The 56055-nt window shown below is 61.8% G+C and carries 53 protein-coding genes (2 of these 53 only partly in view); 18 read left to right on the plus strand and 35 right to left on the minus strand.

The genetic code is table 11. From position 1 onward, the window contains the following. Positions 1-1115 carry the 5' portion of a proton extrusion protein PcxA gene (gene pxcA / locus KBZ22_RS00920; RefSeq protein ID WP_254997019.1) on the minus strand. Its footprint begins 31 nt before the window's first position, so 1115 of the gene's 1146 nt are visible here — the first part of the coding sequence; the start codon lies at positions 1113-1115; the stop codon falls past the left edge of the window. A gap of 4 nt (positions 1116-1119) precedes the next feature. Next, the gene (psb32, locus tag KBZ22_RS00925) at positions 1120-1815 is read right to left on the minus strand and encodes a photosystem II repair protein Psb32 (protein ID WP_254941044.1); all 696 of its coding nucleotides are present in this window, start codon (positions 1813-1815) and stop codon (positions 1120-1122) included. A gap of 68 nt (positions 1816-1883) precedes the next feature. On the opposite strand from psb32, the gene KBZ22_RS00930 reads away from it, so the two are divergent. Beyond that, the gene (locus KBZ22_RS00930; RefSeq protein WP_255020684.1) at positions 1884-2582 is read left to right on the plus strand and encodes a cofactor assembly of complex C subunit B; all 699 of its coding nucleotides are present in this window, start codon (positions 1884-1886) and stop codon (positions 2580-2582) included. On the opposite strand, the gene lptC is transcribed toward KBZ22_RS00930, so the two are convergent. Together lptC and metG are read right to left on the minus strand one after the other, a co-directional pair. Continuing rightward, complete coding sequence (gene lptC, locus KBZ22_RS00935) at positions 2485-3660, minus strand: LPS export ABC transporter periplasmic protein LptC (protein ID WP_255020685.1); 1176 nt, start codon at positions 3658-3660, stop codon at positions 2485-2487. The two genes, KBZ22_RS00930 and lptC, sit on opposite strands and share 98 nt — an antisense overlap. Positions 3661-3671: 11 nt before the next feature. Further along, a complete protein-coding gene (metG, locus tag KBZ22_RS00940; RefSeq protein WP_255020686.1) occupies positions 3672-5258 on the minus strand; it encodes a methionine--tRNA ligase in 1587 nt (528 codons plus the stop codon). A gap of 101 nt (positions 5259-5359) precedes the next feature. Here metG and KBZ22_RS00945 point away from each other — a divergent pair, with 101 nt between their 5' ends. Beyond that, on the plus strand, positions 5360-7180 hold the full coding sequence (locus KBZ22_RS00945; protein WP_255020687.1) for an FAD-dependent oxidoreductase: 1821 nt from the start codon (positions 5360-5362) through the stop codon (positions 7178-7180). Here KBZ22_RS00945 and KBZ22_RS00950 read toward each other — a convergent pair. The 3 genes from KBZ22_RS00950 to rpmG form a co-directional block, all read right to left on the minus strand. Further along, the gene (locus KBZ22_RS00950) at positions 7177-8940 is read right to left on the minus strand and encodes a ribonuclease catalytic domain-containing protein (RefSeq protein ID WP_255020688.1); all 1764 of its coding nucleotides are present in this window, start codon (positions 8938-8940) and stop codon (positions 7177-7179) included. The genes KBZ22_RS00945 and KBZ22_RS00950 overlap by 4 nt on opposite strands. A 295-nt stretch (positions 8941-9235) precedes the next feature. Beyond that, the gene (rpsR, locus tag KBZ22_RS00955) at positions 9236-9457 is read right to left on the minus strand and encodes a 30S ribosomal protein S18 (protein WP_106501788.1); all 222 of its coding nucleotides are present in this window, start codon (positions 9455-9457) and stop codon (positions 9236-9238) included. A 113-nt stretch (positions 9458-9570) separates the two neighbouring features. Continuing rightward, positions 9571-9765 carry a 50S ribosomal protein L33 gene (gene rpmG, locus KBZ22_RS00960; RefSeq protein WP_106501787.1) on the minus strand — a complete coding sequence of 65 codons (195 nt, stop codon included), beginning with the start codon at positions 9763-9765 and terminating at the stop codon, positions 9571-9573. A gap of 111 nt (positions 9766-9876) precedes the next feature. Here rpmG and pheT point away from each other — a divergent pair, with 111 nt between their 5' ends. Further along, positions 9877-12327, plus strand: a complete 2451-nt coding sequence (gene pheT / locus KBZ22_RS00965) for a phenylalanine--tRNA ligase subunit beta (RefSeq protein ID WP_255020689.1) — start codon at positions 9877-9879, stop codon at positions 12325-12327. A 22-nt stretch (positions 12328-12349) separates the two neighbouring features. Here the strand turns inward: pheT and rlmD are convergent, their stop codons facing one another. Next, positions 12350-13801, minus strand: coding sequence for a 23S rRNA (uracil(1939)-C(5))-methyltransferase RlmD (rlmD, locus tag KBZ22_RS00970; RefSeq protein ID WP_255020690.1), 1452 nt, complete (start codon positions 13799-13801; stop codon positions 12350-12352). Between the two features lie 114 nt (positions 13802-13915). Between rlmD and KBZ22_RS00975 the strand changes: the two genes are divergently transcribed. Further along, on the plus strand, positions 13916-14410 hold the full coding sequence (locus KBZ22_RS00975; RefSeq protein WP_255020691.1) for an allophycocyanin subunit alpha-B: 495 nt from the start codon (positions 13916-13918) through the stop codon (positions 14408-14410). A 913-nt stretch (positions 14411-15323) separates the two neighbouring features. On the opposite strand, the gene KBZ22_RS00980 is transcribed toward KBZ22_RS00975, so the two are convergent. Both KBZ22_RS00980 and KBZ22_RS00985 read right to left on the minus strand, forming a co-directional pair. After that, complete coding sequence (locus tag KBZ22_RS00980) at positions 15324-16382, minus strand: DnaJ domain-containing protein (protein WP_255020692.1); 1059 nt, start codon at positions 16380-16382, stop codon at positions 15324-15326. A 2-nt stretch (positions 16383-16384) separates the two neighbouring features. After that, positions 16385-17905 (minus strand): DUF3370 family protein, encoded by a 1521-nt coding sequence (locus KBZ22_RS00985; RefSeq protein WP_255020936.1) that lies wholly within the window; start codon positions 17903-17905, stop codon positions 16385-16387. Positions 17906-18213: 308 nt separating this feature from the next. On the opposite strand from KBZ22_RS00985, the gene KBZ22_RS00990 reads away from it, so the two are divergent. Continuing rightward, on the plus strand, positions 18214-18408 hold the full coding sequence (locus KBZ22_RS00990) for a sigma factor SigF (RefSeq protein WP_254959992.1): 195 nt from the start codon (positions 18214-18216) through the stop codon (positions 18406-18408). On the opposite strand, the gene KBZ22_RS00995 is transcribed toward KBZ22_RS00990, so the two are convergent. The 5 genes from KBZ22_RS00995 to KBZ22_RS01015 form a co-directional block, all read right to left on the minus strand. Continuing rightward, positions 18356-19156 (minus strand): sigma-70 family RNA polymerase sigma factor, encoded by an 801-nt coding sequence (locus KBZ22_RS00995; RefSeq protein WP_255020693.1) that lies wholly within the window; start codon positions 19154-19156, stop codon positions 18356-18358. The two genes, KBZ22_RS00990 and KBZ22_RS00995, sit on opposite strands and share 53 nt — an antisense overlap. A 95-nt stretch (positions 19157-19251) precedes the next feature. Beyond that, positions 19252-20091 carry an ATP adenylyltransferase gene (locus KBZ22_RS01000; protein ID WP_254942031.1) on the minus strand — a complete coding sequence of 280 codons (840 nt, stop codon included), beginning with the start codon at positions 20089-20091 and terminating at the stop codon, positions 19252-19254. Further along, positions 20081-21040, minus strand: a complete 960-nt coding sequence (locus tag KBZ22_RS01005) for a SpoIID/LytB domain-containing protein (RefSeq protein WP_255020694.1) — start codon at positions 21038-21040, stop codon at positions 20081-20083. The genes KBZ22_RS01000 and KBZ22_RS01005 overlap by 11 nt, the downstream gene beginning before the upstream one ends. A 95-nt stretch (positions 21041-21135) precedes the next feature. Continuing rightward, the gene (locus KBZ22_RS01010; protein WP_255020695.1) at positions 21136-22068 is read right to left on the minus strand and encodes a PhzF family phenazine biosynthesis protein; all 933 of its coding nucleotides are present in this window, start codon (positions 22066-22068) and stop codon (positions 21136-21138) included. Beyond that, on the minus strand, positions 22065-23039 hold the full coding sequence (locus KBZ22_RS01015; RefSeq protein WP_255020696.1) for an NAD(P)H-dependent glycerol-3-phosphate dehydrogenase: 975 nt from the start codon (positions 23037-23039) through the stop codon (positions 22065-22067). The genes KBZ22_RS01010 and KBZ22_RS01015 overlap by 4 nt, the downstream gene beginning before the upstream one ends. A 33-nt stretch (positions 23040-23072) precedes the next feature. On the opposite strand from KBZ22_RS01015, the gene KBZ22_RS01020 reads away from it, so the two are divergent. Next, positions 23073-23828, plus strand: coding sequence for an SDR family NAD(P)-dependent oxidoreductase (locus KBZ22_RS01020; RefSeq protein WP_255020697.1), 756 nt, complete (start codon positions 23073-23075; stop codon positions 23826-23828). An 8-nt stretch (positions 23829-23836) separates the two neighbouring features. Here KBZ22_RS01020 and KBZ22_RS01025 read toward each other — a convergent pair whose 3' ends face one another. Then, positions 23837-24220: a DUF2237 family protein gene (locus KBZ22_RS01025; RefSeq protein WP_254942036.1), complete on the minus strand. Its 384-nt coding sequence runs from the start codon at positions 24218-24220 to the stop codon at positions 23837-23839. A gap of 199 nt (positions 24221-24419) precedes the next feature. On the opposite strand from KBZ22_RS01025, the gene KBZ22_RS01030 reads away from it, so the two are divergent. Further along, complete coding sequence (locus KBZ22_RS01030; RefSeq protein ID WP_106501778.1) at positions 24420-24647, plus strand: hypothetical protein; 228 nt, start codon at positions 24420-24422, stop codon at positions 24645-24647. A 3-nt stretch (positions 24648-24650) separates the two neighbouring features. On the opposite strand, the gene KBZ22_RS01035 is transcribed toward KBZ22_RS01030, so the two are convergent. From KBZ22_RS01035 to KBZ22_RS01045, 3 genes are read right to left on the minus strand one after another with little or no spacing between them, the layout of a single operon-like run. Further along, positions 24651-24923 (minus strand): DUF4090 family protein, encoded by a 273-nt coding sequence (locus KBZ22_RS01035; protein ID WP_254931395.1) that lies wholly within the window; start codon positions 24921-24923, stop codon positions 24651-24653. Between the two features lie 49 nt (positions 24924-24972). After that, the gene (metH, locus tag KBZ22_RS01040; RefSeq protein WP_255020698.1) at positions 24973-28656 is read right to left on the minus strand and encodes a methionine synthase; all 3684 of its coding nucleotides are present in this window, start codon (positions 28654-28656) and stop codon (positions 24973-24975) included. 5 nt (positions 28657-28661) lie between these two features. Further along, complete coding sequence (locus KBZ22_RS01045) at positions 28662-29579, minus strand: branched-chain amino acid transaminase (RefSeq protein ID WP_254942040.1); 918 nt, start codon at positions 29577-29579, stop codon at positions 28662-28664. 85 nt (positions 29580-29664) lie between these two features. Between KBZ22_RS01045 and cobN the strand changes: the two genes are divergently transcribed. Next, complete coding sequence (gene cobN / locus KBZ22_RS01050) at positions 29665-33393, plus strand: cobaltochelatase subunit CobN (protein ID WP_255020937.1); 3729 nt, start codon at positions 29665-29667, stop codon at positions 33391-33393. A gap of 19 nt (positions 33394-33412) precedes the next feature. Here cobN and KBZ22_RS01055 read toward each other — a convergent pair whose 3' ends face one another. From KBZ22_RS01055 to KBZ22_RS01085, 7 genes are read right to left on the minus strand one after another with little or no spacing between them, the layout of a single operon-like run. Continuing rightward, positions 33413-33967 (minus strand): hypothetical protein, encoded by a 555-nt coding sequence (locus KBZ22_RS01055; RefSeq protein WP_255020699.1) that lies wholly within the window; start codon positions 33965-33967, stop codon positions 33413-33415. 29 nt (positions 33968-33996) lie between these two features. Then, positions 33997-34659: a PHP domain-containing protein gene (locus KBZ22_RS01060; protein ID WP_255020700.1), complete on the minus strand. Its 663-nt coding sequence runs from the start codon at positions 34657-34659 to the stop codon at positions 33997-33999. Beyond that, positions 34652-35242, minus strand: coding sequence for a protoporphyrinogen oxidase HemJ (gene hemJ / locus KBZ22_RS01065; protein ID WP_254941638.1), 591 nt, complete (start codon positions 35240-35242; stop codon positions 34652-34654). The genes KBZ22_RS01060 and hemJ overlap by 8 nt, the downstream gene beginning before the upstream one ends. Positions 35243-35302: 60 nt before the next feature. After that, a complete protein-coding gene (locus KBZ22_RS01070; protein WP_255020701.1) occupies positions 35303-36814 on the minus strand; it encodes a cryptochrome/photolyase family protein in 1512 nt (503 codons plus the stop codon). 2 nt (positions 36815-36816) lie between these two features. Next, entirely contained in the window at positions 36817-37128 is a 312-nt protein-coding gene (locus tag KBZ22_RS01075; protein WP_396093092.1) for a hypothetical protein, read from the minus strand. After that, entirely contained in the window at positions 37125-39086 is a 1962-nt protein-coding gene (uvrC, locus tag KBZ22_RS01080; RefSeq protein WP_315858587.1) for an excinuclease ABC subunit UvrC, read from the minus strand. The genes KBZ22_RS01075 and uvrC overlap by 4 nt, the downstream gene beginning before the upstream one ends. Continuing rightward, entirely contained in the window at positions 39083-39577 is a 495-nt protein-coding gene (locus KBZ22_RS01085; RefSeq protein WP_254941636.1) for a flavin reductase family protein, read from the minus strand. The genes uvrC and KBZ22_RS01085 overlap by 4 nt, the downstream gene beginning before the upstream one ends. Positions 39578-39642: 65 nt before the next feature. Here KBZ22_RS01085 and coaD point away from each other — a divergent pair, with 65 nt between their 5' ends. Together coaD and KBZ22_RS01095 are read left to right on the plus strand one after the other, a co-directional pair. Beyond that, on the plus strand, positions 39643-40128 hold the full coding sequence (gene coaD, locus KBZ22_RS01090; RefSeq protein WP_255020702.1) for a pantetheine-phosphate adenylyltransferase: 486 nt from the start codon (positions 39643-39645) through the stop codon (positions 40126-40128). 8 nt (positions 40129-40136) lie between these two features. Beyond that, complete coding sequence (locus KBZ22_RS01095; RefSeq protein WP_254941634.1) at positions 40137-41009, plus strand: hypothetical protein; 873 nt, start codon at positions 40137-40139, stop codon at positions 41007-41009. Here KBZ22_RS01095 and dacB read toward each other — a convergent pair. The 5 genes from dacB to dapF form a co-directional block, all read right to left on the minus strand. Beyond that, positions 41006-42298, minus strand: a complete 1293-nt coding sequence (gene dacB, locus KBZ22_RS01100; RefSeq protein ID WP_255020703.1) for a D-alanyl-D-alanine carboxypeptidase/D-alanyl-D-alanine-endopeptidase — start codon at positions 42296-42298, stop codon at positions 41006-41008. The two genes, KBZ22_RS01095 and dacB, sit on opposite strands and share 4 nt — an antisense overlap. Before the next feature lies 1 nt (position 42299). Next, a complete protein-coding gene (locus tag KBZ22_RS01105) occupies positions 42300-42839 on the minus strand; it encodes a DUF4330 domain-containing protein (protein ID WP_255020704.1) in 540 nt (179 codons plus the stop codon). Positions 42840-42912: 73 nt separating this feature from the next. Next, a complete protein-coding gene (locus KBZ22_RS01110) occupies positions 42913-43605 on the minus strand; it encodes a DUF1995 family protein (protein ID WP_254941631.1) in 693 nt (230 codons plus the stop codon). Continuing rightward, positions 43605-44789, minus strand: coding sequence for an aminotransferase class V-fold PLP-dependent enzyme (locus KBZ22_RS01115; RefSeq protein WP_255020705.1), 1185 nt, complete (start codon positions 44787-44789; stop codon positions 43605-43607). Before KBZ22_RS01115 ends, KBZ22_RS01110 begins: the two co-directional genes overlap by 1 nt. Next, a complete protein-coding gene (gene dapF, locus KBZ22_RS01120) occupies positions 44790-45902 on the minus strand; it encodes a diaminopimelate epimerase (protein WP_255020939.1) in 1113 nt (370 codons plus the stop codon). Positions 45903-45934: 32 nt separating this feature from the next. Here dapF and KBZ22_RS01125 point away from each other — a divergent pair, with 32 nt between their 5' ends. Together KBZ22_RS01125 and leuS are read left to right on the plus strand one after the other, a co-directional pair. Further along, positions 45935-46174, plus strand: coding sequence for an Hfq-related RNA-binding protein (locus KBZ22_RS01125; RefSeq protein ID WP_254941629.1), 240 nt, complete (start codon positions 45935-45937; stop codon positions 46172-46174). Between the two features lie 58 nt (positions 46175-46232). Then, entirely contained in the window at positions 46233-48872 is a 2640-nt protein-coding gene (gene leuS, locus KBZ22_RS01130) for a leucine--tRNA ligase (protein WP_396111440.1), read from the plus strand. Here the strand turns inward: leuS and KBZ22_RS01135 are convergent. After that, positions 48869-49996: a DUF4912 domain-containing protein gene (locus KBZ22_RS01135; RefSeq protein WP_255020706.1), complete on the minus strand. Its 1128-nt coding sequence runs from the start codon at positions 49994-49996 to the stop codon at positions 48869-48871. The two genes, leuS and KBZ22_RS01135, sit on opposite strands and share 4 nt — an antisense overlap. Positions 49997-50238: 242 nt before the next feature. On the opposite strand from KBZ22_RS01135, the gene KBZ22_RS01140 reads away from it, so the two are divergent. Then, complete coding sequence (locus KBZ22_RS01140; RefSeq protein ID WP_254941627.1) at positions 50239-50463, plus strand: hypothetical protein; 225 nt, start codon at positions 50239-50241, stop codon at positions 50461-50463. 3 nt (positions 50464-50466) lie between these two features. Here the strand turns inward: KBZ22_RS01140 and KBZ22_RS01145 are convergent, their stop codons facing one another. Then, on the minus strand, positions 50467-50670 hold the full coding sequence (locus tag KBZ22_RS01145; RefSeq protein ID WP_254941626.1) for a hypothetical protein: 204 nt from the start codon (positions 50668-50670) through the stop codon (positions 50467-50469). Between the two features lie 77 nt (positions 50671-50747). Further along, positions 50748-50924, minus strand: coding sequence for a hypothetical protein (locus KBZ22_RS01150; protein ID WP_206603458.1), 177 nt, complete (start codon positions 50922-50924; stop codon positions 50748-50750). 146 nt (positions 50925-51070) lie between these two features. Between KBZ22_RS01150 and KBZ22_RS01155 the strand changes: the two genes are divergently transcribed. Then, complete coding sequence (locus tag KBZ22_RS01155; protein WP_255020707.1) at positions 51071-51922, plus strand: galactose mutarotase; 852 nt, start codon at positions 51071-51073, stop codon at positions 51920-51922. Here KBZ22_RS01155 and KBZ22_RS01160 read toward each other — a convergent pair. Then, a complete protein-coding gene (locus KBZ22_RS01160) occupies positions 51919-52239 on the minus strand; it encodes a 4a-hydroxytetrahydrobiopterin dehydratase (protein ID WP_254941624.1) in 321 nt (106 codons plus the stop codon). The two genes, KBZ22_RS01155 and KBZ22_RS01160, sit on opposite strands and share 4 nt — an antisense overlap. Positions 52240-52346: 107 nt before the next feature. On the opposite strand from KBZ22_RS01160, the gene KBZ22_RS01165 reads away from it, so the two are divergent. The 4 genes from KBZ22_RS01165 to KBZ22_RS01180 form a co-directional block, all read left to right on the plus strand. After that, positions 52347-53366: a GGDEF domain-containing protein gene (locus KBZ22_RS01165; RefSeq protein ID WP_255020708.1), complete on the plus strand. Its 1020-nt coding sequence runs from the start codon at positions 52347-52349 to the stop codon at positions 53364-53366. 150 nt (positions 53367-53516) lie between these two features. Then, on the plus strand, positions 53517-54602 hold the full coding sequence (locus KBZ22_RS01170; protein WP_255020709.1) for a DUF1611 domain-containing protein: 1086 nt from the start codon (positions 53517-53519) through the stop codon (positions 54600-54602). Further along, positions 54599-55678 (plus strand): alanine/ornithine racemase family PLP-dependent enzyme, encoded by a 1080-nt coding sequence (locus tag KBZ22_RS01175; protein ID WP_255020710.1) that lies wholly within the window; start codon positions 54599-54601, stop codon positions 55676-55678. The genes KBZ22_RS01170 and KBZ22_RS01175 overlap by 4 nt, the downstream gene beginning before the upstream one ends. A gap of 26 nt (positions 55679-55704) precedes the next feature. Next, positions 55705-56055, plus strand: partial view of a prohibitin family protein gene (locus KBZ22_RS01180; protein ID WP_106501758.1) — the start only. It continues 459 nt past the right edge of the window; only the first 351 of its 810 coding nucleotides appear in the window; it begins with the start codon at positions 55705-55707; the stop codon falls past the right edge of the window.

The following is a 56055-nucleotide window of genomic DNA, read 5'->3' on the forward strand; positions in this document are numbered from 1 at the left end:
GCCACAGAAGAAGGTGAAACACGGTTGAGATAGCGGAAAATCCAGTATTTGAACACGGTCGCTAAAACCACCGGGAAGGTAGCAATAAATAGCATTATGAAATTCTCCTGGGCAGGCAGGCCGAGGTGGTGAGCAACGCCATCCAGCAGCACTGTCCAGCCCTCCGGGCTGTGAAAGCCAACGAAAATATCGGTAAATAAGATGATTCCGAAGGCCTTGGCGCTGTCGCTCAATCCATACACAAGTTCATCTAGAAAACCGCGCAACACCTGAAGATCACGCCTACCAAACAAGCAAACGCAAACAAAACCGACCAGGCCACCGAGGTCGGCAAGCACGTTCTTAATAGCGTGGGTGCTTTCCAGATCAGCTTCATCCTTGAGCGACTGAGCCTTGCTCGCCAGCTGCATCTGCAGCTCATCACGGCTTGGCAGGGGATTGCCGTTCAAGAGGGCATCAAATTCAATCTCCGCCTGGAAAAGCCGTAATTTCTCTACGGCTTTCTCCTCAAGCTTTGGTTTGGGATAGGTAAGAAAGGCGTTATCTGGAGCGAAGCGATCAACCAGGGGGGAAAACACATAGGTGCGGCTGATTTGCTGCACCAGCACCGGCACCAAAATCAGCAGTAGCAGGATGCGCAATGACACCAAAGTGGAGTCTCTGCGCCGCCGAAAACCAGCCACCACATTCGCTTCAGCCTCGGGGTCGAGCTGGCGACGCACCTGATCAACAACACCAATCAGGCTGCGGGGCAGCACCTCCGGGGAGCGACTGATAGCAGGCAGCGGATCCCTACTGGCCGCGTAGCGGGCAACTACAGACTCAATCAGTTGAAACTGGCGAATTTCCTGACCGGCCAGCTCGCCTCGGTGGGTCTGCAAGGTTTGTACAGACTGGCGGCAGACCTCTAGCGCAGCTCGAAAACGACGCAGTAACTGGGCCTGGGCCGACCTAGGAATACGCAGGTCCAATTCAGGACGTACGGGCCGGTCGTTGTAGTGCTCTAGCTCAATGCTCTGGATGAGCAGGGCGGATTCATAACCGCGCTCAAGATCGTTGCTGAGGTCTAGGGCTTGGGCGCGCCCAAATGCCCCCATCCAGTTGGTAAGTGCCATCGGATCAGCGCGAGAAGACCCACCAAGTGAGCATGGGCACAATCGTGCCAACCGTTAGAAGCACCACAATCCAAGTGAAGGCATTACTTGACTTCGTTTCCTCCTTCGTGGGGATGTTGGTGGGCTGACTGACAACCTCAGCGGTGATTGGTTCGCCGGGATCCTCACCTCCCTGCAGCACGGTGAGCAGGCGAGTCATGGCATCGAGGCTGCCCTGGCGATAGCGACCACCATCGCGGATCGGCTGGGCCATCGTGGTTCGAGCCGTACTGCGTAGCAGGCTGGCGTCAAGTTGGGTAACCAGGCCTGGAGAGGTCACCACCGCCGCACTGTTCGTCTGGCTGTCAATTAAAAAGAGCACCTGGTTGGGCTCGCCCCCCGACTCGGACCAACGCTCCAGCACTGAATTGCCGAGCTGGGAAAGGCTCAGCCCGTAGTCAAGGCGGTTAACGGTGATCAAGTGGGCGTCCACCCGCTCTGCTGAAAAACTTTCGAGGGTTTTGCTGAGCTCGCCGATGGCTGCGCGGCTCAGCACATCTGCGGTGTCAAGGATGCGCTCCTGGGGAGCGGAGGCCGGTAGACCACTTGCGGCAATTGCCAGGGCCGGGGCAGGCATCCAAAAGGCTGCAAAGCCCATAAACAGGGCTGCCACCACTCCCAATAAGGGAATGCGACGGGTCACACGCAGGGAAGGGGGCAACGGTTCAGGCCCAACATGGATCTAGTTTGCCGCCTGCGGGCCCAGCTGTCGCCTCCTGCTTAACCCCCATGGCCCCCTCCACACCCGCAAGGGTCTGTTTTCTCTCTGGGGTGGCCTCCCTTGCCCTGGTTGTACTGAATCAAACAACCGCGACAAGCATTGATCCCGCCCTCGAGCGAGCTGCCGTATTGGCCAGCTTCCTGGCGGTGGCTCTGATGTTGGTGGGTGTGCTCTGGACCCGGGCTTTGCCCGAAGCGGCTGCCCGAGCTGCCCTCGAAGGGGTGCAGGGGGTGGACCTTGCAGATGGACTACCTGAAGCCCTATCAGAAGAATTGGGCTGGGGCAGCCAGATGTTGCTCACCGCCACCCCGGCGGCAACGGTGGTGGTGCTGTGGCAAAACAAGTGTTTGCTGCGCCGCGGCCTACTGGCGCAGGTGCCCTTTGAACCAGGAGCTATCTGCCAGCGAGCCCAAGAAAAAGGTTCCGCCATCTCACTTGTAGATCTGAACCTCTATCCAGGCCGTGCTGAATTTGAGAGCCTGCTGCCAGGGGTGCCAGCCGTAGTGGTTCAGCCGATTGACTCAAGGGGCTTGGTAGTGCTTGCCGGCTGGTCGCCGCGCTGCTTTAGCCGCAGCGATTTGACCTGGCTCGAGGGTTGGTCCCAGCGGCTTAGAGAGCGAATGGAGCCGGCTTGCGGGAATCAGGACCTGATGGGGCCCGAGGAGGCAAGGTCACCCGAGTTTCCACCCTTGCCCCCGGACTGCTGAATACGGCCATCCCCTGCTCATTAAGCACGCCCTGAAGCCGCTGAGCGCGGGTGACCTGGGCAAGAGCCTTGCGGCGCAGCTCGACAGCACCAAGGGCCTCAACCTTATTTGTCTGCCAATTCCAGCTGCAGCTATTGGCGATTAGGGAATCGGTTGGTTGGTTTAGGCGGCAATTAAGGGGAACCATCAAGATGTGACTAGGACCAATCGCTTCAAAGCCCGTGCCGCTAAGCCGGGACTGATCCAGCACAGCGGTGAATGGATAGGCACTGCTAATGCGTTCCCGCGCCAGGTCGAGGCGGGTATGGCTGGCATCTAGACGGCCCTTGCGGCCAGGATCCAGCACCTGCACCGGTGCCTGTAGGTCGATCAGCTGAAGCAGGGAATTACCGGTAAGGGATGGCGCCGAAAGTGTTTGAACTCCACTAGCTGCCAGACGCCGTTCTCCCCGAACTGGCCCTCGACCGATCAGTTGACCGGTCGTTGGGAACCAATCTGCAGAACTCACCGCGAGCTTCAAGCCGACCGTCCCTGAACGCTCTAACAGGGGGTCCCCCCTCAACTCCAACTTGTCCTGCTTGATCAAGAAGCGGGCCCGGCGAGCGGACACGAGCAACTCCCCTTGGGAGGCGCGGGGACTGCGGTCCAATTCCATGCGCTCCTGCTTGGGATACCAACGCACACGCGTAGAGGTCACAACCAGTGGCTTGGGGCCAAGGCGCTGCAGCCGGGTCGGGCCCTCCAACTGCACCACTTCGCCATCGTTGATGACGGTGCCACTGCTGGCCGTTATTCGATACAGGGGTTTGCCCTTTGCATAGATGGTGCCGCGCAGGTCGCGGGCTTGGGCAACACGACGACCGAGGTCGTAGCGGACCTCCGGGCTGGTCAATTCCCACAGAGGCCGTCCGCTGGAATCCTTCTGGCGCAGGTTGAGGGAGCGGAATACAAAAGGCTGGGCCGGCTCCTCCTTAGACACCTGGGTGCCGCATCCAACCAGCAGCACGGGCAGACTTACTAGGGCACCCAGGCTCAGGGCCAGCAGGCGGCACCACTGCAGCCGGGCAGTCTTGGTCACAGCAGTCGTGGTCACAGAGGTGACTCGAGCTCAAGTCGCAACATCACCGGCTGCGGCTCAATCAGGGCGAGTCCGGGCTCTAGCTGACCCCATCGCTGGGCGAGCAGCCAAGGAGAAGCATGGCTGCCAGGGGCGCAGGCAGGAGCCACCGAACCGCTAGCAAATGGTTCCTGACCAAGCTGGAGCAGCATCCGATCAGAAAGCTCAGGCAGGAGCGGGGCCAGCAGCACTGCCACCCAGCGGGTGGCCTCAAGCACGGCATAAAGATCGGCTGCCACCAAACTCTCCTGACCCTCCAACTTCATTTGCTTCCAAGGGGCCTGGTCGTTGAGGTAGCCATTTGCAGCGATTGCTAGTTGCAGCGCCGCTTCAGCGGCGCGACGGAAGTCCAGGTCGGTTAGGGCCGTATTGACACTGTTGCCGGCCGCGAGGGCAGCAACAGCCAGGGGGTGATCGGCCTGGGCTGCGGCACCGGCTGGAGGCACGGCATCTGCAAACCAGCGACGTGCCATCGAAGAGGTGCGATTCAGCAGGTTGCCGATCGTATTTGCCAAATCGTTGTTGACCAGATCAGTGAAGCGCTGCTGCTGGAAATCACCGTCCTCGCCGAAAGGAATGTCGCGCAGCAAGTACCAGCGCACCGCATCGCGGCCACAACGCTCCAGCAGCACATCAGGATCAAGCACATTGCCAAGGGACTTGCCCATCTTCTGGCCTTCGCGGGTCAAGAAGCCGTGGCCAAATACGCGCTCTGGCAGCGGCAACCCTGCGGACAGCAACATCGCTGGCCAATAAACCGCGTGGAAGCGCAGGATGTCCTTGCCAATCACATGTAGCTGGGCGGGCCAGCCACGCTCCAGCACCTGCTCCAGCACAACTGGCTCCGCCGGGTCCAGCAGGGCTGTTAGATAGCCGAGCAGGGCGTCAAACCACACATAAAAGGTATGGCCTTCATGGCCGGGGACCGGAATGCCCCATGGCAGGTCGATCCGGGAGATTGAAAAATCGCGCAGCCCCTGGGCCACAAAGTTTTCCACCTCCTTCTGCCTGCTGGCGGGGGCAATGAAGCCCGGCTGGCGGATCAAGGCCTCGATCTGTGCCTGATAGCGGGAAAGGCGGAAAAACAAATTGACCTCATCGCGCCATTCCAGGGGCTTGCGATGGATGGGGCATTCGGGATCGTCACTGCCCGGTGCGTCATCTTTGAATTCCTCACAAGCAACGCAATACCAGCCCTGCTGACGGCCCTCCACTACGTCGCCGTTGGCCTCCACGCGGGTAAAAAATTGAGCCACCAATTGGCGGTGGCGTGGGTCGGTGGTGCGGATGAAGCGGTCGTTGCTTATTTGCCAACGGTTCCAAAGATCGCGATATCCCTCGCTGATTAGATCGCAATGGGCTTGCGGACTGAGTCCAGCCGCTTCGGCCGTGCGCTGGATCTTCTGGCCGTGTTCATCGCAACCGGTGATGAACATCACCGACTCCCCCCTCAGCCGCTGGTGGCGTGCCACCGCATCGCAGGCAAGCGTTGTGTAGGCACTGCCGAGATGGGCGCGGTCGTTGACGTAATAGAGGGGGGTGGTGAGCGTGTAAGTCATCCTTTTAATCCTACGGAGCGGCGACGGACAGAAAGGCTGACCACGAGCACGCCTGCTCAGATCATCTCCTGCGAGTCTTGTGTCAGCCGTGTCCGCCAGCCATGACCCTGCCTTCAGAAGCAGTGGATGTATTGGTATGGGGGGGCGGCACCGGTGGCGTGGCCGCAGCAATCCAGGCGGCCCGCGGCGGTGCCAGCACCCTGTTGCTCACCCCTGGAAAATGGCTTGGGGGCATGGTGAGCGCCGCCGGCGTTTGCTGCCCCGATGGCAATGAGCTCACCCCTTGGCAGACAGGTCTCTGGGGAGCCTTTCTGCGCGCCCTTGAGCAGGCCGAGCCCGAGGGACTGGATCAAAACTGGGTGAGTTGCTTTGGTTATCGGCCCGCCACCGCAGAAGCGATCCTGCAAGGCTGGGTAAGCGAACTGGCCAATCTGAAGTGGTGGCCAAGCTGCAGGCTGCTGGCGGTGCGGCGTCAGGGGGCCCGCATCACAGCAGTACAGCTGGAGCACAAGGGTGAAACGCAATGGCTGGACTTCAAAGTTGTCATCGATGGCAGCGACCGCGGCGACCTGCTGCCCCTAGCGGAGGTTCCATTTCGACTCGGCTGGGAAGCCCAGGAGCAATGGGGCGAACCCAGTGCCCCCAGCCTGCAACGGCTGCAAACGGAAGCTTTTTTTAAGCAACAACCTGTGCAATCGCCCACCTGGGTGGTGATGGGCCAGCTCCAGAGCGAAGTGTTGACGCCAGCTCCAGCCCAACCGCCCTTGGCTGCGCCATTTGAACGAGCCACCGAGGCCTTCGGTTTAGAGCGCACGATCAACTACGGGCGCCTGCCTGGGGGCCTGGTGATGCTCAACTGGCCGCTGCACGGCAATGACTGGCACCAGGGGCTGGAACGCGCCTTCAGCGCTGATCCAGCTGAGCAAGCTGGGTTAGCTGCCGAAATGCAGTCCTACAGCCTGCAGTTTGCAAGAGCCCTTGAGCAGGCAAGTGGGGGCTGGCTTCAACTGGGCCATGCCTTTCCTGCTGAAGCCGGCAGTCCTGCCCCCTGGCTAGCTGCCATGCCCTACTGGCGAGAGGGGCGAAGAATGCTGGGCCGCTCGCAGGTGCTGGAGCAGCACCTGCTCCCCCTAGGCAGCGCTGAATCCCAAGGGCCACTGCCGCTCAATGCCAGTGGCGAACTGGAGTCGATAGCGGTGGGAAACTACGCCAACGACCACCACTACCCAGGGCCTGACTGGCCACTGGCACCTAAAAGCATTCGCTGGGGAGGGCGCTGGAGCGGCACTCCCTTTTGCATTCCCTACGGCGCGCTGCTGAGCGCTGAGATCGACAACCTGCTGGCAGCTGACAAGGCCTTCAGCAGCAGCCACATGGCCAATGGGGCCACCCGTTTGCAGCCCCTAATTCTGAACATCGGCCAGGCGGCCGGGGCGGCAGCGGCCCTGGCGGTACAGCGGGGCATCCCCCCCGCTGAGCTTGCGCCCCTGGACGTTCAGCAGTGCCTGCTCCACGATCACCGTGCTCCAGCGGCGGTAGTGCCGCTCTGGGACACCCCCTGGCATGCCAGCGACTGGTTAGCCCGACAACTGCAGCTGCTGGCCAATCCCGATCTCCTGCAGGCCAATGGCCAAATTGAGCGCCCATTCCAAAAACCCCTAAGTCCGAGCCAGGGCCGTCCAGAACCCAGGGAGTCTCTGTGGGATGGAAGGGTGCTGCCGAACGGCCAGGGCGGCTACACCTTTGTGAGCGACAGCGATCTCAGCCGTGATAACGCCAAACGGGAGTGGCCTCTCATCACCCTGGAGCCAGGTCTGAACCGCTGGCTGCAGAACCTTGATAGACCGACCCAGGCCAAGTTGATTGGCTGTGCCAATCCTTGGGGGCCATGGTTGCGGGCCTCGCGACTGGCCGCGGATTAGCCCGTGGCCTGCAGTCGCAGTTGGTCGCGGAGGGGGTCTACCGCCTGAACTCGCAGTTGCAGCAGATCGCCTGGGTCCGAGCCAGCTGGGCACTCGGCCGCCAGATCCATGGCCAGGGCATCAACGTGCACCAGCCCCAGCCTGTCCTGGGGGCGCAGCCAGCGCAGGAAACAGGCCTGCCAATGCTGACTCCCATGCGCCGCAAACCACACCTGCTGCCAGTGACGCTGGTCTTCCCTGCTGATCTGTATCCCCTGCCTGAGCGGACCGTCTAAGTCGGAAAGCAGGGCGGCTAGATCGGTGGCAACCATGGGCTGGCTTCCCTGTTGAAGTGCCAGCAGTTGCCGTTGCGCCACTAGATCGGCGTAGCGGCGAATCGGCGAGGTGACTTGGACATAGGCCGGCAAGCCCAGGCTGAAATGGGGGCTTGGCTCCGTGCCGGTATGACCGCGGCTTAGGCACCGCTTGATGGCGCAATGGCGCACCGGGCCAGCCGGCAGGGCTGCCAGCTCGGCCTCCGGCGGCAAAGTTGCTGTTAGTTGGCTGCGATAGGGCAGAGCTAAAGCTTGTTCTTGGCCAAGACCAGCTACTACCGCGCCCGCCAGAATCATCGCTTCGGCCACCATCAATCGGGCCGGGCTGGGTTCGGTGATCTCAAGCTGGGGAGCGTCTCCCTGGGCCGCGTCTTCCTGGGCCCGAATCCGACCCTCCGGCTGATCCAGCAGCAGGGCACCCTGGCGCACACGCCACTGGCGGCGGCGCAGCAGCAGGCCGTGCAGGTCGGCAAGGTCGCGCTCCTGTGGCGGGGCTAGATCGATCAGGTCGTCGGCATCGCCATAGCTGAGCCGGTAGGTGGGCTTAACCCAGCTGCGCTGCAATCCCGAAGCCTTAACAGCCCCATCGCCGTCGAGTTCAACCCAGATGCTCCAGGCGGCACTGCGATGTCCGGCCCGCAGGCTCATCGGTCCGGTGGCAAGCGACTCCGGGAACATCGGCAAAATTCCAGATGCCAGATAAAGACTGCTGCCCCGCCGTCGTGCTTCTAAGTCGAGGGGCGAATCCAGCGCAATCAAGCGACCTGGATCCGCCACGTGGATCCAAATCTTGACCTGGCCAGCTGGGGTTGTTTCCAACGCCAAGCCGTCGTCAATGTCGCAGGTATCAGCGTCATCAATGGTGATGCTGCGCTGGCCGCTGAGGTCCAGACGCTCGGCATCACCCGGGAGTTCAGTTTCAGCGCTAACTAGTAGGTGTTCGGCATCAGCCAGTAGATCAGCAGAAAAGCCTTGCTCCCAGACCGTGGCTCGGAGGGACGGCAAATTGTGGGCTTGCCACTGGCCCAGATCAACCAGCAGGTGGCGAATTGAACCCGTATCTGCCGTAACTTTGGCGGCCTGCAAAGCCTGGCGCAGGGGAAGGGGTAGGGGAGTTGTGCACTCACCTCCAGCCCAATCAACCAATAGATCAAGCTGCTGGCGCTGCTCTGCGCTGAGTTGTTGCAGATCAAGCGGCTGACGATCGCGCAGCTGCTGCTGCCAGCGCATTTCAGCTTGCTCCTGGAGCACCCGCAATCGGCGTTCTCGCCGCAGCCGGCGAAGATCCGTCAGGGGCCTGGCCTCAACAAGGTTTTGACGCAGACGGAACAGGGTCTGGGGACCAACACACCAGCGCCAGCAGGATGCAATAGCTAGGCCATCCCGTCGCGAAGAAACCAGATCAACCCAGTCGCTCAGCTGCAATCCCTGAGGTTCAGCCTGCATCAGGATCCAAGCTGCCGCGAAATCGCTTCGAGAAGGCAGCACTGCCGTCAAAGCGTCGTCGCTAATCGACCACGGAGCTTGGCTAAGACGCTGGGGTGGATCGCACTCGCCGGAAAACGAAGTGAGAAGCAAAAGTTGCCGCAGCGGCTGGATCTGCTTCCTAGCGCTGGTTCCAATGGCTAAAGAGGCCTTGTTTGAGGCCACAGCCAAAACAACAGCAAGCTGGGGACCGCGCTCATCGCCCAGTCCCACCAGATCGCCAGGATGGAAGGTTGAAGCCGCCAGGGGACAGGCCTCAGCCTTCGGGATTCACAAAAGGCAGCAAGGCCACAATTCGGGCACGCTTAACAGAGTTGGTCAGGTCACGCTGCTGTTTGGCTGTCAGGCCAGTGAGACGGCGGGGCAGGATCTTGCCACGCTCAGTGATGAACTTCTTGAGCAGATCGACGTCTTTATAGTCAATAGGATCGCCAGGCTTGATTGGCGACAGGCGCTTTTTGAAAAAAGAGCTGGACATGGATTACGAAGGCGAGTAGTGAATGAAGCTGGATCTGACCAGTACCTGACGGGGCTGGGGCAAATCGAGTTGAAACTGATGATTGAGCTCCAAAGCTGGGGCCCAAGCCTGAATCACTTGATTTCCTTGTGAACCGTCGAGGAGTTGCAGTGGGTACAGAACTTCTTCAGCTCAAGCCGTTCGGTGGTGTTACGGCGATTCTTCTCAGTGGTGTAACGGGACACACCTGGAGAACGCTTTGCGGGGTTGGACCGGCATTCGGTGCACTCGAGAGTGATCACGATCCGGACGCCCTTGTTTTTAGCCATGAAGGACGTTGCGCCGCTGGAGCGATGCGAAAGGACAAGTTCACACCTTACCTGGCGGTAGTCCCACCCCCCAGTTGATCCCTAAGATCAAGGTTCAACACACCACGGGCTATGCGGGTCTCGCTCCAATGGCTGCAGGAGCTGGTGACCGGCCCCGAACAAGCCCTCGCTCCAGGGCCGCTAGCCGAGCGCCTGTCTTTGGCTGGTTTTGAGGTAGATGCCATAGAGGACCTAGCCGCCCAGGCCGGCGGTGTCGTGGTGGGCTTCGTGCGTGAACGCCAGGCCCATCCCAACGCAGACAAGCTGAGCGTCTGTTTAGTTGATATAGGCGCCGCCGAAACCCTGCAGATCGTCTGCGGGGCAGCGAATGTACGGGCGGGTATCCATGTGCCCGTTGCCCTGGTGGGCGCCACTCTGCCTGCGGTCAACCTGACGATCAAGCCCGCCGAACTGCGCGGTGTGGCCAGCAGCGGCATGATCTGCTCCCTTGCCGAGCTTGGCCAGACGGCAGAGGGGGAAGGAATCGCCATTCTTGATGAGCTGCTGGAGCAGGTGCCCCCCCTAGGCACAGCAGTGGGACCAAGCCTGGGGCTGGATGACCAGGTTTTGGAGTTGGCGATCACCGCCAACCGACCTGATGGCCTCTCCATGCAAGGCATAGCCAGGGAGGTGGCGGCCCTGGTGGGCGGCCAGACCCAGATAAAGGCACCTGAAATTGCCACAACAAGCCAGCCGCTGCCTCTTTCCGCCAGCGACCGGGTCGCAGTTGAGGCTGGGGGGCTATTCAGCATCACGGCCCTCGACGGGCTGAAGGTCGCCCCATCGCCCCTCTGGCTGCAACAGCGCCTGCAAAAGGCCGGCATTCGCCCGATCAACAACATTGTTGACATCACCAACTTGGTGATGCTGGAGACGGGACAACCCCTGCACGCCTTCGACAGCAAGCGCCTCGCCGTAATCGACGGAGACAGCGAACCCCAGCTAGCCAGCCTGGGGCTACGCCAGGCCCTTGATGGTGAGGAATTCACCAGCCTGGACGCCACGGAGCACAAACTCAGCCCCGAAGCCCTGGTGGTTACTTACAGCAACCGCCCCATCGCCCTGGCTGGCGTGATGGGTGGTGCGGATGAAGCCGTTAATGAAGCCACCACCTCAATCTGGCTTGAGGCTGCTGTGTTTGCTCCCCAGGCGGTGCGCCGCTCCGCCCGCAGCGTTGGCTTACGCACTGAAGCAAGCAGCCGTTTTGAGAAGGGGTTGCCAAGGGAGGCCACCCTCGCTGCTGCAGATCGGGCCGTGGCCCTGCTTATGCAACATTGCGCTGCCAATGTTTCGGGCCGCTGGCTACATCAACGAGCCGAGCAGCCAATCGAGCCGTTGCAGCTGAGGCGTGACGCCCTGCACAATCTGCTTGGACCTGTTCAAGACGGCGAAGACTATTCAGACCTCAGTGACGACAGGATCGTCCAGACCTTGACGGCCCTTGGTTGCCAGCTGGCAGAACAGATAGATGGTGAGGGTTGGCTCGTCGCCGTGCCCCCCTCACGGTTGATGGATCTGCAGCGGGAGGTTGACCTAATTGAGGAGGTAGCCCGTCTGGTTGGTTACGACCACTTCGCCTGCCACCTACCCGACCCACTGGAGCCTGGGGGACTTACTCCAGCCCAGCAGGTGGAGCGCCGCCTGCGCCGCCAACTGTGCGCTACCGGGCTGCAGGAGGCCTGCAGCTTTTCCCTGGTGCCGGCAGCAGCTGGGCGCATACCCCTGGCTAATCCCCTGCTAGCTGATTACGGCTACCTGCGCGACAACCTGCATGGCGAATTGCTCGCCGCTGCACGCCGCAACTTGCAGAGTGGGCAGCCAGGTTTCTGGGCCTTTGAGATCGGCCAGGTGTTCAGCAGCGATGTCGCCAGGTCTGCTCGCCAGCTGCTGGCTGGGGTTATCTGTGGCGAACGGCGAGGTGAGCGCTGGAGCAGCAGTGGCAAACCCCAGCCTCCCACCTATCACCAGGCCCGCGGCCTGCTGCAGCAAGCCTTGGTAGCGCTGGCGATTCCAATCGAAGATCGCCCACTCACCCAGCACCCATTGCTACACCCGGGTCGAGCCGCCCAGCTGGTAGTGGAAGGGCGGCCCCAAGGCTGGTTTGGCCAGCTGCACCCTGAGCAGGCCGAAAAGCTAGACCTGCCGCAAACAAGCATCATCTTCGAGCTCGAACTCGATGCCTTGCTGATCGCCGCCACCCGCCGCAACCGCTGGCAGCCAGCCTTTGCCCCCTATGCCACCGTTCCCGCTTCGGAGCGAGATCTGGCCGTAGTGGTGGCAGCCAGCACGCACTCAGCTGAGCTGCTCCAGGTGATTCGCAAAGCCGGCAAGCCGCTGCTGGAGCATGCAGAATTAGTAGACCGCTACGAGGGCGGTCAGCTTGCAGCAGGCCAGTGCAGTCAAGCCTTCCGGCTGCGCTACCGCGATGCCAGCCGCACCCTCACCGATGAAGAGGTGGAAGCAGCCCACTCCTCGATCCGGGCAGCCCTGGAAAAGCAGCTGGGCGCCCTGTTGCGCAGCTGATATCCAGGCGGCAGATCTACCCCTACTCCGGCTCCGCTGCCTCGGGCTGCGGAGTTGGGACGCCAGCTCCGATACGGCTCAGAACGGTCAATGTTTCTACGTGGCTTGTTTGGGGGAAAAAGTCGATCGGCTGAACGCTCTCCAATCGATAACTGCCGCCGCCAACCAGCTGGCCTAGGTCCCGGGCCAGGGTGGCGGGGTCGCAACTGAGGTAGAGCAGGTGGGCGGGGGGGCGTTCGATGATCGCCTGCAGGGTGGCGGGCTCCAGTCCCTTGCGGGGGGGATCGAGAAACACCGCATCGCAGTGAACCAGGTGCTCAGCCAGGCACTCGGCCACGACCCCGGTCTCAAAGGTGGCTGATTCACTCAGGCCGTTTTCGCGGGCATTGGCCTTGGCCTGGTGCACGGCCTCGGGGCTTAGTTCAATTCCATGAACGTGCCAACCAGCCGCAGCCACCGGCAGGCTGTAGGTGCCAATGCCGCAGTAGGCGTCAACCATTACGCCAGGCGCAGAGCCCGCAAGGGCTGCAAGCACCAGGGGCACTATTCGCTCAGCCTGTCGGGTATGGACCTGGAAAAAGGTGTCTGCTGCAATGCGCAGCTCGAGGTCGCAGAAACGCTCCTGCACCCAGCTACGTCCGACAACCACGCGTGTCTCGGGTCCCATCAGGGTGTTGGTGGCTAGGGGTTGCAGGTTCAGGCACACCCCCACTAATTCGGGCCAGCGGTGCATCCATTGGGCGGCCAGGATCTCGATGCCCTCCAGGTCTGGGGTGCTGCTTACCAGGGTGATCAGCAACTCACCCGTGTAGCTGCCGATTCGCAGGGCCAAATGGCGCAGGCCACCCCCCTCGCGGCAGTCCCGATCAACCGGCCAGTCACTGGTCTCAAGATCCGACTTAAGCGGTGCGATCAAAGCGTCCAGGCGCGGATCAAGCACCGGGCAGCGATTCATATTGACAATTTTGTGGGTGCCAGGGCGATAAAAGCCAGCCCGCAACCGCCCGTCCTCGCAGCGCTCAAGCGGGATAATCGCCCTGTTGCGATAGCCGAGCCCTTCTGGCGCTGCCATTAAGGGAGCAACCTCCGTATCAAGGTGGGCAATACGCCGCAGGGCATCAACGACTTTTTGGTGCTTCCAGTGCTGCTGGGCCGAGTCGTCTAGGTGCTGCAAGCTGCAACCACCACAGTCTTCAGCAAGGATGCAAGGAGGCCTTCGACGCTCCGCTGCCGGCTCAAGCACCTGTTGCAGCTCGGCCAACCAGTGGCGACGGGCCTTGTGGGTGAGGCGTACTTTCGCCTGCTCGCCAGGCAAGGCACCAGCTACAAACAAGACCCGATCTGCGAGACGGGCCACGCCCTGCCCGTCATGGGATAGGCCGGTAATGGCCACCGTCACGGTCATGCCGGTGGATAGATCGAGGCCATCGCTCTTGCCACCACCAGCGCCGTTGCCAAAGCTTTTAGTGCCCACGCCCGCCTACCAATCCTTCACCCTACGCCGTGCAAAGGGGCGTTACACCTTGCGGCGGGGCACGGTGATTTTGCTGACGAGTCGATACAGTGATGGACGCGTGTGGTCGCTGCGATGAGCGTCGTTCGGGATCTGATCCTTCAGGCTGATGATCAGCTGCGGTATCCCAGTGGCGGCGAGTTGCGCTCCATGGTGGAGTACCTCAGCCGGGGAGCCGAAAGGCTGGCGGTTGTGCGGCTCCTAACCGACAACGAGAAAAAAATTGTTGATGAGTCGGCCAAACAGCTCTTCCAGCGCAACCCCGATTACGTGGCCCCCAGTGGCAATGCCTACGGCCAAAAGCAGCGGGCCCAGTGCCTGCGCGACTACAGCTGGTATCTGCGCCTGGTGACCTACGGCGTTCTCGCCGGTAGCACCGAAATGATTCAACAGATTGGCCTGGTTGGTGCCCGTGAGATGTACAACAGCCTCGGCGTACCGATGCCAGGCATGGTGGATGCAATGCGCACTATGAAGGAGGCCTCGCTAGCCCTGTTGAGCACAGACCAGGCTGCCCTTGCGGGCCCTTACTTCGACTTTCTGATCCAGGGCATGCAAACCAGCACCTGATCCAGACCAGACCAACCCAACCAGCACCAAGACCCGGAGGAGCGCTTGTCTCGTCCGGGTCTTTTTATTGGACTATTAATGCGTCCTGGTTGGGACGCAAGAGAATCATAGGTTGCTCGCACAGATTGGGCGGCAGGCCGAAGCTCACGTTTTGATAACTGCCGGAAGGACCGTGCGCCTTGCCCAGCTCCCTTACCGAAAGTCTCACCCGAGACGCAGGCATGGTCCATATATAAATCCAAGATGAGATAGCTGATCATCCTATTGGCAAGCTGCTCGGCCAGCTGCTCGACCCCCTCTCGGGCCAGCAAGTTCCGAAGCTTCAGCAAGCCTCTTGCATGGCCCGAAAAACTTGCGTACCTGTGTATGACACAGTGACGCAAGTCTTCCGAGTGTGCTGCTGCAACGACTCTGAAGCGAGACGGATGATCTGGACCAGACCAGCTGAGATGGCTGGACAAGCTATTCAGGCCGTCATCTGGCCACAACAACAAGCAATCAATGAAACGACTTCGAGGCGTGGCAGTCCGAGGGAACCCATAGCGCCCAAGGAGATGCAGGCAGAAATACGGAAAAATTGGGAATAAGCCCAATTAGATGCCATCAGCCAGTGAGCAAAGCTCACTGGCTGATGCCTCAGCTATCTCATCCAAGACTGATTAGTAGTCTTATAGCAAGACCAGGCTGCTTAGGCCAAGAATACAGAATCCCATTCCACTCAGGCAAGACCCTTAAGGAGACCAATCATGAATCTCAGGCGAGAAAGATAAGCAGCTTTCCGTCCAGCATCTGGGAAATCAAACCGTTGTGGCTTGCAATGATGATGCGCGCAAGGAAGCCGTAAATCGCTTGTCTCGTCCAAGAATTAATACAAGACCAATAAAGCGTCTCAGATGAGATGCAGTATACGAGTCTATTCGTTGCGGTAGAGCTCTTTCAGTAGCTGGTAGGCCTCGTTTAGGCGCCGCATGGTTTCTTCCGTGCCGCCAGAGTCGGGGTGATGGCTCATCGCCAACTCGCGGTAAGCCTCCCGTATCTGTCGCAGGGTGAGACGCTGACCCGGCGCCGTTGGCAGTTGCAGCAGCTTTAAGGCTCCATGCAGGGTCATGGTGTGTTCCAGGGTCTGGAACGAGGTGCCCTTACGTCGCTTGCGGAAACGATGAACAAAGCGCCTGATCAGCGTTGGTAAGCGGAGCTCCAAGGTTGACGTGCTGAAGGGATCCTCCAGCAAACCTGCCATCACCATGACTCGCTCAAAAGTTGCGGGCTCCCTGCCCCAGCTGGGAGCCGTATTGGCCACCACATCGCAGGCAAGCGACCAAGTAAAAGGGCGGCCCTCACTTTGATCACTCTGGCCCCAAATGTCCTGGGCCAACCACACCATTGCGGCTTCAAGTACCGCCTCATTGGCAACCTTGCCGTAGAGCTCAAGCCAGTGGTCACGGGCTCTGGCCAGGGAGCGTTCGAGCACATCACCTCCTACATGGGGGAGGGGTTCTTGCGCCAGATCCATGGGTTGGCGTAAGGGCTGCAGACTGCGCTTGAGCTGGTCAGATTGGCGCCTCACAAAGCCAGGTAGGTCAATGCCGCTCTGACGAGGACGCACTTCCGCTGCCATCGACGCATCAACATCGAAATTGAAGGCAAATTCACGATCAGCTGATTCCCGATCTAGGCATAGGTCTCCCCCGGAGCCCCGGGTCATCAACACCAAAGCCCCCTGTTCGTTGAAGGTTGATTCCAGGCTGGTTTGTTCGCTAACAAAACCATCAGGCTGGTTATTGCCGGTGTCGGCCAGAACAGAGGTCTCAGCTTCCTCAGTATTTGGGAAGATCTCTTGTAGCAGACGCTCCAAAATATCTCCGCGACTGCGGATGCCCCACTCCGCCCTAAGCGCATCAATTTTGTCGAGCAAATCGACGGGCAGCTCCAGACTGAAGCGGCGACGATTGGGGTCCGCCGGCTTAGCCATGCCTAACGGCCAATAAGGTCGCGCATCATTTCCTGCTGCGCTTCCAGAGCCTGCTGGTAGCGATCAACCAAGCTTTTATTCCCAGGGGTTGAAGTTTGGTTGGGTGAATAACGCGGCTGATAAATTGGCGGTGGCGGCGGAGGATTTGCTCTGAGGGGCGGCAGGCTGGGGAAGCGTGGCTGCAGCACCAACGGGGCCATTAATTCTGATCCATCCTGACCATCACGATCTTGATCTGGAATCGCAGGCAGTGACTGGGGGGGCGTCATCGCCGCGGGGGAGGCTGTATTGCGAGCCAACTCAAGCAAACGCTGTCGCTCCTGCACCATGGCGACCTGACTGGCTGGCACGATGCTGAGTAGGTGACCAGGGGTGGCATCGGCCGGATAAACCAAGCTGATTCGAACTGGGTTGGATACACCTCCCCGAAGATTCAAAGAGGTGAGGGGCAAGCTTTGGCCAGAGCGCATCCCTACGTGCATTTCTTGAAGCCCTTCCTCCGTGCGTACTTGCAATGATCCCCTGAAGGCGGTGAAAGTTTTACCAGTGCCTGAGGCGGTGGGATGGCTGAGAACCAGCTCATAGGGGCCAGCCCCCTTGAGATTTAGATCAACATCAAATCGAACGCCGTAGGTGCCAACATTGTCTAGGGATGAATCCACCATGCGGCTGACGAGTGGATTCACCTGCACCTCGCGGGTGCCGAAATTATGGCGGTTAGTGCTCGTTAGCGGAAAATGTAATGGACCTTGCTGAGCGAGATTATGGTTCAGGGTGGCTTGGTAGGAATCACCTATGGCAACACCTCCCACACGGGAGAAAATTCGTCGGCCATTGATGTCAGCGATGCGGTTCAGGTAGACCCTGCCCGGAGCAAGCCGTCCCCGATCCAAAATAGCGATTAGATCCCAGTCGCTATTGGGTTCTTTCCCAGCAACAACAGCCATCTGAAAAGGTCCATCACTAGTACCTTTCAACAAGGCGTTAGCAATGCCAAGCGCAGGCAGCTGGGTCTGAAATAGGACAATGCGGCTGCGGGCAGGAATAGTAATTTCCTGATCAAGTTTTGGATCTAGACGACCGCGTAGAACCTGCACTGCGGTTGCATCTCCAGGACCGGTATTCCAAGGGCGAGGCCCGAGAGGTCTTACTCCCATCTTGTAATTGACAAGATAGGGCGCCTCAAAGCTGTTGCGTACTGCACCGGTTTCAAAGCGGATGTGCACTGCCCGCATTCCGGGATTAATCAGAATCAGCCCTAGGGTGAGTTCTGGACGCCTACCAGAGCGGGATAGCTGGCGGCGGTTGGCGGGGAAGTACTTGTGGTGCATGTGCACCCCAAAGTCACCGTTGAAGGTGAATTCGGCGTTGCGCAAGGGCTGGCCAGTCTCTTCGGCGTAGGCATACCCAGGCGCTGTGCTGATCAGGATGCCGGGGCCTTCAACCTCCTCCGGCTGGTTCGAGTGCAGAACCGGCACCTTGTTGAAGGTGCCATTTAGGGGACGGGCCTGTTGTCCCGCCATCAGAGCCACGTAAGCGGCCGCTGGCAGCGCCTGCAACAGGCCGAGGGGAGCCCCCAGGGCAGCTGCTATCAGCAGTTTGATCGGCCGCAACGGAAATCTGGTAATCAGGGTGTTGGGTTTGAGTGCAATGGCCCCTACTCCAAAAGGGTATGACGGGCAGTCGGTTGCAAACCCAGATTGAGAGCTCGTACAGGGGCTGGGAATGGAACTGACCGAAGGGTGTTTCGGGGCCATCGCTGGGGGAGAAACACAACACTCGGCAAGCCCGCCAGGCTCGCTAGAACCTTTAGGAACTTTCCCACTTTCTCATGCTTCCCCTCCTGGGCTGCTGTGGCAGCGTTGATGACGGTGGTGCTGGTAGCTGGAGGCGTCATCAAGAGCGCAAGCTGCGCATGCTGCAGTTCTGGCGGGACGGCGTGGAACGCCAGCTAGCAGCCGTGAATGCCACGATCAGCACGCTGGAGCAACAGATGGAGCGGGATGCGGCCTCGGCTGGCAGCTGAGGCTTGAGAACGCGTCTGCATTGAGCAGGGCGGCACGCATCTGTGCCAGGCCCTGCTTGAGCCTCCGCTGCACGGTCATCGGACTCACCTGAAGCAGGGCTGCCGTGCGCCGGTAGCTCCAGCCCGAGAGCACTACTTTCTGGATCACACGACGTAACCCGGGCTCAAGGCAAGCAAGTTGCTGACGCACTTCAGCTCCCTGATACTCCCAGTCATCCGCGCCGGTGAATCCAGATTCCGAGGGTCTGCCGCTCCAACCGTCGTGAAGTCTGGTTTCCTCATAGCCAGTCTCCAGATCCACAGGCCTGGCTAGGGCTTGACCACGTAGTAGTTCTTGCCATTGCTCAAGGCTGAGCTGCAGAGCTAGTCGCAGATCTTCGGCGCTGGGCTCCTGCCCATGGCCACTGCTCCAGCTGGCCTTCAGTTGGCGCAGCTTGTCGTGCAGCTCCATCTGCCGGCGCGGTAACCGCACGGCCGATGCCGAATCGCGCAGGTAGTGCAGGATGGCGCCCCGGATGTGGGGTCTGGCAAAGGCCTCGAAAGGAGTTGCTGTTTGTGGTTGATAGAGCTCGGCGGCTCGTAGGAGGCCCATCAGACCCACCTGAACCAGGTCGTCGAGGGGCTCCGGACAGCGGCGGCAGTAGTGAACAGCAATTGGGGTAACCAGACCGCAGTACTGGTTCACCCGCTGGTTGCGTTGTTGCAGGGCACGGCGGCAGATAGATTTGGTTTTGATCGATTGGGTCATGGGCTGAAGTTGGGTTGGCAGGGTTTTCGTTCCCTTCCTTTCCAACCAGCCGCGACGGGGCCCTATTGCGCAACCGAAAAATTACGGAACGTTGATCACATGTCCTTGTCGGGGGCAGCGGCAACCGCCTGCAGTAAGGACCAAGGCCCCTCTCGCTCCAGCAACTCGAGATCGGACCTTTCCGTGGCCAGCAGATAGCCAGCAAAGGCAAGGGCATTGAGGCTGAAGCCAGCGCAATGTTCCTGGGTGCGCCGCACGGTGAGCAGCCAGTTGTCGTCAAAGAGCAGGTTGTATGGGTGCCTGGGCTGGGCGTCCTGGTGGGGATAGCCCAGGCCCAGTTGCTCGGCATGCTCCAGGTAAAGGGCAGCTAGATCCCTACCCCCGTGGGCATCTGTGCGGCGACTCAGCCGATAGGCCCAGGGCCAGGGGCGCTCGCCCCTATCCAGCTGGACTTGAATTGCCGCAGACAGGGGTGTGCTGGCTTCTCCAGCGCGGCGGGGCAGCAGTTGCAGATGCCGGTGGGGCTGGCTGGCGCCAGAGGCGGCACAACTATTGAAGAACCACAGCCCACCGGTGTCACTGGCCAGGAGCGAAACCCCGCGCCAGTCGTCAGCAGAAAGCCAGCCGGATTGCGGCTGCCAGGAGTCCGTGATCAGGAGCAGATGGCCCGCCTGCACTGGATATTTGTTGAGCAGCACCACATGGCCGCTGCTGAGCCGTTCCACTTCCAGAGCTTGCTCCCAGGGCAAAAAAGGATTCGGCTTGGGGCCACCACGGCGTAGGTGTTTGGGGGTGGTGCTCAGCAAACGCCGCAACACAAATGGCTGGTGCTGTGGGGCCGCCAGGACCTCGGTAGCCAGGGGAACCAAGGAGCCGCTGGCCTGCGCCTGGCTGGATAACTGCAGCGCCAGCTGCCAGATGCGCTCAGCTCGCACCAGCCTTGAGGCGGGCCAGAGACGCTCCCTGGTAATAGTGACCAAGAATCTGGTTGTAGCGATAGCCCTGCATAGCCAGATCCTGGGCGCCGTGCTGGCTCATGCTTGCGCCGAGATGGCCATGGGCTTCCAGGGATATCTGGCGGTTGGCGGCATAAAGACTTTCCACGATGGCGCCCTGATAGCTGAGGATCATGCCGGCGGTGCTGGATGCAGCTTGGCGGGTGCGTTCGTTGCTGCTGGAGAGGCCCTTGTAGGCCTGCCAGCGGGTTGTGTCACCAAGATGCCAGTGACGGTTGGCTGGGCGAGCCATGTGGGCGAGGGCATAGGAGCGGGCGGCTACGGCCTGGGCCCGCAGAGCCTCTAACGACCAGCTGCTAGGCATCTCAGCTCCAACCACGGCACCGATGTAGGTCTCCAGACCAACGTGATTGACCACCCTGAGCCCGCCACTCTCAGGAATCAGACGCAGGCGCCCTCCATAGGGGCGGCCGTTGACCAGTACGGAGGTCCCACTGGTCTGCAGCCAGGCTTCTGGGCCCTGGAGCCAGAGTTCATTGAGGTTCACCGAACTGCCAGCGCCGCCCTGTTGGAGCAGCTGGCCGTCTCGGCTGACAACCTGCCAGGCTCCGCTGGCGGAGAGATCGGGGTTGGCGCCCGCGCCGAGCAGGGCGACGCGGATTTCCAGATCGACTCCCGGACCCGCTTCGGGCTCTGCCAGGCCGAGGCGGGAAGTGGAAGTGGAAGTGGAAGTGGCTTGAGGGGTGGCCCGGCGCGCCTCGAGACGACGCAATTGCTCAGCTGCGGTAGTGGTGTCTTGCGCCGGGGGCGGCGTATCAATAAGGGCATCCAGCAACTCGCCCTGGGCGGCCCCATAGGGGCGGGGAGCCAGGCCCTGGGCCGCAAATCCCACCGCCACGGCCACAACGGCCATGGGGCCAGCCAGCATGAGTCTCCGGCTGAACAGACCATGCACATTAAGTCTTCTTGTCCGGAGAAGACCTCTGGTCTGGAGAAGTCCTCTGGTCTGGAGTAGTCCCTGATTCAGGCGCAGGCGGCCAGGGAGGCCCAGGAGTCGGCTCCGGAGCCATCGGCCTGCACCCGCAATGTGCCGTTCCAAAGGAGGTGGCCCGAACCGCTAAGTCGGATCATGCCCGAAGAAGCGCCATCGCACACCATCCCCCCCGGCCGCGGCGAGCACTGCCAACCCACTACGGAGCTACGGCCTAGGCGATCGAGCCAAAAAGGCGCAACCAGCGCGTGGGCAGATCCAGTTACCGGATCCTCATCAATGCCAAGTCCTGGAGCGAAGAACCGCAGCTGGTAGTCGGCTGGCCGTCCAAGCACGGAGGGAAGGTCGTCTATCGATACCTTCTCGATGGCCTGCATCAACACCAAGCCGCCACGATCAGGACCCTCTAATTCCGAAGCCAGGCCAGGCAACTGGGCCAGCGCTGCCTCAGGCGTCAACAAGGCAACCCGATAACCGAGGCCTGAGCTCCAGTAGGCCAGGGGTGCCCCCCCTAGGCGTTCATGCAGCAACCGGATCAGCGGTGCCGATGGCTCGGCCGGCAGCAGACCGGCGCTAGGCAGCACCAGCTGCCCTGAACTGCCGCTGGCATCAAGGGCTACCGCCAGGGGGCCGCTGCGGGTGAACAGCTCCAATCCCGCGCCGGGCGCCAGCTGCTGCCAGTGGCCCAAGGCCAGCAGGGCGGCGAGTGTTGCATGGCCGCAGAGGGGGACTTCGCAGCTGGGGGTGAACCAGCGGAGGGTCCAGCGGCCTTGCTGTTGCAGCAAAAAAGCCGTCTCAGACTGGTTGAGACTGCGGGCAATGGCCTGCAAGGCAACATCGCCCATGGGCTGATGTAGCTGCACCACGGCCGCACCGTTGCCGCAACAGGGTCCGTCAGCAAAAGCCTCAACCAGCACAGCTGGCAGGGAGACAAGTGGCGCTACAGCAGAGCCAGGAAAGGTCATGCTTGCTGCCACTCCGGCCGCAAATCGCGCTCCATCAGAGCCTTAACGGCGGCAGCAGGGGTGGTGTGGCCTTCGAGTACCAGCACAACCTGCTCACAGATCGGCAGATGCCAGCCTTTGCGGCTGGCAAGCTGCAGAGCCGCTCTGGCCGTGCGAGGACCCTCAACGGTTGCTGAGATGCGCTCGCTTGCCTGCTGCTCGCTGCAGCCCTCGGCCAGAAGCACGCCGCAGCGATAGTTGCGGCTGAGGCTGCTGTTGGCGGTGGCCAATAAATCCCCCAAGCCAGCCAGGCCGTAGAGAGTGCTGGTGGCACCGCCTAAACCCTCCAACACCACGCCAATCTCGGCTAAACCCCGGCAGAGCAGGGATGCCTTGGCGTTCGCACCTAAAGCCAGACCATCGGAGATGCCGGCCGCAACGGCCATAACGTTTTTGAGTGCCCCTGCGGCCTCGGTGCCAATCGGATCTGTGTTTGTGTAGAGCCGCAGCGAAGTGTCGCTGAGCTGCTGCTGAAAGCGGCGGGCTAGATCCTGATCCGCAGCTGCGATAACGCTGGCCGCAGGTAGCCCTTGGCGCACCTCGGTTGCCAGATTCGGCCCACTCAGCACCAGCAAGGGGGCAGCCGCCAACTGGTTTGACCAGAGCTGGGTGGCAGTTGCCAGCAGCTGGAGATCCAACCCCTTGCTGCAGCTCAATAGCGGCAGTCCAGTGGGCCAATGGGGAGCCAGCTGCTCAGCCAGGGGCTGGACCCCTGCCATGGCTACCGCGGAAACCACCAGATCCTGGTTGGCAAGCAGGTCCACCGGACTGCTGCCAGAGCGCCGGGACCAACCCGTGACGATGTGACCTTGCTGACCCCAGCGCTCAAGAAGGGTCTGCCCCCAAGCCCCCAGGCCCAACACGGCGATGCGAATGCCCATCGACTCCGAAGCAGCAGGCAGGTAGGCACTGCCATCATGCGGCAGGCCCATGGGTGCGGCTTCAGCTCTGGAATTTTTGTGGCAATGAGCTCAACTTCGCCCTGGCAGGACTGGCATGGCACAGGCCTAGTGGTGGGGTGTGGCGGCATCGGCCAGGCCCTGCTCCAGGAGCTGGGCCGAATCGCCCCGGGGCTGCAGCTTGTGGGAGTCTCACGCCAGGACTGGCGATTGCCTGGGTATCCCCTGTGGCGAGAGGTCGGGTTTTTACCGCTGGATCTCACCGACGACTCCAGCCTGTCGGCGTTGGCAGCAAGCCTTGAAAATCGCCCCCCCCTGCGGCTGGTGATCAACACGGCCGGCCTGCTGCATGGGCCCCTGCTCCAACCGGAAAAGCGCCTCAGTCAGGTGAATCGCCAGGCCCTAGAGCTCAGCTTTGCGGTGAATGCCTTTGCGCCCCTGCTGCTGGCCCAGGCGATCGAATCCCTGTTTAGCCCCGCTGACCCATTTCATTTCGCCAGCCTTTCCGCCCGGGTGGGGAGCATCGGCGACAACCAACTCGGGGGCTGGTATGCCTACCGGGCCGCCAAGGCTGCCCAAAATCAGATGCTGCGCACCCTGGCCCTGGAATGGGCTCGCAGAAAGCCAAAGGGGTGTGTGAGCCTGCTCCACCCCGGAACCACGGCCACGGGCCTCTCCGCCCCCTTCCAGGCCGGTGTGCCGCCAGATCGGTTGTTCAGCCCAGAGCGCGCTGCTAAGCAGCTGCTCGACGTACTGGCGGTGCTTGGGCCCCAACAGACTGGGCAGTTCTGGGCCTGGGATGGGCAGCGAATCCCCTGGTAAATCTCAAATCAAGCAGCGTTTGCTTGCAGGATTGCTAAGGAAATCACCTCCAGAGCGGAATCCTCCGTGGCCTCTAGGCGCACAGGAGGTGCCATGCCGTCCTCGTAGGCCTCAAGCCAGCGCGGCGCACACACACACCAATGGTCTCCAGGCTTGAGACCGGGGAAGCCATAGGCGGGCGCCGGGGTGCTGAGGTCGTTTCCCTGGGCCTGGCTGTAGCGCAGGAAGGCATCGCTCACGACACAGCAGACGCTGTGACGACCCAGGTCGGCGGCATTGGTACGGCAATGACCGTCGCGGAACCAACCTGTCATTGGTTGGCAGCCGCACACCACCAAGGGTTCACCCAGCACATTTAGCGAAGCGGAAGCTGGCTGGCTGGAATCGCTCACGGGAACCGGGGAAAATGTGGATAGCTCCAGTCTGGCCAGGCAGTTCGGAGGTTGCAGCACTGGGCTGACGACAAGCTTCAGAGCTATGCGAAAGGCAACACACCCGCACAAAGTTGGGCTGGGTAGTTGACGGATTCCGGGGGGGAGGCGTTAAAGGTCGAAGAGCGCGTTCACCCTGTCTTTCAGCGCGGCCCCCTTCATGAGCTGGGAATTCACCGAAGACGCGGCCTTTCTGGCCCTCTGCGATGCGTACAAAGAAAGCGGTGAACCCTCCGCCATGGAATTCCTCGCCCACGGCGAAGGGGCTTTCCATTTCCAGGAACTCACCCAGAACGCCGCCGGCGAAGGCATCGACCTGAGCGACTCCTCAAACCTGGAGGAGTTTCAGCAGGAGGTGATCGACGCCCTCGAAGACCTTTGCAGCTAAAGCTCAGGAGTAGAAAAAAGCAATCTCCTTAGCTTTCAAGCCATCCCATCCGGCGGCCTTAAGCCGGGCATCAAGGCTGGCTTGGTCGAAGTGCTTCGAGCCTGTCTTGACGATGCGATTGCGCATCGATTTTTTGACACCGCTGCGGGCCCGCTGGCTTTCAAGATCCATCACCTCCGTGTAGAGAGCGATCATCTCGGAGGGGATCGGGGTGCCATCCAGGTCGATGCCCGAGGCGATTGCGGCATCAACGCCGCCAGGTCCGGCAATGGCCATAGCCGTTTTGCAAGGTGATTGGCCAGGCTAGAAGCCGCTGCCCCCCTGCTCAGGCTGAGAAGTAACGGGCTTGGCTGTGTAGGGCAACCAGGGCAGTGGTGCTCTGCTCTGGTTCGAGTTGGTCGCTCTCATCCATCGACATACCAATCCGCTCGGCACCGAGCCAGGCGAGCTGCTGGCGGGAGTCGGCCACATTTGGACAGGCGGGATAGCCAAAGGAGTAGCGGCTACCGCGATAGCGCTGGGCCAGCACGTCGCGCAGCGGCATCGCGGTGGGATCAGCAAAGCCAAGCTCACGCCTGATGCGCGCATGCACCCATTCGGCCAGAGCCTCAGCCATCTGGACTCCAAGTCCATGGAAATAGAGGTAATCGGTGTATTGATCGGCTTTGAAAAGCTGCTGGGCAAAGCTGGTGGCGCCTTCGCCCATGGTTACGGCCTGCATCGGCAACACATCGGTTGGCAGCGACGAGCCATCGGCTGCTATAGCGAGATCTCGGTAGAAATCAGCGATGCAATAGCGGTTGCCTGAGCGCTGACGGGGCAGCTCAAAGCGTCCTAATTGTTGCTGACGCTTAGCTGGGTCAAACAAGACAACAGCGTTGCCACTACGGCCGCAGGGGAAATAGCCGTAGGCCACCCGGGGTGAAAGCAGGCCCTCCTCGAGACAGCGCGCCATCCATTGCTGCAGAACGGGCTCCGCCTTCTCGACCAGCATTGCTTCGTAGTCTTCGCGGCTCTGCTGCTGGGTCTTACGCAGCTGCCACTGGCCTGCAAATAGGGCGTTGCGATCTAGGTAAGCGAATACTTCCTGCAGGTCGATCTCCTGCTCAGTCAAAATCTGGCTACCCCAAAAAGGTGGCTCAAGGGCGCTCTCTTCGGCCACAGCCATAGAGCGCTGATCATTTGGTTCAACGCTGACAGCGGCTTCTGTAGGGGAAACAGCTACTGCTTCAGTGGAAACAGCTACCGCTTCAATCACTCCATCCGCCTTGGCAGGCTGTTCTGCGGGGGTCTCGGGAGAGGCGATGCCAAGCCCCTCCGGAATCGGTCCAAGGAAACCCTGTAGGTCGTCCCAGGCACCGTCTGCTTTTGCCTCCATCAGGGCGTCCATAAAACGCAGATCGGCAAATGCGTCGCGGCCGTAAATGACCTGACCTTGATAGGCGGCCCGGCAATCGCCATTAACGAACCTAGGCGTAAGTGCTGCTCCGCCAAGTATTACCGGCACAGCAATGCCAGCCTGATTAAAGGCTTCTAGGTTGTCTTTCATGAAGGCCGTTGACTTCACAAGCAGGCCACTCATGGCGATGCAGTCGGCCTGATGCTGCTGCTGGGCAACAATTATGGCCTCGCAGCTTTGCTTGATGCCTAAATTGATAACCTCATAGCCGTTATTGGTGAGAATAATGTCTACAAGATTTTTGCCGATATCATGCACATCGCCTTTTACGGTGGCGATCAGAAATTTACCCTTGGCCGAGCTCTCTCCCTCGGCCGTTTCCATGTGGGGCTCGAGATGGGCTACTGCCGCCTTCATGGTTTCGGCGCTCTGTAATACGAAGGGCAACTGCATCTGGCCGGAGCCAAAGAGCTCGCCCACTACCTTCATGCCGTCGAGCAAAAAGGTGTTAATGATCTGCAGTGGTGGGTAAGTAGCAAGCGCTTCGTTTAGGGAGGCATCAAGCCCGATTCGCTCACCATCAATGATGTGCTGCTTGAGACGCTCCTCCACCTTCAGGTCGGCGAGAGAGGGGCCTGAGGCCCTGGCCTCTTTGGCGCTCACCCCTTCAAACAAGGTGGTGAGAACGGTGAGAGGGTCGTAGCTGCAAATAGAACCCGGCTCATTGGTCTCGAAGCGACGCCGGTCGTAGATCAGATCCCGGCACACCTGCTGATGCTCCGGACTGATCTTTGCCAGGGGCAGAATCTTGGCAGGGCTAATGATCGCCGCATCCATACCGGCTTCGCAGCAGTCGTGCAGAAATACTGAATTGAGCACAATCCGGGCCGCCGGCGACAAGCCAAAACTCACGTTGCTGACGCCCAGCACCACATGCACCCCTGGTAAGTCGGTGCGAATGCGGCGGATTGCCTCAATCGTGGCCGCACCATTGAGCCGATCTTCCTCAATTCCCGTGGATATCGGTAGGGCTAAGGGGTCATAGAAAATCTCGTGAGCAGGAATTCCAAACTCAACCGCGTCTCGGTAGGCGCGCTGGGCGATGGCAAATTTACGCTCCGCTGTGCGTGCCATTCCCTCTTCATCGATGGTGCCCACGACCACCCCGGCGCCATAGGCCTTGGCCAGCTCCAGCACCTTGAAGAAACGCTCGTCTCCATCTTCGTAGTTGGTGGAATTGAGGATGCATTTACCACCGGACACCTTGAGCCCGGCCTCCATCTTCTGCCACTCAGTAGAATCAAGCATCAACGGCAGGTTGACGTTGGTGACGAGACGGCTCACCAACTCATGCATGTCCCGTTCACCATCGCGACCGACGTAATCGACGTTGACGTCGAGCACGTGGGCGTTCTCCTTCACCTGACCCCGCGCCACTCCAACTAAGCCATCCCAATCCTCCTCAGCTAGCAGCTCGCGCACTTTCTTGCTGCCGCTGGCGTTAAGCCGTTCACCAATGATCAGGAAGGAATTGTCCTGGTGGTAGGGCGTGGTGCTGTAGATCGAGGCCGCGGCAGGCTCACCCTGCAGCAGGGGGCGTGCGTGCTGGGTCTTGGGGGTGCGTACCGGTCGAGCAGCAGGATGCAACTCGGCTGCCAACTCGGTCAATGCGGCGATGTGGGCAGGGGTGGTGCCACAGCAGCCACCGATCACCTGCACGCCTAGGTCTTCAACGAAGTGCAGCAACTGCATCTTCATTTCGAGCGGTGTCAACCGGTAGTGGGCTACACCGCCGATATTTTCTGGCAGTCCGGCGTTGGGGATACAGCTCACCACAAAAGGACTGTGCTCGCTCAGATAGCGGATGTGCTCCTTCATCTGCTCCGGTCCCGTGGCGCAGTTGAGCCCCAGCACATCAATCGGGAATGGCTCGAGGATCGCTACCACAGCAGCAATATCGGAGCCGACCAGCATTGTGCCGGTGGTCTCCATCGTCACGCTCACCATCAACGGACGCCGCTGGCCTGTCTTGGCGAAGGCGTCCTCAATGCCCTGCAGGGCTGCCTTGATCTGCAGCACGTCCTGGCAGGTCTCGACAATAAATAGATCCACATCTCCCGCCAGCAGCCCTTCGGCCTGCTCAGCAAACGATGCCTTCATCGTGTCGAAGTCGATGTGGCCCAGGGTCGGCAGCTTCGTGGTCGGCCCCATGGAGCCAGCCACGAAGCGCGGCTTCTCTGGGGTGGAGTAGGCAGCCGCCACTTCGCGGGCCAGCTCTGCCGCCCTCTTATTGAGTGCAAAGGTCTGGTCGGCGATGTCGTATTCGGCCAGCACCAGCGAGGTGGCCCCGAAGGTGTCGGTTTCGATCACATCGCAGCCCGCCTCCAAAAACAGGCGATGCACTGCCTGCACCGCATCGGGGCGGGTGAAAACAAGATTTTCATTGCAGCCCTCAAGGGCAGCGCCGCCGAAATCATCGGGGCCTAGATCCATCTGCTGCAACGAGGTGCCTGTAGCACCGTCAAACACCAGCACCGGCCGCTCAGGCCCATGCAAGCGATCTAGAAAGCCGATTCGCTGAACCGGCTGGGGTGCTAATGCCGCAGTCATGTTGATCAACCGTCTACGCGAATCCGGGTCACCCAGTGGTCATAGGCGGAATCGCGCCCTTCCGTGATTGCCGTAAGGCGCTCACGAATCGCGGTCATTACCGGCCGATGACCAGGCATGTCGGTGGTCTCTACCCGGCGCACCGGGGTGACCTTGGCGGCGGTGCCACTGAGGAACACTTCATCGGCCACAAACAGCTCGCTCTTATCGACAGGACGCTCCAGGGTGGGGATGCCCATGGCCTGGGCAAGTTCCAGCACGCTGGCCCGGGTGATGCCTTCAAGGATGTCCTGATCAACCCCGGGGGTGATCAAGACGCCATCTCGAACAATAAAAAGATTCATGCCGCTGGCTTCACTCACCTTGCCGCGACTGTTAAGTAGCAAAGCCTCATCAAAACCGCTTTTTACAGCTTCTGTCTTGGCCAGGGAGCTGGTGATGTAGGCGCCACTGATCTTGCCGCGCAGGGGTAGGGAGCGGTCTTCCTGGCGGGTCCAGGAGGAGATGCGGCAACTCACACCCTCCGGGGAGAGGTAGTCGCCCAGCTCCAGTCCGTAGATGAGAAAGTCGGTCTCAATGTTGTGCAGCCGGGGTGCGATACCCAGATCACTGGTGTAAACAAACGGGCGCAAATAAACCGGGCAGGTTGGTTTATTTGCCCGCAAGAAGGTCACGATCGCGTCGTGAATGGTTTCTTCGGGTAGCTCAGTGAGCAGCAGCCGGGCACTCTGGCTGAGCCGGCGGGTGTGGCGATCGGCGCGGAAAAGCAGGATCTCAGCCGGGTCGCTGGGATTGGGCAGGGCCCGCATGCCGCCAAAGGCTCCCGTGCCGTAGTGGAGGGCGTGGGTGGCCACCGACAGGGTGGCTTCGGCAAAGGGCACGCATCGGCCACCGAACCAGGCGTAGGGCAGGAACTGGTGCATGGTGAGGGCGAAGCGGGCTGTGCTGGCGCGGCGGCCTGGGGCCGAGTTGAACCGATCTTCTCACCGCAGCAAGCAGGATGGGGCGATGCATCGCTTGGCATCGGTACCTGGGGGAGGAGCAGCAGCCGATATCGGCGCCCTGGTGGAGCAGCCTGCCGCGCCTGTGCTGCTGCTCAGCAGTGCCGACACCGACCTGCTGGCGATTGACCAATTGCTTGAGCGGGAACCTCAGCTGCTGAAAGCGGAGCTGCGCGGCCTAAACCTGGCGGCCCTGGCTCACCCGGCCCAGATCGACCACTACCTCAATTCCACCGTGCGCCACGCCCGGCTGGTGGTTGTGCGGTTACTGGGGGGCAGGGGTCACTGGAGTTATGGCTTGGAGCAGCTCCAGAGCTGGGCAGGCTCAGCCCCAGAGCGCCAATTGCTTGTGCTGGCTGGCACGGCCGATGAGGAGCAGGTGCTGGGGGGGGTAGGCACTGTCGCCCCTGAATTAGCAATCGGCCTGGCCCGCTGTCTGCGGGAGGGGGGACCCGCCAACCTGCGCAAGGTGCTACGGGCTTTGCAGGCTCTGCTTGAAGGTCAGTCCCCAGCGCCGCTACAAGCCGAGCCCCTCGCCGATCCATTACCCCATGATTGGCAGCAGGAGAACGGCCCTCGCGTAGGCGTGATTGCCTACAGGGCCCTACTGCAGGCCGGTGACCTTGCCCTGATGGAAGCCACCCTGCAGGCCCTGCGCCAGGCAGGACTGTGCCCGCGCGCGCTATGGGTAAGCGGTCTACGGGATGGGGCGGTGCAGCGGGGCGTGGCCGACCTGCTGCAGCGGGAAGGAGTCCAGGCCGTGTTGTGCAGCACCTCCTTTGCCTCAGTGCAGTTTGAGGAGGCCGGCCTAGGGGCACCCCTATGGGAGCAACTTGGTGTGCCTGTGCTGCAGCTGCTTTGCAGTAGCCAGCCCCGCAGCCGCTGGCAGACCAGCAGCATCGGCTTAGGCCCGACCGACCTCACCCTCCAGGTGGCCTTGCCAGAGTTGGACGGGCGGCTCACTACCCGTATTGGGGCTTTTAAGGAGACCGTGGGCGCCAGCGAGCGTCTGGCTTCGGCCCTGCAGCGCTACCAACCGGATCCGCAACGGCTGACCTGGATCGCCCAGCTCTGTGCCAACTGGATCCGGCTGCGCCAAACCCCAGCTGCCGAACGCCGCGTTGCGCTTGTGCTCGCCAATTACCCAACCCGCAACAGCCGCCTCGCCAATGGCGTTGGACTCGATACGCCGGCCTCAACGGCCTTGATGCTGCAGTGGCTTGCGGGGGCCGGCTACAAGTTGCAGGGCCCAGTGCCTGTCGATGGCGAGGCCCTGATCCAGATGCTGCTGGCTGGACGCAGCAACGATCCGGAAAGCGAGCACCGACCCGCCCTGACCCTGCTGCCCCTTGCCACATACCAGGACTGGTATGCCTGCCTCCCCAGCGAGGGCCGCCAAAGGTTGGAGGCGGTGTGGGGACCGCCTGAACTCGATGTGGCTCTGGTTAGCGCCGCCGGAGCTGTACCCGGCTTCCCGATCCGGGGCTTGCAGCTGGGGCATGTGAGCGTATTGATCCAGCCCGACCGCGGTTACGACAGGGATCCGGCCCTCAGCTATCACAGCCCCGACCTGCCCCCCACCCACGCCTACCTAGCCCAATACCTCTGGCTGCGCCTGGAGTTTGGCGCCCATGCGGTGGTGCATGTGGGCAAGCACGGCAACCTGGAATGGTTGCCTGGCAAGGGATTGGGTCTGTCCGCCAGCTGTTTTCCGGAGTGGGCCCTTGGGCCGCTGCCACACCTATATCCCTTCATCGTCAACGATCCCGGCGAGGGCTCCCAGGCCAAGCGGCGCAGCCAGGCGGTGATCCTCGATCACCTGACACCGCCCCTGGGGCGGGCGGGCCTGTATGGGGCGCTGCAGCGACTTGAGGTTTTGCTGGATGAGTATTGGGAGGCCTGTCAGCTCGGCAGTGAACGGGCCGGTCCCCTGCGCCAGACCCTGGCCAAGGAGCTCGAGAGTATGGAACTGCCGCTCGGTAGCGCAGCGGAGCTTGATAGCCGGCTTGATGCTGCCGATGGCTACCTCTGCGAGCTGAAGGAGGCCCAGATCCGCCTGGGGCTCCACACCTTCGGCACCCTGCCGGAGCCCGGTCGCCTGGCGGAGCTGCTGCTCTGTTTGGCCCGCTGTCCGTTGGCGGCACAACCCGGCCTCACCCAGGCCCTGGCGCAAGACCTCCAACTCAGCTTTGACCCCTGGGGTGATGAAGACAGCACGCCCCTAGGCCAGGCAGACCAGCAACGGCTCCAGGGCGCCTTTGGCGGAGAGCTACCGCGCCTGGTGGGAGATGGGGTTGCGCTGTTGGAAGCGCAAGCTCTGACCCTGGTGGAGCAGGAGCTGGCCGGCGTGCAACAAAGCCAAGACCAGCCTTCGCCATTGGCTGGACCCAGGCTGCAGCAGGCGCTGATGCACCTGCGCCAGGCCCTGCTGCCCCCCCTACTGGCCTGCGGTCACGCCGAGCGGGAAGCCTTCCTGCGGGGCCTGGAGGGGGGGCGCATTGCCGCAGGACCATCCGGAGCACCCACCCGCGGCCGACCAGATCTGCTGCCGACGGGCCGCAATTTTTACAGCGTCGACCTGCGCGGGCTACCCACTGAAGCGGCCTGGGACCTGGGCCGACGCAGCGCCGAATTGCTGCTGGAACTGCACCTTCAGGAACAGGGGGAGCACCTGAGCAGCTTGGCCCTATCGGTTTGGGGCACGGCAACGATGCGCAATGGCGGCGAGGACATCGCCCAGGCCCTGGCCCTACTTGGCGTGCGACCGGTTTGGGATGGACCAACCCGCCGGATGGTGGATCTGGAGGTGATTCCCCTGAGCCTGCTGGGCCGTCCGCGGGTGGACGTGACCCTGCGCATCTCAGGACTGTTCCGCGACGCCTTCCCCCAACTGGTGGGGTGGGTCAACCGGGCCACTGAACTGGTAGCCGCCCTAACCGAACCAGAGGCGGACAACCCCCTCGCCGCCGCCTATCACCGCGAAGGCCACAGCGCCCGCGTCTACGGCTCAGCGCCAGGCGCCTACGGGGCAGGACTGCAGGGCCTGATCGACAGCGGCAACTGGGAGGAGCGGGCTGACCTGGGCGAGGCTTTTTTGAACTGGAGCAGCTGGCGTTACGACAGCCAGGCTGGGGCTTCTGGGCAGGCTGGTATCGAAGCCCAGGCCGACCGGAGCGGCCTGGAGCAGCGGCTCAAGGCGGTGCAGGTGGTGTTGCACAACCAGGACAACCGGGAGCACGATCTGCTCGACTCCGACGACTACTACCAGTTTCAGGGAGGCTTGAGTGCAGCGGTGGAACGGGTCTCAGGGCAGCGCCCAGCACTTTGGTTTGGCGACCATTCCCGAGCTGCCAGGCCCCGGATGCACCGGCTGGAGCGGGAATTTGACAAGGTGCTGCGCAGCCGCGTGCTCAACCCCCGCTGGATCGAAGCGATGAAAGGCCATGGCTACAAAGGCGGCTTCGAAATGGCTGCCAGCCTCGATTATTTGTTTGCCTACGACGCCAGTACCGGCCGAGTCCCCGACTGGGGCTACGGCGCCATCTGCGACCAGTGGCTCGGGGATCAGACAGTGCGTGATTTTCTGGTGCAGAGCAATCCCTGGGCCCTGCGCGACATGGCCGAACGGCTACTGGAAGCCCACAACAGGGGGCTGTGGGAAGGGGCACAAAAAAACCAGCTGGAGCAGTTGCGCCAGCTGGTTCTTGATAGCGAAAGTCTGATTGAGCAGTGCTAAGGCAACCAAGCCAACTTGATCAACCTTTTAATTCTCTGCTCATGCGCTTGAAGGGATCAATGTCGCCAGCTTTGCCGCTGGCCTGCTGGCTGATCTGGACCTGCGGGCTTGCCATCGCAGCTGCCTGGGCCTGAGCTTGAGCCTGCTCCTGCTTGATCGCTGCACTTCCACCAGGCACATTCACGCCCATGGCAGAACCTTTCATGCGCTGATCAAGTTCCGCCTGGGACAAGGCTTGGGCGAAGGTCTTCTTGACTGGTTTTGGGACACCTCGGGTGAGATCAAAGGCTGGTTCAGGCTGGCTGGTCTGCCCACCCAAGCCATCAGAGACCCGCTCCAGCCGCGACTCCATCGAAGCCACCTCTGCCACCATCTCCTTGTTGCCGGGGCTGTCAGCCGAGCCCGGGAAGGTGCGGCGAATGGTGTTGGATCGCCGCATGAAATCAACGTTGCCCATGCTGCTGGAAGCGTCGGCATCCAGGAAGAAGGTTTCAACCTCCTTTTTGGGCTGGGGGGTCTTGGGGGCGGCGGCGTTGCCGTCGCGGGTGGCGAACAGGCGATCAAACAAACCCATCGTCTGCCAGGGGTAAGCGTCAGGAAACCCTAGCGGCCGAGAAGCGCTAGTCCATGGGTATCGGTACCGCAACTCATAAAAAGGCCACGTTGCTGCAGCTCAGCAGCAATCGCCTCGCACACCAGAGGCGTTGGTGTCCAGCGCGGCTGCATCTGGTAGTCGTACCAAGCCTCGGCGCCATCAAAACCGAGACGATCGGCGGCGGCGATCAACCGCTGGAAGGGCAGGCGATAGCGGGCGGGATGGGCAAGTAGCAGCAGACCCCCCGCTTGGCGCCCCGCCTCCAGCACCGCCTCAGCCTGGAGCGCTGGCCCCACCAGCGCCCGCCCCTGCAGATAGGGCTCAAGGCTGGGGTGATCGGCATCAAAACCAAGAACCAGCACATGCACCAAACAGCCCTCGAGCAGACAGCTGATTTCCACCCCTCGCCAGAAGCTGGGCACGGCACGGCCCTCGCTAGCCGCCGCCTTAAACACCTCCATGGCAGGCCCGTGGGCGGCCAGGCTGTGGTGATCGGTGATGGCTAGGTGCTCCAGGCCGAGTTCTAGGGCCTGCTGGGCCAGCTCAAGGGGGGTCAGGCTGCCGTCGCTGCAGATGGTGTGGCAGTGGAAATTGACCCGGCTAGGGCAGCAGGCCGGCGTCAGCTGGCGGAGTACGTGCCGCAAGGGGTGATCAGGCACGAGTTCAGGCATTCGCGGACAACCGCTCCGCCCGCAGCCGCCGCCAGCGGGCATAAAACTGAATCGATGCGGCCATGAAGACCACCAGGGCCACGATGAACCAGGTGGCAGCGCCGGTGGGGAATTGGTTTTTGAACACCACCAGCATCACCACGATCACCAGCAGCAGGGTGGGCAACTCGTTTAAGGCCCGCAATTGCTTAGGGCTCCAACTGCAGGCTCCCCTGTTGAGCTGGCCCATCAACCGATAGCAAAAGGCGTGGTAAGCCAGCAAGGCAGCCACGAAGGCCAACTTGGCGTGCATCCAGCCCTGCTGCAGCCAGGCGGGATTCACGCTCAGTAAACCAGCCGCACAGACCACTGCGACCACCATGCCGGGGGTGGTGATGATGTTGGCCAGACGGCGCTCCATCAAGCCGTACTGGGCCTGGAAAGCCGGCCGCAGCGACTCCTCCAGCTCCTCAGCCTCGCGGTGATAGATGAACAGCCGCACCAGATAGAAAAGCCCGGCAAACCACACAACCACCCCCACGATGTGGAGAGTCTTGAACCAGAGGTAGGCCTCGGCGGGCCAGCTCAGGGTCAATAAGGGCATGGCGGCAGTTCAAGCAAGGGCCCACAAACTAGGGCCGCAGCAGTCAGTGGGCTGAAGCAGTCAGTGAGCCGCAGCTGTGGCCCGGATCGCCGCCAGCTCGTCGGGGGGGATCTTCTCGAGCTGCTTCATCACCAGCCCCATGCGGTGATTACGGCGCAGTCCCTCTTGGTTGCGAGCCAGGAAATCCCAATAGAGCGCGTTGAAGGGACAGGCATCCGCTCCAGTGCGCTGCTTCGGGTTGTAGCGACAGCCCTTGCAGTAGCTGCTCATCCGATTGATGTAATTGCCGCTGGCGGCGTACGGCTTGCTGGCCAGCATGCCGCCATCGGCAAACAACCCCATGCCGAGCACGTTGGTTTGCATCACCCAGTCGTAGCCATCAATGAACATGCGGTGAAACCAAGCGGTGAAGGCCTGGGGATCGAGGCCGGCGATCAAGCCGTAGTTGGCTAGGACCATCAAGCGCTGGATGTGGTGGGCGTAGCCGCTTACCTCGAGTTCGGCCAGAACCGTGTCCATGCAGGCCATGCCACTGCCGCCCAGCTGCTCTAGCCAGCCGGGCAACGGACGGTTAGCGCCGAAATGATTTCGGGCGGGATAGTCGGCGCCAAACCACCAGTAGAGGCCGTGGGTGTATTCGCGCCAGCCCAGGATCTGGCGAATCACCCCTTCCAGGCAGGCAAGGGGCGTACCCCGCTCCAGCCCGGCCTGCTCCAGCCGGCGGATCACCTCAAGGGGCTGCAACAGGCCAATGTTGAGATAAGGGGAGATCAGGGCGTGCCACAGGGTGGGCTGGCCGCTCACCATGGCGTCCTGGAACGGGCCGAAGCCATCGAGCCGCGTATCGATGAAATGCTCCAGCACCGCCAGCGCCTGGGTGCGGGTAACTGCCCACCCAAACGGCGCACTAATCCCTGGTAAGCCAGGTTCAGAGGCGGCCTCAAGCTCCTTAGCCAGCCTGTCCACCTTGGCAATCACGGCCCGGGTGATTGCATCTGGCGCAAAGACCAATGGTTCAGGCCCCACCAGCCCCTTTGGCGGTGCCTTGCGATTCTCCTGGTCGTAATTCCACTGTCCACCAAGCGGCTGGCCGTCATCGCTCATCAGCACGCCAAAACGCTTGCGGCCCTCCCGGTAGAACAATTCCATGCGCAGCTGCTTATAGGGAGCAGCCCAGGCGCCGAAATCATCCCGGCTCCAGAGAAAAGCATTGGAGAGGTGCCACACCAGGGGCGTAGGCAGGGGCAGCCGTTCAATCGCTTCACGAAAGGGGCGCTCGGCTGGCTCCATCAGATGCAGCTCGCTGATCTCGTGCTCGGCCAGCCAATCCTTCAGCGCTTCAGCAAAGGTTGGGGCCTCAAGCAGGTCCACCGTCCAGCCCCGCTGGCGCAGCTCGGCAGCGAAATGCCGCATGGCACTCCACACCAGCACCAGCTTCTGGCGGTGATAGCGGCGTTGCTGCAGCACCGAGCTGCTCTCAATCAGCAATACCCGGGTAGTTGCGGGGGTGTGGGCTGCCAAAGCTGCCTGGAGGGGGTCCAGCTGGTCGCCCAGCACCCAGATGCCAATCACGCTCAGGCCTCACCAGCCAGCCGGCAGGCACGGCGGGCTACGGCCGCGGCGTAGCCCCGCTCCACCGGACCAGCCAGGGGGCTGAGCACCCCATTGCGGCAATCCACCACCAGACGCTCGTGCTGACCCTGCTGGTCGTTTACCCGCAGCCGCAGCTGCCAGTGATGCTTAGCGCTGCGGTGGATCTCATCACCACAGACGGGCCCAACGCAGATGCCGGGGGCGCCGAGGGCCGGCGGCGTTAGGGCAGGTGAAAAAAGCAGCAGCAGCCCCAGGGCCAAGGGCAGTAGCAGCAGGGAAGCCAGACGCCTCAACTGGCCCACTCCTCGCTAACGAGCTCGTCACTTGGGTGAAAGTAATCCCACACCTGGCGGGCCAGGGCCGGCCCCACTCCCGGGGCAGCGGCGATCTGCTCTGGACTGGCCAACTGGATGGCATCAATCGAGCGGAAGTGAGCCAATAACTCCTTGACCCGTTTCGGTCCCAGGCCAGGAATATCGGAGAGGCGCGAGCGCTTCATCCTCTCGCCCCGCTGCTGGCGATGGAAGCTCACAGCGAAACGATGGGCCTCATCGCGCAGACGACGCAACAGCTGCACACCCAGCTGGTCGGGCTCACTCTCCAGGGGCTGCTTAGCCCCTGGCATAAACACCTCCTCCCGCTGCTTGGCCAGGGAACACACCACCAGCTCTTCGTGCAGATTCAGCTCTCGCAGAGCCTCCATCACCGCCGAGAGCTGGCCCTTGCCGCCGTCAATCATCACCACATCTGGCCAATCATTGAGGCCACCGGTGTGGAGCGTGGTGTTGGCGGCCCGCCGGAGCTCGCCCAGGTCGGCACCCTCGGCCTTGGCCTGGGCCCAGCGGCGGAAGCGGCGGCGCATGATCTCGGCCATGGCCATGAAGTCGTCGGAGTGGCCTGAGCGGATCGAGCTGCTTTGAATCTTGTATTTGCGGTAGTGCTGCTTGGCCGGCAGCCCATCGATGAACACCACCTGGGAGGCCACGGCGTCGCTGCCCTGGATGTGGCTGATGTCGTAACCCTCGACGCGACGTGGGGGGGTAGGCAGCTCCAGCAGCTGGGCCAGGTCTTCGGTGGCCAACAGTTGCTGCTCGGCGCCGCGCTGGGCCCGCTGCAGCTCATAGCTGGCATTGCGCTCCAGCAGCTCGATCAGGTCGGCTTTCTGCTGCCGCTGGGGCACGGCAAGTTTCACCTTGCGGCCGCGGCGCTCCGCCAGCCACTCCTCGATCAGGGGCTGCTGGGGTAGGGCGTGCTGCAGCAGCAGCTCGGGGGGAATCTCCACCGGCTCCACCTGGCTGTAGTGCTCCTCCACCACCCGCTGCAGGATGCGGCCGGGCTCCAGGGGCTGGCCATCGGCGCCTACGGCATCAGCGGTGAAGCCAAGCCGCCCCACCAGCTTGCCGGCCCGCATCTGGAACAGCTGCACCGCCGCCACCCGCTCATCGGCGGCTAAGGCCACCACATCACGGCTCACCGAGCTGTCGCCGAGGCTCATCTTCTGATCAGCGGTGAGGGTGTCGATGCCCTGCAGCTGGTCGCGCACCCGCGCGGCGCTCTCGAAGTCAAGCCGCTCGGCATATTTGCCCATCTGCTCATTCAGCAGCTCGAGTAGCTCCTCGTTGCGCCCTTGAAACACCATCGCCACCTGGCGCAGGGTGAGGTGGTAGGCCTCGGAGCTGATCTTTTCCTGGCACACCCCTGGGCAGCGGCCGATGTCGTAGTTGAGGCAGGTGCGCTCCCTGTAGAGCGGCTGGGGTCGCTGACGCAGCGGAAAAACCCGCTTCACCAGGGTGAGGGTGCGGCGCAGCAGGCCCACATCCACGTAGGGCCCGTAAAAGCGATCCAAGGGCGAGCGAAACCGCCGCCGCCGGGTGATGAAGATGCGCGGGTAGGCCTCGCTCCAGGTGATGCAGAGATAGGGATATTTCTTGTCGTCTTTCAGCAGCACATTGAAGTGCGGCTGGTTCTGCTTGATCAGGTTGGATTCGAGCGCCAGCGCCTCGGCTTCACTGTCGGTGACGATGAATTCGATCTCACACACCTGGCGCACCATCAGGGAGATGCGCGGGCTGTGGCCATGGCCGCTACCGCTTTGGAAATAACTGCGCACCCGATTGCGCAGCACCTTGGCCTTGCCGATGTAGAGGATGCGATCGCTGGCATCGCGCAGCAGATAGCAACCCGGCTCGGAGGGCACCTCCTTGAGCCGGACCTTGAGGCGTTCGGGTTGCTGCAGCAGGGGCAGGCTCAACCGCCGTATTGCCAGCCGGTGCTGCCGAGCTCAAGGGCAGCACCATCGCGGTGCAGGGTGGCCGTCTTCACCTCGCCCACGAACACGGTGTGGTCGCCATGGGCCACCTGACCCACCAGCTCACATTCCACCGCACCAAGGGCGTTGTCGAGAATCGGCAAGCCCAGCTCACCGAGGCTGAAGGGGGCTGCATCGAAGCGACCGCCCATGCCTTTTTGGGGTTTGAAGAAAACTGCGGCCAGGTCCTTCTGGTCAGCGGCAAGCACGTTCAGGGAAAATTTCTTGGTGCGCTGAATGATGCCGTTGCTGGTGCTGTCGGCCCGCACAGCCATCACCACCAATGGCGGCTCAAAGGAGCCCTGGGTCACCCAGCTGGCGGTGAAGCCATTGACCTCATCCCCCTCAGCTACGCCGCAGATGAACACGCCATGGGGAATTTTGCGCAGCAGGGTTTTCTTGGCTTCGGCGTTAAGGGCGGGGTTAAGGGCCATGGCGGCAAGAGCGCTTAGAACTACATCCACCCTAGAAACGCCTCGGGCACCCATAGGCTGGCCTAATGCGCGCCCTCTACCCCGGCAGCTTCGATCCCCTCACCCTGGGCCACCTCGACCTGATCGAGAGGGCAGCACGCCTGTTTGACGGCGTAGTGGTGGCCGTGCTGCAGAACCCCACCAAGCAGCCGGCCTTCAGCCTCGAGCAACGGCTGGAGCAGATCGGCACCGCCACGGCCCATCTCCCGGGGGTTGAAGTGGGCAGTTTTGATGGCCTCACCGTCGATTTCGCCAGTCTTTGCCAGGCCCAGGTGATTCTGCGGGGCCTGCGGGCCCTGAGCGACTTTGAATTCGAGTTGCAGATCGCCCACACCAATAAAAGCCTGGCCCCCCAGGTGGAAACCCTGTTTCTTGCTACTGCTGTGCACCACAGCTTCCTGAGCAGTTCCGTGGTGAAGGAGGTGGCTCGCTTTGGCGGCGATGTGCGTCACATGGTGCCCCCCGGAGTGGCGGAAGACCTGTGCAGGCTTTTTAATCGGGCATCTCTTTAGAGCTGTACATGACCGAGCCCACCATCACCGTGCTGGATCAGCTCGATCAGCTGGAGGAGATCGTGCTGGAGGGAAGCCGCATTCCGTTCAGCGGCGGACGGCTGGTCAATGAGCAGGACGCCATTGAAGTGATGGATGCCCTGCGGGAATCGCTGCCGAGCCAGCTGCAGCAGGCCGTAGCGCTAATCCGTCAGCGTGAGGAATTTATTGGCCAGGCGCGACAGCAATCCGACGAGATCATTGCTGCTGGCAAAAGGGAGCGGGAGCAGCTGATCAACTCAGCCGCCATTCGTCAGGAGGCGGAGCGGCAGGTGGGTGAGCTGCGGGATCAGGCCCGCCAACAATGCGAGCAGCTGATGTTGCAAGCCCGCCAGCAGGTTGCCCAGGCTGAACAGGAGCACCAGGCCCGCACGGCCCAGATGGAGCAGCAATTTGCGCTCCGCCGTCAGCAGCTCGAACAGGAAACGGCTGAGCGCAACCGCCAGCTGCTCGAACAGCACGATCGCAATCGTCAACAGGCGATGGCTGAACTTGAGCAGATCCGCCAAGAGGGAGTGAGGGTGCAGCGCGATAGCCAGGCAGAAGCGGAGCGGGTACACAACGACGCCCTGCAGTTCCGCCAGCAGACCCAGCAGCAATGCGACGCCCTGGTGAGCCGCAGCCGCCAGGAGTCGGCCGCCATTCAAGAGGGTGCCAACCGCTACGCCGAGCAGGTGCTGGGCGAACTCGAGGGCAGGTTGAAGGAGATGAGCCAGGTGGTACTGGGGGGCCGCCGCGAACTGGTGCGACTCCAGGCGCCAGAAACTGCCGCGCCAGCTGTCGAGGAGACGACTGGCCGCCGCCGCCGGGTAGCCAACACTCTCAAGCAGCTAGCGGGCTAGGGGGGGCACAGCTGGCTGTTTTGCGCTTGTCGCAACACCTTGCCAATAGTGACGTTGGGTGAGCTGGCGCCATTGCTGATGGCGCTTACGTAGCGGGGCCCGGCAGCCGTCATCAACACGCCACTGATGGAGCGCACACCGCTGATTGTGCCTGTTTTGCCAAAGAACTGGCCCTGCAGCGGGGTGCCCACATAAAGGTTGCGCAGGGTGCCCCGCTGCCCCGCAACCGCCATCGACGCCAGATAGGCGCGGCCGTAGGGGTGCTGATCCATGCGCACAAGCAGGGCAGCCAAGAAGCGGCTGGTGAGTCGGTTGGCTCGGTCGAGGCCACTGCCATCGGCAACGCGAACCCCCTGCATCGGCAGGCCCTGTTCGGTGAGCCACAGCATCTGAAGCTGGGTGGCTCGGGCCAGATCCCAGGTACCAGCGGCCTGGCGCAGCAGTACTTCGGCGGTGAAATTGTGGCTTTCGGTGTTAGCCAGGCTCAGCAGGTTGTGCATCGGAGCCGATGACTCCTGGTGCAGCAGCACGGCATCAGCGGGCAGGGGGGCGCGGGCCGACACCAGTGAGAGCTGGACCTTGGCCCCCCGCTGAACCATGGTTTTCTGCAGCAGGGTCTGTAGTCGGGAAGGCGGATTCATCACCGCCTCGTTGATGGCATTGCTGGTGACCGCCAGCCGGGTGATCGGCGCGCCGTAGGCGTAGTAGCGGTCGTCTGGGTGCCAACCTTGGGGCCACCAGGCCTGGCGGGGCTCCTCGGCGATCTGCAACCGCACCAGCGAAGGCGTCTCACCACTGCTGCCACCCGATCCCATCGCCAACATGGCGAATCGCTGCAGCTGGGGCAGGGCCAGGTCGGGGTCGCCCTCTCCGGTGAGGCGGAAGCTGCCATCACCCAGCCGCCAGAGCTGGGTATTAAGGCGATAGTCAGGGCCCAATCGGTCTAGGGCGTAGGCCGTGCTCACCAGCTTCTGATTGGAAGCAGGAATGCGGGGCCGGGTGCCGTTGAGGTCGGCCAGCAGGCGGCCCTGGGCATCGGCAATGGTGATGCTCCACACAGAAGCCTCGCCTGCCACGGTGGCAAGCAGCCGCTGCTGCAGCGCCGGACAGCTCAGCTGAGCCTGTAGCTGGGGCAGGCCAACCGGTGGGGGCAGGGGCGGCAGGGACGCCAGGGGCACCTGCTGGGCCAGGGCGGCAGCTGGCGCAACCACCAAAACGAGCACTAGGGCATGCACACCAGAAAGGCGCAGCAGAAGCTGACGCTTAGCAGGGGTTTTGAGAGGGGCCATCTCAGCCACCTCCAACCTTGAGCCCGCTAACCGTGCCGCCCACGCGGAATTGCTCCCCCTCTATTTCCACTGGGGCACCAATCTTGAGGGTTTGGTTGCCAAAAACCACACCGCCAGCACTCTTGCGGCCCTGGCCCTGGAGCACAAAACGAGCATCGAGGCTGCCCAGGGTTGCCTGGTTGGGGTCCACAGCCGTCACCACCGATCCGTTGGGTTGGACTGCCACCAGGCGCCGCTGCAGGGGCAACACCTGCTTGAGCGCCACCGAGCCATGGGGCTGGTTACGGATCACGATTGCAACCTTGCCGTCCTCCTGGGCGGCCTGAATCAAGGCTCTGGGATCAGCCACCGGCACGCCACGCACATCCACCAGCACGGTGACTGGGGTGAGTCCACCGGTGGCCTGAGCCACCGCTCCGCTCAGCTTGGGGCTCCAGATCACCCCTGCGGCAGCCAGGAGCACCGCAACTCCGGCGCCGATGTCAACAAGGCTCCAGGAGCGTCCTTTTGCTGCAGGGCTCTGGTCGCTCTCGGAAGCCATCGGCAAGGTCTGTGTTTGGCGAAGTGTACGGAGGCTGGCCGGTTAGATCCAGTGCAAGTGGGTCCGCAGGGGGCTAGTTGCGCAGGCCTTCAATGAAAGCGTCCATCACTTTGAGGTTGGCGCCGAGCCCCAAGCCGGCTTCACCCGCCATGGCTAACGCCCGTTGCTCCATGTCTGGCTTCTGGTCGAAACTGCAAACAAAGCGATAGCCATCGGCATCGCAGCGATACAGCTCCCACATCCCCGGACAGGCCCGACGCAGGGCCCCATCTCCTGTTGGAATCAGGGCATAGGCGCTCTGCCAGCCGGACAGAAAACCCTTGCGGCGCTCCCGAGCCACGCTGCCGATACCGATGGCCGCATCCTCGAGGTTGCCGTTTAACAGCAACACAACGCCGCGGTGCAGGGCGCATACCTGCTCCACCTCCTCGTAGTCGGCGGGGGAAGGTGCCACCAGCAGCAGCACGCCCTCGCTGCCGCCATCAGCCTGCTGAAGGCGCATCTGATCGCGCAGGCTGGCAATTCGGGTTGCGAAATCAGGGGCATCGCGTTGGGCAAGGGCAGTGGCGCCGGCATCGGCACAAAGCAACCTCAGGCTGGGTGCAGCTGAACTGAGACCAGCCTGCAATCGCAAGGCCAAGGGGAGCAATCGCAGGCCCTCGAAACGGAGCTCGACACTCCAAAGCCCCTTGGCTCCTGCTGCCAAGGCGCTCTGAATCGCCGCCAGTGCTTCAGCTTCTGCGCTGCGCAGATCGGGGGGGAGCATTAGGCCGTCAACGGATGCTCCGACGCTACCGAGGCCGCAAGCGCCATCTGCAACGCCTGGACCAGGGCCTCAAGATCGGCGGCGCAATGCCAGGGCCCGAGGCTGATGCGCAGGCCACTTGCGGCGTCGGCCTCGCCATAGCCCAGGGCCCGGAGCACGGAGCTGGCAGCCGATCCAGAGCTGCTGCAGGCCGAACCGCTGCTCAGGGCGAAGCCCTGGCGGGAGAGCTCACGCACCAGGTTGCGGCCGGAAAGCGGCAGACCAGCCTCGCTAGCCACCAGCAGGCTGAGGTGGTGAGGCAGGCGGGAGTCGCCCGGGGGCGGACCGCTCAACCGCAGCCCGGGAAGGCTAAGTAGCCGATGCAGCAGGGAGTCGCGCAGGGGTGCCAGCGAAGGCGTGGCACAGCTGAGCTCCAGGGCCTTGGCGAAGCCGCTCAACAGCACCACAGGTTCGGTGCCGCCACGCCTACCGCCCTCTTGGCCGCCACCACCAAGCTGGCCCTGGAGGGCGAGGCCACGACGCACCAGCAGCAACCCAACCCCCCTGGGGCCCTGCAGCTTGTGGGCCGCCCCACTCAAAAAATCAATGGGCAGCTGGCGAAAATTGATCGGCAGGTGGCCCAGAACCTGCACCGCATCAACGTGCAGCAGCACCCCCGCCCGCCGGCAACGGGCCCCGATCGCCTCAATCGGCTGGAGGCTGCCAACCTCGTTTTGGCCCCAGATCACCGAGACCAGACGGGTTGGAGGCACCAGCAAGCCATCGAGGGCGTCGAGATCAAGCAATCCCTGCCTATCCACCGGCACCGCTTGGACGCTCCAGCCGCGCTGCTGCAGTTGGGCAGCTGCCGCCATCGTGGCGGGATGCTCGACCGCCGATATCACCAGCCGGCCGGGTGTGAGGCCAGCAGCAGCCCCGAGCAGGGCCAGATGAATGGCCTCGGTACCACCGGAGGTCACCACCAGTTCATCTGGCTCGCAGCCCAGCCCAGCGGCCAGGCTCAGGCGCGAGCGTTCGAGCTGCTCTGCTGCCGCAAGGCCAGGGCCGTGGAGGCTTGAGGGGTTAGCCCAGGCCGTGGCCTGGGCAAGGGCCATGGCCTCCAGCACCTCGGTAGCGGTGGGTGTGGTGGCGCTGGTGTCGAAGTAGCCAGCCAGTCCTGGCAGCTGACTGGCCAAATAGCCCACCTAGCCTCCCTGGGCTGGATCGCTCTCAAAGCGGGAGCGAATCCGCGATTCAAGGGAATTGGCGGCCAAGGCCACCAGGTCGTCGAGGGAGCTGCTGTTGAGCAGGGCATCAACCCGGGCCCTGGCTTCGGCTGAAGGGCAGGCTTCAGGTCGGATGCAGCCATTGGTGCAGACGCTGGCGCAGTCGACAGCAGGCGAAGCGTCTGGTTGCTTTTGCACCGGGGCGGCGGCCTCGAGTTCAAAGGGCTCATCGCCCCAGAGCTCGGGGGTCACGACGCCGTCAAAAACAGCCACAGCGGGGCCCGCCATAAACACATGACCACTGGCTCCATCCCAATCAATTTCCAGGGGCCCGCCTGGGAGATCGAGGCGCGCGCAGCGTTCAGCCAGCCCCAGCAGATGGGCCACCACGAGGGTGGCGCAAGCACCGGTGCCGCAGGCCAAGGTGGGGCCCGCTCCACGCTCCCATACGCGCATCACCAGGTGAGTGCGACTGATTACTTGAACGAAATGAACGTTGGTGCGGGCGGGGAATGCAGGGTGAACCTCGAATGCCGCGCCATAACGCTCCAAATCCACCGCCTCAACGTCTTCAACGGGGATCACAACGTGGGGATTGCCCATGCCGGCCGCCCCGACCGCAAACGAGGTGCCAGCCACTTCCAAATTGCCCTGGGGCAGCCCGTTATCGCCACAAGGCAAGGTGGTCGGAATGGATGCAGGATCGAGAAAGGGGGCTCCCATGTCGACGCGGATGCTGCCGTCCTGACGCAGCTCGGGAACGATGCGCCCCGCCAAGGTTTCGATCTGCCATTGACGCCCGGGAACATCGCCATCGCTATCGGTCAGAAAGCGGGCCAGGCAGCGCATGCCATTGCCACACATCTCCGGTTCCGTGCCATCGGCATTGAAGATCCGCATGCGCAACTCACCGCCCTGCCGGGGCGGCAGGGCCAGGATCACACCGTCAGCGCCAACCCCGAAGCGGCGGTCGCAGAGGCGCTGAATACGTTCCGGGGTGAGGCCGTAGCTGGCATCGGTGCTGGAAGCTCCCCTGCCATCAAGCATGAGGAAATCATTTCCCAGGCCTTGATATTTGCTGAACTGGAGCACGATGGGGGCGAGCGCAGCCACAGCTAGATCTTATGCAGAGCTTTTTCGAGAAGCGGACCACCGCCCTCGATACCTCGCAACCCAGCATTCGGCACTTACAGGATCTGATTCGCCATAAAACCCCGGTGGCGGTCCAGGTGCCGGGTGTGGGTGAGCTTGAGGGAATCCTGCATTGGCAGGACATCGACTACCTGGCGCTCAAGCAGGACGAAAATCGCCCCCTCACCCTGATCAAACGCGCGGCCGCAGCGACGATCCGTGCGCTCGGCTGAGCAGGAGACATCCAACTGGGCTGTGGCACGATCAAAGCCCTGATCCAGCCTGGCTGCCGTGAGCGACGCCCCCCGCTACCAACCCCAGGCCCTCGAATCACGCTGGCAGCAGCACTGGGAGAGCACGGCTCAGCACCGCACGCCAGCGAAGCTGGATGGGTCCTGCGGCGACAGCTATTACGCCCTGTCGATGTTCCCCTATCCATCGGGGAACCTGCACATGGGTCACGTACGCAATTACGTGATCACCGATGTGATCGCCCGGGTGCAACGTTTACGGGGCAAGCAGGTGCTGCATCCGATGGGTTGGGATGCCTTTGGTTTACCAGCCGAAAATGCGGCCATCGAGCGGGGAATTGAACCCGGCATCTGGACCGATCAAAACATCGCCTCGATGCGGGAGCAGCTGAAGCGGCTTGGCCTCTCCATCGACTGGGATCGAGAGCTGGCTACCTGCCATAGCGATTACTACCGCTGGACCCAGTGGTTATTTCTGCAGTTTCTTGATGCTGGGCTCGCTTACCAGAAGGACGCAAGCGTCAACTGGGATCCCATCGACCAAACGGTGCTTGCCAACGAACAGGTGGACGGCGAGGGCCGCTCCTGGCGATCCGGAGCCCTGGTGGAGAAACGCAAGCTGCGCCAGTGGTTTCTCAAGATCACCGCCTACGCCGACCAACTGCTGGACGATCTGCCCAAGCTCAAGGGTTGGCCGGAGCGGGTGCGCACCATGCAGGCCAACTGGATTGGCCGCAGTACGGGCGCCGAGCTGCACTTTGAGGTTGTGGATTCATCTGGCGCCGGCACCGGTGAACAGATCACCGTGTTCACAACACGCCCGGACACCATCTTTGGCGTCAGCTACCTGGTGCTGGCCCCAGAACACCCCCGGGTAGCTGGGCTGACCACCGCCAAGCAGGCTATCCACGTGCAGGCCTTCTGTGATCTGGTGAGCCGCCAAAGCGAGCTTGAGCGCACGGCCGACGACAAACCCAAACGGGGTGTGCCGATCGGTGCCCGGGTGCGCAACCCAGCCAATGGCGCCCTTATCCCCCTCTGGATCGCCGACTACGTCCTCGCCGACTACGGCACCGGCGCAGTGATGGGGGTCCCTGCCCACGACCAGCGCGACTTCGTATTCGCGCGGCAGTACGAATTACCGGTGCAGCAGGTGATCATTCCCCAGGGCAGCGACGAGCACGCCTTCGAAGGTGGTGCCTGGACAGAAGCCGGGGTTTTGATCCACTCCGGTTGCTTCGATGGGTTACCAAGCGCTGAAGCCAAAAGGGCGATCACCGAGGCAGCGGCGGGTCAGGGTTGGGGCAATGCCAAGGTGCAGTTTCGTCTTCGCGACTGGCTGATCTCTCGCCAGCGCTACTGGGGCTGTCCGATCCCGGTGATCCACTGCGAAAGCTGCGGTGTGGTGCCCGTACCGGCCGAACAGCTGCCGGTTGAGCTGCCGGTGGGGGCCAACCTTGAGGGCAAGGGCGGATCGCCCCTAGCCCAATTAGAGAGCTGGGTGAACGTGGACTGCCCCTGCTGCGGTAAGGCGGCGAAGCGTGAGACCGACACCATGGACACCTTCATGTGCTCCAGCTGGTATTTCCTGCGCTACAGCGATCCCCACAACACAGACCTTCCGTTTACTCGCGAGGCAGTGGACAGCTGGTTGCCGGTTGATCAATACGTGGGTGGGATCGAGCACGCGATCCTCCACCTTCTCTATGCCCGCTTCTTCACCAAGGTGCTGCGAGACCGGGGCCTGCTGGGCTTCGATGAACCCTTCACCCACCTACTTACCCAGGGGATGGTTCAGGGCATTACCTACAAGAACCCCCACTCCGGCAAATATATCGCACCGGGCGATGTTGTCGATCCAAGTGACCCCCGCGATCCAATCAGCGGCGAAGCGCTAGAGACTTTCTACGAAAAAATGTCGAAGTCGAAGTACAACGGCGTCGACCCTGCCCAGGTAATTGATAAGTATGGCGCTGATACGGCCCGGATGTTCATCCTGTTCAAGGCTCCACCGGAAAAAGATCTGGAATGGGATGACGCCGATGTGGAAGGCCAGTTTCGCTTTTTACAGCGTCTGTGGCGGCTGGTGGATGGGGCCTGCGCCCGAGACCTTCAGCTGTCAGGTGTAGGGAGGGCGGTTGAGCAAACTGCGGCCCAGTTTGCCAACACAACCCTGACGGCTTCTGAGCTGGAGCTGCGCCGGGCAGTGCATACGGCCATAGCCGAGATCAGTGAGGACCTCGATGGTGAATATCAGTTTAATACCGCCATTTCTGAGTTAATGAAGCTCAGCAATGTGATGGCTGAACATCTCGAGGCCGCCACTGCGCCCGTAGCTAAAGAGGCATTGCACACCTTGCTGGTGCTCCTGGCTCCGTTTGCCCCCCACCTGGCGGAGGAGCTTTGGCTGCGTTTGGGAGCCAATCCAGACAACAACTGCAGCATCCACGCCCAGAGCTGGCCGCACCCAGACCCTGCAGCCCTAGTGCGCGAAACTATTGATTTGGTTATTCAGGTCAAGGGCAAGATGCGAGGCAGCTTGGCGGTGCCGGCCAACGCTGATAAAGCAACCCTTGAACAGCTGGCGCTCAATAGCGAAATCGCACAAAAATGGCTGGAGGGCAAGCCCCCCAGCCGGGTAATCGTGGTACCTGGAAAGCTGGTGAATCTGGTGCCCTAGAACCACTCAGCCACCGCTTCTTCAGCGGTGTTGACGTTAGCGTCCGGGGTAGTGCGGACGAATTCAAGCGTGATATTGCGCCGTTGTTCGCCGTCAGCTGCTACGGCAGTAATCGGGTACAACTGCTGGCCATCACGGAAGGGAACCTGAAGCCTGAAGGTGCCGTCTTCGCCGAGGGGCACGACTTCCTCACCAATCCGCAGGGTTGCCGCCGGATCAGTAGCTCCATAAACAATCAACTCGGCATCGGCTACTAGCCAGAAGGCCCGCTGACGAGTAGCCACACCACCAGCACCGGACTCGTTGCGGCCACTGGCCCAAAGACCGGCACCGGAAGCATTCAAACCCTGATTGTGGTCGGAATTGGCATCCACTTCGTGGAAAGCCTCAGATCCGCGGCCTACGGCCCTCCAAGTAGTGGTGGCAGCCTGATAAACCCGCTCGTGAATACCAGGAGCTGCAGTCGGCATAACGACTGCACCACTAGCTGCAGAAGAAGCAGCAGCATCTAAAGAGAAGGGCACAAACTGATCGAGGATCTGCTCACTGGGATGGAGGGCAGGTACCCGAGCCACCGAGGAGAAGGCCAATGAACGCCAACCGCCCCCAGCTAGCCGGTAGCCAAGTTCAACCCGATAGTCCCTGTCGCTGAGGGGAACAGGCAGGTACCACTCGGTGGCATGGCTATTGACCACTACTTCCTGCATGGTGTGCTGGTGGGCAGCACCAGCACCGAGACCGGTCACATCCACAACTCGAAGTACCAGCTGGCTGGCACCGTCGGCCATAGCCTGGCGACGGTCGGAGTCGGAGAGCTCCCAAAACACGTAGGCCCACTGGGGATCCCTAGGCAGAAATACAACTGCCGTTTCGGAGACTGGCCGGGGAGCAGAGCTCATCTCAGCTTCAATGCTGCGCAGATCAACACCTTCAGGCGCATCGCCGCCGGGCTGGCTAGATGCGGGCTGGGAGTCTGACCTGCGTTCAATAGCCCGCAGCAGCTGATCCTTCAGCATCCGGCTGTAGCGGCCTATGCCGAGGTTGCTCGCCATCTGGCGCAGTTGACGCAAGGTCAGATCGTTGGCGTCGTAATCACCCGACATCGGAAAACCTGACGTAGTCATAACTGCTGCTTTCCGAAGAAACTCGGTCGATTTTCAGGTATTCCGGCCCTGTTTCCGGAGCCTTGTCAGCAGATCGCCACGTCCGGGGAGCAAGCGGCCCCACCAGGTATTGCCTCAAGACCCGATTCCAGGCGCTCCCCAGCGGGCAGCTGGGGCTACGGAAGACCTAGCTCTGTCAGCGGGAGCAAATCAACCGATACGCCAAGAGGGGTCGAGGCCATGGCCCTTGGCGACTTGTGTCAATGAATGGCCGTGCCCCTCCCCAGGAGCGTGGTCCGTTCTTAAACAAGGTGAACTCCGTGGACCTATCGATGCGTTGGCTGGGCCTAGTGCTGTGCCTTCTGTGGCTGGGCTGGCGGCTCCAGGCCCTGTGGCAGTGGACTCAGCGGCAATGGCGCCTAGATCCGCTCAGCAGTGAATTCCAGCAGGAACTACGCCGCCGCGGCTTAGTGGGGGTTTTGCCCTGAAAACTAAGCGCTAGCTACAAGGCGCTGCCTAAGCAATTGAATGTGGTCGTCAATGAGGGTGCGAGCCTCTTCAAGGCTGGCTACTGAACCCATGGGCATGCCACTGCAGTGCTGAATGCGGTAGGCCTCTGCAGCTGGACAGCGGCTGATCAAGCGCACGCTGCAGCCGCGATGTCGCCACTCCGCAATAGCAGAAGAATCAGGCATGGCACGCTCTGCGACTTTTGCAATCAACCAAAGCTGGCCAGGGATGGCAAGGGGAAGTGTTGGTGCGACAACCAGCCTCAGGCTTTCTGGCTGAGCCGCCAAAGCTCGTTGACGGTTTTTCCTGATTCCACAGCCCGCAGACGCTTGACCAGCTCGAACATCTCGGTGCTTGCCAACTCGCCATTTTCTTGCCACTCCAGGCTGCGGGGCTCGAATAATTCCTGGCGAGGCGCTCTGTCCTCTGAACGATTCATAACTGCTACACGTTGATTGCAAGACCTTATGGAATTGATCAGGGGATCGAGACCGGTTCTGATCTTTATCAATGGAAGATTGTGTGAAGGAACACCCGCCCAGAGGCCGGTCACAGGCCTAAATAGGCCATCCCCGCTCGAGCTCCGTGGCCCTGGTACACCGCGATACCCCATATCCACATTGGGAGTTCGCCAGCGACTCCGGGGATCTGCTGCGGGTGGTGCCTGAGCGGGGCGGTCTGGTCACCGGCTGGCGCTGCAACGGCAAGGAGCTGATTTACCTCGATCTTGAACGCTTCCTCGACCCCGCCCAATCAGTGCGGGGCGGAATTCCCATCCTCTTCCCGATCTGCGGCGGCCTGCCGGACAACACCTTGCCCCTGCCCCAGGGGAACTTTCCCCTAGGTCAGCACGGCTTCGCCCGGCAGCTGCCATGGCAGTTGAGCGCTCTCGAGGATGGCCAAGGCATCGCCCTTGAGCTCAACGACAGCGAGACAACCTTGACGAGCTATCCCTTCAGCTTTCTGCTGAGGCTTGAGCTGCGCCTGGTGCCAGGGGCCCTCGAGATCGACACCTCGGTGCACAACCGCAGCCAGGAGCCGATGCCATTCAGCTTCGGCCTCCACCCCTACTTCAACCTCAGCAACCTCAAATCTCCCCGCTTTGAGGGGCTACCGGAGCGCTGCCTAAACCATCTATCGATGGCCGACGCCGACACGGCAGAACAAATGGCGCGATTGGACGACGGAATTGACCTTTTGGTCCGTCCCAGTGGTGACGTGCGCTTGCTGGATCCGGAAGCCGGCCTGGCCCTTGATTTGCAGCTAAGCGCCCCGTTCAACCTGGTGGTGCTCTGGACCGAACCGCCCCGTCCGATGGTGTGCCTGGAGCCCTGGACAGGACCTCGCCAGGCTCTGATCAGTGGCGATGGCAAGCTCGAAATTGGTCCCAGCGAAACCTGCCGGCTGCAGACCCGTTACGCCGTTAGCGCCTGCTAAGCCCCGTCAAGTTTGGCGGCCAAAACTGCGTCAGCTCTGGTTAGGCCATCCACCTTGTGGGTGTACACCTCAGCACTTGCGTGACCCCAGCCAAGGCTGAATTCGGCATGGTGACCCTCCGCTTCGCAGATCGCTCCAGCCCGGTTGAGCCAATCGAGAGCCTGCTGAAAATCAGCAAAGCTCCAGGCCTTTTGCAAGTGGTGTCCATCCACAACAACCCAACCGGGCAACTGGGGCAACAATTCGGCCAGTTCAGCGGCATCAAGGAGCGGCGCCCCGTCGCGGCAGGGAAGACAGCTTTCTTGGAAGAGGGCCATGGGAAGGGCTGCTGGGAAGGTCTGTTGGGAATAGATAAATCATGGCCCTTGTGAAGCCCGGTTGGCGGGCCGAAGACTTCCTAGAATTGGCATTATCGGCTCAGTCCATGCCGTATCCCGACTATCCGATTCCGGCGGATGAATCCCTACGCCAAAGGGATTTAGAGCGCCTGGGGGTACTAAATCATCCTGGCGATCAGCACTTCGAGCGACTGGTGCGGCTCGCCTCGACTGTGCTGGAAACACCGATTGCGCTCATCTCACTAGTGGATGGCGAGCGCCAGTGGTTCCTTGCCCACCACGGCATAGACAGCACCGAAACGCCGCGGAAGATGGCCTTTTGCGCCCACGCCATTGCCGGTGATGAAACCCTGGTGGTGCCAGATGCCCACCAAGACCCGCGTTTCTGCACCAATCCCCTGGTGACTCAGGACCCAAAGGTGCGCTTCTACGCAGGCACACCCCTGCAGAGTCGTGACGGTCACAACCTGGGCACCCTGTGCGTGATCGACCGGTTGCCGCGCCACTTCAGCTCCAGCCAGGTGCGACTGCTCGAGGATCTGGCCCAGTTGGTGCTGCGGGAACTTGAACTGCGTCGACTCACCACGGTTCATCCAGTGAGCGCATTAGCAAACCGAGCAAACTTCCTGGAGCAAGCTGAGCCTGAGCTGCTGCGGGCCCGCCAGGGAGGCGAAAGCCTGGCCGTGCTGGCCCTGCAGCTCGACCACTTCGACCAGATCAAGAACCGCTGGGGTCTGCAGGCCTCGGATCGGGCGGTAATGGACGTTGCCGCCCTACTGCGCTCCCAGCTATGCGAGCAGGACCTGGTGGGTCAAACCGGCGACCAGGAATTCGCCCTATTGATGGTGAATGTTGACCTCGCTACAGCCATGGAACGGGCCGATGCCATCCGCACTGGCATCAGCGAGCTGCGGGGGGCCTTTTCAACCAGCGGCCACCAGCTAACGGCCAGTGGCGGCCTGACCCTGCTTGCCCCAGCCGATCACCAGCCCCTCGATGCCCTACTTCGGGCCGAACGGGCCCTATTCCTGGCGCAGGGCAATGGCCAAAACCAGATCGCCGAAATACTGGCTGACCCCCTAGAAGCAGAAAGCGCCCTAGAGTAAATATATCCACGCCCTTCAGCGGCCAATTCTGAGCCCTGAAATCACCACATCAGACTTATTGCAAGTCTGGGTAAATGATGGGTCCTGGCTTATTTGGCATTTCTAAAACAGGTCAATGACCTGACCATTGCGATTTCACCGCATCACAGTGTGGTTAAGTCGGCTGCAGTCGTCTACTGCGAGGGAAACTTCGCGGGGCTCGATGGCAAAACCGCCCACGGCCTAGTGCGCTTCTGTGAGGCCTTTGAAATCAGGGCCATTATTGATAGCCAATCAGCTGGAATTGATGCAGGCCTGCTACTAGACGGCATCAGCAACGGCATACCCATCGTGGCTGATCTAGATGAGGCCCTTGCCTTGCCAGGGCCCCGCGCCAGCACCTTCATCTATGGCATGGCGCCTGCAGATGGCCTCTATGGCAAAGACGATCGCCGGGCTCTGCTGCTGGCCATGGCAGCTGGCCTAAATCTGGTCAGCGGCATGCGCGAATTCCTCAACGACGATAGTGAATTTGCCCAAGCGGCCAAGCGTCATCAAGTGTCAATCAGGGATGTGCGTCGTCCAGCCGCTTTGAAGGATCTTCGCCTGTTCAATGGTTCGATCGCCAAGGCACGCTGCATTCGAATCGCCGTGCTCGGCACCGATGGCGCCATCGGTAAGCGCACCACCGCCACGCTTCTGGTTCAAGCCCTAAACGCCAGCGGTATCCGCGCCGCTTTGGTGAGCACCGGGCAAACCGGCTTGATTCAAGGGGGGCGCTATGGCATTCCCCTTGATGCCATTCCATCGCAGTTTTGCTCAGGGGAGGTGGAGGCCGCAGTGGTGGAGGCCTACTGCACGGAAAAACCTGCGGTGATCGTGATTGAAGGCCAAGGGGCCCTCAGCCATCCCGCCTATCTCTCTTCCAGCTTCATCCTGCGGGGCAGCCAGCCCCAGGCGGTGGTGCTGCAGCACGCGCCGGCACGCCGGCAGCTGAGCGACTTTCCGTTTATGCCGATGCCCAAGCCTGCAAGCGAAATTCGCCTGATCGAATCCTTCGCGCCAACGCGGGTAATCGGCCTAACCCTGAACCACGAGGGCATGAATGACGCCGAGGTAAGTGCGGCCATTGCCCTTTATGCGGCCGAGCTCGCCATTCCTGTTACTGATGCGGTGAGCCGACCTGCCTCTGCTCTGGTGGCAATGGTGCTGCGGGCTTTCCCCGAGTTGTGTACATCAACTGACGGCCAGCTTTGAGCGCACCGCGGCTGGAGATTCATCTCGAGCACCTGCAGCACAACGCCACCACCATGGTGAATCGGCTTGCCCGCCAAGGAATCAAGGTGACCGGGGTGAGCAAGGCAACCCTGGGCCTGCCGGAAATTGTGCGCACCTGGGTGGCGGCAGGGGTGCATTCCATCGGTGAATCGCGAATCGAATCAATCGAATCGCTTAGCCGCTGCGAGCTTGGTGTGCCCCTACTGCTGATTCGCTCGCCGATGCTCAGCCAGGTGGATCGGGTGGTGGCCCATGCGGCGATTAGCTGCAACAGCGAGGCGGTGGTGCTTAAGGCCTTGGCAGCTGCAGCGCATTGCCAGGGGGTGCGCCACGGCGTGCTGCTGATGGTGGAGTTGGGGGATCTGCGCGAGGGAATTCTCGCGGCAGACCTTGAGGCGATGGTGTTACTTACCCTTGCCCTGCCAAACCTGCTGCTGGTGGGCATCGGCACCAATCTGGGCTGTCAAAACGGCGTTGCCCCAGATGAAGCGAATATGGGCGAACTATCGCGTCTGATCGATACCCTGGAAAGGCGTTTTGGCATCAGGCTCGAGTGGTGCTCGGGAGGTAATTCAGCCAATCTTCCCTGGCTGACTGGTGGCGGCGATCCGGGCCGCATCAACCACCTGCGCCTCGGCGAGGCCCTACTGCTGGGGCGAGAGCCCCTCACCCGCACAGCCATACCAGGGCTGTACACAGATGCCATCACCCTGGTGGCAGAGGTGATCGAGTCCAAGCGCAAGCCAAGCCTTGCCTGGGGAACGCGTCACTGCACCAGTTTTGCCGATGGGCCAGTCGCTCCCCAAAAGCAACCAGACCAACCCATGGCCATGCGAGCGCTCCTTGCCCTGGGCGAACAGGATGCCGATCCGGCCGGTCTTAGTGCCCCTGGGATCAGCATCGAGGGCGCCTCCAGCGACCACTTGGTGGTGAGCGGAGCGGCAGAGGCGTTGGCGCTGGGCGATGAGCAGCGCTTCCAGGTCAGCTACAGCAGCCTGCTGCGGGCGATGACATCTCCATTTGTGAGCCGTTGTTTCATCGGAGGACCTGCCTAGGGTTCGCAATTGGTAATGGCCCCTTCATGCAGTCGCCCCTTCGCTCAGCTGGCAGTCCCGATGGTCCTGGAGCAACCCTCAGCCTGATTGCGGCCGTGTTGGTGGGCATCGCGATTCTGCTCAGCCAAACCGTGTTCATCGTGCCGGCCGGCAATGTGGCCGTTGTCACAACCCTGGGCAAGGTCACCGGTACCCCCCGCAGCCCCGGCGCCAACATCAAGGCGCCCCTGGTGCAGAACACTTCGCTGTTTGACGTGCGCACCCAGGTGCGACCGGAGCAGTTTTCGACTCTCACCAAGGATCTCCAGGTGATCCAGGCCACCGCCACGGTGAAATACGCCATGAAGCCCGCAGAAGCTGGGCGGATATACGAAACG

It is taken from the genome of Cyanobium sp. L1E-Cus (assembly GCF_024345755.1).
GTDB classification, from domain to species: domain Bacteria; phylum Cyanobacteriota; class Cyanobacteriia; order PCC-6307; family Cyanobiaceae; genus Cyanobium_A; species Cyanobium_A usitatum.

What these genes read in the sequence shown, in the direction of transcription:
- KBZ22_RS00990 (WP_254959992.1), top strand. Translation starts at nt 18,214, where the DNA reads ATGCTTCCCCTCCTGGGCTGCTGTGGCAGCGTTGATGACGGTGGTGCT.
- rpmG (WP_106501787.1), bottom strand. Translation starts at nt 9,765, where the DNA reads ATGGCTAAAAACAAGGGCGTCCGGATCGTGATCACTCTCGAGTGCACC.
- KBZ22_RS01035 (WP_254931395.1), bottom strand. Translation starts at nt 24,923, where the DNA reads ATGGCCATTGCCGGACCTGGCGGCGTTGATGCCGCAATCGCCTCGGGC.
- KBZ22_RS01020 (WP_255020697.1), top strand. Translation starts at nt 23,073, where the DNA reads ATGAGCTCAACTTCGCCCTGGCAGGACTGGCATGGCACAGGCCTAGTG.
- KBZ22_RS00975 (WP_255020691.1), top strand. Translation starts at nt 13,916, where the DNA reads ATGAGCGTCGTTCGGGATCTGATCCTTCAGGCTGATGATCAGCTGCGG.
- KBZ22_RS00995 (WP_255020693.1), bottom strand. Translation starts at nt 19,156, where the DNA reads ATGACCCAATCGATCAAAACCAAATCTATCTGCCGCCGTGCCCTGCAA.
- KBZ22_RS01135 (WP_255020706.1), bottom strand. Translation starts at nt 49,996, where the DNA reads ATGACTACGTCAGGTTTTCCGATGTCGGGTGATTACGACGCCAACGAT.
- KBZ22_RS01010 (WP_255020695.1), bottom strand. Translation starts at nt 22,068, where the DNA reads ATGACCTTTCCTGGCTCTGCTGTAGCGCCACTTGTCTCCCTGCCAGCT.
- KBZ22_RS01095 (WP_254941634.1), top strand. Translation starts at nt 40,137, where the DNA reads ATGACCGAGCCCACCATCACCGTGCTGGATCAGCTCGATCAGCTGGAG.
- cobN (WP_255020937.1), top strand. Translation starts at nt 29,665, where the DNA reads ATGCATCGCTTGGCATCGGTACCTGGGGGAGGAGCAGCAGCCGATATC.
- pheT (WP_255020689.1), top strand. Translation starts at nt 9,877, where the DNA reads ATGCGGGTCTCGCTCCAATGGCTGCAGGAGCTGGTGACCGGCCCCGAA.
- KBZ22_RS00985 (WP_255020936.1), bottom strand. Translation starts at nt 17,905, where the DNA reads ATGGCGGGACAACAGGCCCGTCCCCTAAATGGCACCTTCAACAAGGTG.
- KBZ22_RS00980 (WP_255020692.1), bottom strand. Translation starts at nt 16,382, where the DNA reads ATGGCTAAGCCGGCGGACCCCAATCGTCGCCGCTTCAGTCTGGAGCTG.
- KBZ22_RS01005 (WP_255020694.1), bottom strand. Translation starts at nt 21,040, where the DNA reads ATGCTGGCTGGCCCCATGGCCGTTGTGGCCGTGGCGGTGGGATTTGCG.
- KBZ22_RS01140 (WP_254941627.1), top strand. Translation starts at nt 50,239, where the DNA reads ATGAATGGCCGTGCCCCTCCCCAGGAGCGTGGTCCGTTCTTAAACAAG.
- KBZ22_RS00945 (WP_255020687.1), top strand. Translation starts at nt 5,360, where the DNA reads ATGACCCTGCCTTCAGAAGCAGTGGATGTATTGGTATGGGGGGGCGGC.
- KBZ22_RS01110 (WP_254941631.1), bottom strand. Translation starts at nt 43,605, where the DNA reads ATGCTCCCCCCCGATCTGCGCAGCGCAGAAGCTGAAGCACTGGCGGCG.
- coaD (WP_255020702.1), top strand. Translation starts at nt 39,643, where the DNA reads ATGCGCGCCCTCTACCCCGGCAGCTTCGATCCCCTCACCCTGGGCCAC.
- KBZ22_RS01045 (WP_254942040.1), bottom strand. Translation starts at nt 29,579, where the DNA reads ATGCACCAGTTCCTGCCCTACGCCTGGTTCGGTGGCCGATGCGTGCCC.
- KBZ22_RS01165 (WP_255020708.1), top strand. Translation starts at nt 52,347, where the DNA reads ATGCCGTATCCCGACTATCCGATTCCGGCGGATGAATCCCTACGCCAA.
- KBZ22_RS00930 (WP_255020684.1), top strand. Translation starts at nt 1,884, where the DNA reads ATGGCCCCCTCCACACCCGCAAGGGTCTGTTTTCTCTCTGGGGTGGCC.
- rpsR (WP_106501788.1), bottom strand. Translation starts at nt 9,457, where the DNA reads ATGTCCAGCTCTTTTTTCAAAAAGCGCCTGTCGCCAATCAAGCCTGGC.
- KBZ22_RS01105 (WP_255020704.1), bottom strand. Translation starts at nt 42,839, where the DNA reads ATGGCTTCCGAGAGCGACCAGAGCCCTGCAGCAAAAGGACGCTCCTGG.
- KBZ22_RS01060 (WP_255020700.1), bottom strand. Translation starts at nt 34,659, where the DNA reads ATGCCTGAACTCGTGCCTGATCACCCCTTGCGGCACGTACTCCGCCAG.
- KBZ22_RS01030 (WP_106501778.1), top strand. Translation starts at nt 24,420, where the DNA reads ATGAGCTGGGAATTCACCGAAGACGCGGCCTTTCTGGCCCTCTGCGAT.
- dacB (WP_255020703.1), bottom strand. Translation starts at nt 42,298, where the DNA reads ATGGCCCCTCTCAAAACCCCTGCTAAGCGTCAGCTTCTGCTGCGCCTT.
- KBZ22_RS01085 (WP_254941636.1), bottom strand. Translation starts at nt 39,577, where the DNA reads ATGGCCCTTAACCCCGCCCTTAACGCCGAAGCCAAGAAAACCCTGCTG.
- metG (WP_255020686.1), bottom strand. Translation starts at nt 5,258, where the DNA reads ATGACTTACACGCTCACCACCCCCCTCTATTACGTCAACGACCGCGCC.
- KBZ22_RS01145 (WP_254941626.1), bottom strand. Translation starts at nt 50,670, where the DNA reads ATGCCTGATTCTTCTGCTATTGCGGAGTGGCGACATCGCGGCTGCAGC.
- KBZ22_RS01160 (WP_254941624.1), bottom strand. Translation starts at nt 52,239, where the DNA reads ATGGCCCTCTTCCAAGAAAGCTGTCTTCCCTGCCGCGACGGGGCGCCG.
- metH (WP_255020698.1), bottom strand. Translation starts at nt 28,656, where the DNA reads ATGACTGCGGCATTAGCACCCCAGCCGGTTCAGCGAATCGGCTTTCTA.
- KBZ22_RS01055 (WP_255020699.1), bottom strand. Translation starts at nt 33,967, where the DNA reads ATGGGTTTGTTTGATCGCCTGTTCGCCACCCGCGACGGCAACGCCGCC.
- KBZ22_RS00950 (WP_255020688.1), bottom strand. Translation starts at nt 8,940, where the DNA reads ATGCAGGCTGAACCTCAGGGATTGCAGCTGAGCGACTGGGTTGATCTG.
- KBZ22_RS01015 (WP_255020696.1), bottom strand. Translation starts at nt 23,039, where the DNA reads ATGGGCCTGCCGCATGATGGCAGTGCCTACCTGCCTGCTGCTTCGGAG.
- KBZ22_RS01125 (WP_254941629.1), top strand. Translation starts at nt 45,935, where the DNA reads ATGCAGAGCTTTTTCGAGAAGCGGACCACCGCCCTCGATACCTCGCAA.
- hemJ (WP_254941638.1), bottom strand. Translation starts at nt 35,242, where the DNA reads ATGCCCTTATTGACCCTGAGCTGGCCCGCCGAGGCCTACCTCTGGTTC.
- KBZ22_RS01150 (WP_206603458.1), bottom strand. Translation starts at nt 50,924, where the DNA reads ATGAATCGTTCAGAGGACAGAGCGCCTCGCCAGGAATTATTCGAGCCC.